This window comes from Pseudomonas sp. 57B-090624 (genome assembly GCF_003234055.1).
GTDB classification, from domain to species: domain Bacteria; phylum Pseudomonadota; class Gammaproteobacteria; order Pseudomonadales; family Pseudomonadaceae; genus Metapseudomonas; species Metapseudomonas tohonis.
Genome location: NZ_QKRU01000036.1, coordinates 1 through 55801 on the forward strand (window position 1 = coordinate 1; position 55801 = coordinate 55801).

The 55801-nt window shown below is 68.1% G+C and carries 51 protein-coding genes and 1 pseudogene (1 of these 52 cut by a window edge); 20 read left to right on the plus strand and 32 right to left on the minus strand.

Annotated elements, in window-relative coordinates; all coding sequences use genetic code 11:
• Positions 1–191 precede the first annotated feature (191 nt).
• Positions 192–851 carry a TetR/AcrR family transcriptional regulator gene (locus tag DMX10_RS17585; RefSeq protein WP_111262282.1) on the plus strand — a complete coding sequence of 220 codons (660 nt, stop codon included), beginning with the start codon at positions 192–194 and terminating at the stop codon, positions 849–851.
• Here DMX10_RS17585 and DMX10_RS17590 read toward each other — a convergent pair.
• The 9 genes from DMX10_RS17590 to ppc form a co-directional block, all read right to left on the minus strand.
• Entirely contained in the window at positions 829–2106 is a 1278-nt protein-coding gene (locus DMX10_RS17590) for a cytochrome P450 (RefSeq protein WP_111262283.1), read from the minus strand. The two genes, DMX10_RS17585 and DMX10_RS17590, sit on opposite strands and share 23 nt — an antisense overlap.
• A gap of 19 nt (positions 2107–2125) precedes the next feature.
• Positions 2126–2908, minus strand: a complete 783-nt coding sequence (locus DMX10_RS17595) for a class I SAM-dependent methyltransferase (RefSeq protein WP_111262284.1) — start codon at positions 2906–2908, stop codon at positions 2126–2128.
• A 71-nt stretch (positions 2909–2979) separates the two neighbouring features.
• The gene (locus DMX10_RS17600; protein ID WP_371921702.1) at positions 2980–3675 is read right to left on the minus strand and encodes an extensin family protein; all 696 of its coding nucleotides are present in this window, start codon (positions 3673–3675) and stop codon (positions 2980–2982) included.
• Positions 3676–3679: 4 nt separating this feature from the next.
• Positions 3680–4507 (minus strand): isocitrate lyase/phosphoenolpyruvate mutase family protein, encoded by an 828-nt coding sequence (locus DMX10_RS17605; RefSeq protein ID WP_111262285.1) that lies wholly within the window; start codon positions 4505–4507, stop codon positions 3680–3682.
• Between the two features lie 61 nt (positions 4508–4568).
• Positions 4569–5429, minus strand: a complete 861-nt coding sequence (locus DMX10_RS17610) for a DUF72 domain-containing protein (RefSeq protein ID WP_111262286.1) — start codon at positions 5427–5429, stop codon at positions 4569–4571.
• A complete protein-coding gene (locus tag DMX10_RS17615) occupies positions 5429–5770 on the minus strand; it encodes a hypothetical protein (protein WP_111262287.1) in 342 nt (113 codons plus the stop codon). Before DMX10_RS17615 ends, DMX10_RS17610 begins: the two co-directional genes overlap by 1 nt.
• Positions 5771–5879: 109 nt before the next feature.
• Positions 5880–6560: a tRNA (adenosine(37)-N6)-threonylcarbamoyltransferase complex dimerization subunit type 1 TsaB gene (gene tsaB, locus DMX10_RS17620; RefSeq protein ID WP_111262288.1), complete on the minus strand. Its 681-nt coding sequence runs from the start codon at positions 6558–6560 to the stop codon at positions 5880–5882.
• Between the two features lie 88 nt (positions 6561–6648).
• A complete protein-coding gene (gene adk, locus DMX10_RS17625) occupies positions 6649–7296 on the minus strand; it encodes an adenylate kinase (protein ID WP_111262289.1) in 648 nt (215 codons plus the stop codon).
• 156 nt (positions 7297–7452) lie between these two features.
• Complete coding sequence (ppc, locus tag DMX10_RS17630) at positions 7453–10089, minus strand: phosphoenolpyruvate carboxylase (RefSeq protein ID WP_111262290.1); 2637 nt, start codon at positions 10087–10089, stop codon at positions 7453–7455.
• A gap of 201 nt (positions 10090–10290) precedes the next feature.
• Here ppc and DMX10_RS17635 point away from each other — a divergent pair, with 201 nt between their 5' ends.
• Complete coding sequence (locus tag DMX10_RS17635; RefSeq protein WP_111262291.1) at positions 10291–10635, plus strand: pilin assembly protein; 345 nt, start codon at positions 10291–10293, stop codon at positions 10633–10635.
• Between the two features lie 163 nt (positions 10636–10798).
• Here the strand turns inward: DMX10_RS17635 and DMX10_RS32970 are convergent, their stop codons facing one another.
• Positions 10799–10984, minus strand: a complete 186-nt coding sequence (locus DMX10_RS32970) for a hypothetical protein (protein ID WP_178082972.1) — start codon at positions 10982–10984, stop codon at positions 10799–10801.
• Here DMX10_RS32970 and DMX10_RS17640 point away from each other — a divergent pair.
• From DMX10_RS17640 to DMX10_RS17650, 3 genes are all read left to right on the plus strand, one after another.
• Positions 10929–11339 (plus strand): DUF4398 domain-containing protein, encoded by a 411-nt coding sequence (locus DMX10_RS17640; RefSeq protein ID WP_111262292.1) that lies wholly within the window; start codon positions 10929–10931, stop codon positions 11337–11339. The two genes, DMX10_RS32970 and DMX10_RS17640, sit on opposite strands and share 56 nt — an antisense overlap.
• Before the next feature lie 41 nt (positions 11340–11380).
• A complete protein-coding gene (locus DMX10_RS17645; RefSeq protein WP_111262293.1) occupies positions 11381–12160 on the plus strand; it encodes an OmpA family protein in 780 nt (259 codons plus the stop codon).
• A 134-nt stretch (positions 12161–12294) separates the two neighbouring features.
• A complete protein-coding gene (locus DMX10_RS17650; RefSeq protein ID WP_111262294.1) occupies positions 12295–13032 on the plus strand; it encodes a hypothetical protein in 738 nt (245 codons plus the stop codon).
• A 122-nt stretch (positions 13033–13154) separates the two neighbouring features.
• Here DMX10_RS17650 and cadR read toward each other — a convergent pair whose 3' ends face one another.
• Entirely contained in the window at positions 13155–13622 is a 468-nt protein-coding gene (gene cadR, locus DMX10_RS17655) for a Cd(II)/Pb(II)-responsive transcriptional regulator (protein WP_111262295.1), read from the minus strand.
• Between the two features lie 77 nt (positions 13623–13699).
• Between cadR and DMX10_RS17660 the strand changes: the two genes are divergently transcribed.
• The gene (locus DMX10_RS17660) at positions 13700–15958 is read left to right on the plus strand and encodes a heavy metal translocating P-type ATPase (protein ID WP_111262296.1); all 2259 of its coding nucleotides are present in this window, start codon (positions 13700–13702) and stop codon (positions 15956–15958) included.
• A 202-nt stretch (positions 15959–16160) separates the two neighbouring features.
• Here DMX10_RS17660 and DMX10_RS17665 read toward each other — a convergent pair whose 3' ends face one another.
• The 11 genes from DMX10_RS17665 to DMX10_RS17715 form a co-directional block, all read right to left on the minus strand.
• Complete coding sequence (locus tag DMX10_RS17665) at positions 16161–16661, minus strand: O-acetyl-ADP-ribose deacetylase (protein WP_111262297.1); 501 nt, start codon at positions 16659–16661, stop codon at positions 16161–16163.
• A gap of 7 nt (positions 16662–16668) precedes the next feature.
• Positions 16669–16992, minus strand: coding sequence for a hypothetical protein (locus DMX10_RS17670; RefSeq protein ID WP_111262298.1), 324 nt, complete (start codon positions 16990–16992; stop codon positions 16669–16671).
• Positions 16989–17870: an alpha/beta hydrolase gene (locus DMX10_RS17675; RefSeq protein ID WP_111262299.1), complete on the minus strand. Its 882-nt coding sequence runs from the start codon at positions 17868–17870 to the stop codon at positions 16989–16991. Before DMX10_RS17675 ends, DMX10_RS17670 begins: the two co-directional genes overlap by 4 nt.
• Complete coding sequence (locus DMX10_RS17680; RefSeq protein ID WP_111262300.1) at positions 17867–18613, minus strand: TIGR00266 family protein; 747 nt, start codon at positions 18611–18613, stop codon at positions 17867–17869. Before DMX10_RS17680 ends, DMX10_RS17675 begins: the two co-directional genes overlap by 4 nt.
• Before the next feature lie 95 nt (positions 18614–18708).
• Positions 18709–20004, minus strand: a complete 1296-nt coding sequence (locus DMX10_RS17685; protein WP_111262301.1) for a flavohemoglobin expression-modulating QEGLA motif protein — start codon at positions 20002–20004, stop codon at positions 18709–18711.
• A gap of 2 nt (positions 20005–20006) precedes the next feature.
• Complete coding sequence (locus DMX10_RS17690) at positions 20007–20561, minus strand: hypothetical protein (RefSeq protein WP_111262302.1); 555 nt, start codon at positions 20559–20561, stop codon at positions 20007–20009.
• Between the two features lie 70 nt (positions 20562–20631).
• Positions 20632–21345, minus strand: coding sequence for a TetR/AcrR family transcriptional regulator (locus DMX10_RS17695; RefSeq protein WP_111262303.1), 714 nt, complete (start codon positions 21343–21345; stop codon positions 20632–20634).
• A 114-nt stretch (positions 21346–21459) separates the two neighbouring features.
• Entirely contained in the window at positions 21460–22965 is a 1506-nt protein-coding gene (gene lysS, locus DMX10_RS17700; RefSeq protein WP_111262304.1) for a lysine--tRNA ligase, read from the minus strand.
• A gap of 125 nt (positions 22966–23090) precedes the next feature.
• A protein-coding gene (gene prfB / locus DMX10_RS17705) for a peptide chain release factor 2 (RefSeq protein ID WP_111262305.1) occupies positions 23091–24186 on the minus strand; the annotation gives its coding sequence in 2 pieces (ribosomal slippage) (positions 23091–24113 and positions 24115–24186; 1095 coding nt in all).
• A 93-nt stretch (positions 24187–24279) separates the two neighbouring features.
• Complete coding sequence (gene xrtQ, locus DMX10_RS33450; protein ID WP_111262306.1) at positions 24280–25617, minus strand: exosortase Q; 1338 nt, start codon at positions 25615–25617, stop codon at positions 24280–24282.
• Positions 25614–27653: a VIT and VWA domain-containing protein gene (locus tag DMX10_RS17715; protein ID WP_111262307.1), complete on the minus strand. Its 2040-nt coding sequence runs from the start codon at positions 27651–27653 to the stop codon at positions 25614–25616. Before DMX10_RS17715 ends, xrtQ begins: the two co-directional genes overlap by 4 nt.
• Before the next feature lie 160 nt (positions 27654–27813).
• Here DMX10_RS17715 and DMX10_RS17720 point away from each other — a divergent pair, with 160 nt between their 5' ends.
• Positions 27814–29463 (plus strand): GGDEF domain-containing protein, encoded by a 1650-nt coding sequence (locus DMX10_RS17720; RefSeq protein WP_111262308.1) that lies wholly within the window; start codon positions 27814–27816, stop codon positions 29461–29463.
• Positions 29464–29735: 272 nt separating this feature from the next.
• On the opposite strand, the gene DMX10_RS17725 is transcribed toward DMX10_RS17720, so the two are convergent.
• The 8 genes from DMX10_RS17725 to DMX10_RS17760 form a co-directional block, all read right to left on the minus strand.
• Entirely contained in the window at positions 29736–30764 is a 1029-nt protein-coding gene (locus DMX10_RS17725) for a diguanylate cyclase (RefSeq protein ID WP_111262309.1), read from the minus strand.
• Between the two features lie 118 nt (positions 30765–30882).
• Entirely contained in the window at positions 30883–31872 is a 990-nt protein-coding gene (locus tag DMX10_RS17730) for a chemotaxis response regulator protein-glutamate methylesterase (RefSeq protein ID WP_111262310.1), read from the minus strand.
• Positions 31869–34142, minus strand: a complete 2274-nt coding sequence (locus tag DMX10_RS17735) for a hybrid sensor histidine kinase/response regulator (protein WP_111262311.1) — start codon at positions 34140–34142, stop codon at positions 31869–31871. The genes DMX10_RS17730 and DMX10_RS17735 overlap by 4 nt, the downstream gene beginning before the upstream one ends.
• Positions 34139–34822 carry a chemotaxis protein CheW gene (locus DMX10_RS17740; protein ID WP_111262312.1) on the minus strand — a complete coding sequence of 228 codons (684 nt, stop codon included), beginning with the start codon at positions 34820–34822 and terminating at the stop codon, positions 34139–34141. The genes DMX10_RS17735 and DMX10_RS17740 overlap by 4 nt, the downstream gene beginning before the upstream one ends.
• Positions 34812–36065 carry a protein-glutamate O-methyltransferase CheR gene (locus DMX10_RS17745; RefSeq protein WP_111262313.1) on the minus strand — a complete coding sequence of 418 codons (1254 nt, stop codon included), beginning with the start codon at positions 36063–36065 and terminating at the stop codon, positions 34812–34814. Before DMX10_RS17745 ends, DMX10_RS17740 begins: the two co-directional genes overlap by 11 nt.
• A complete protein-coding gene (locus tag DMX10_RS17750; RefSeq protein ID WP_111262314.1) occupies positions 36062–36553 on the minus strand; it encodes a chemotaxis protein CheW in 492 nt (163 codons plus the stop codon). The genes DMX10_RS17745 and DMX10_RS17750 overlap by 4 nt, the downstream gene beginning before the upstream one ends.
• 1 nt (position 36554) lies before the next feature.
• Positions 36555–38174: a methyl-accepting chemotaxis protein gene (locus DMX10_RS17755; RefSeq protein ID WP_111262337.1), complete on the minus strand. Its 1620-nt coding sequence runs from the start codon at positions 38172–38174 to the stop codon at positions 36555–36557.
• Positions 38175–38595: 421 nt separating this feature from the next.
• Entirely contained in the window at positions 38596–39306 is a 711-nt protein-coding gene (locus tag DMX10_RS17760) for a tellurite resistance TerB family protein (protein ID WP_111262315.1), read from the minus strand.
• A gap of 240 nt (positions 39307–39546) precedes the next feature.
• Between DMX10_RS17760 and DMX10_RS17765 the strand changes: the two genes are divergently transcribed.
• The 9 genes and pseudogenes from DMX10_RS17765 (at position 39547) to DMX10_RS17805 (ending at position 50559) form a co-directional block, all read left to right on the plus strand.
• A complete protein-coding gene (locus DMX10_RS17765; protein ID WP_021217177.1) occupies positions 39547–40458 on the plus strand; it encodes a LysR substrate-binding domain-containing protein in 912 nt (303 codons plus the stop codon).
• A gap of 104 nt (positions 40459–40562) precedes the next feature.
• A complete protein-coding gene (locus tag DMX10_RS17770; protein ID WP_111262316.1) occupies positions 40563–42068 on the plus strand; it encodes a gamma-aminobutyraldehyde dehydrogenase in 1506 nt (501 codons plus the stop codon).
• Positions 42069–42145: 77 nt separating this feature from the next.
• Entirely contained in the window at positions 42146–43297 is a 1152-nt protein-coding gene (gene ydcS / locus DMX10_RS17775) for a putative ABC transporter substrate-binding protein YdcS (RefSeq protein ID WP_111262317.1), read from the plus strand.
• 286 nt (positions 43298–43583) lie between these two features.
• Positions 43584–44612 carry an ABC transporter ATP-binding protein gene (locus DMX10_RS17780; RefSeq protein ID WP_111262318.1) on the plus strand — a complete coding sequence of 343 codons (1029 nt, stop codon included), beginning with the start codon at positions 43584–43586 and terminating at the stop codon, positions 44610–44612.
• A gap of 1 nt (position 44613) precedes the next feature.
• The gene (locus DMX10_RS17785) at positions 44614–45564 is read left to right on the plus strand and encodes an ABC transporter permease (RefSeq protein WP_111262319.1); all 951 of its coding nucleotides are present in this window, start codon (positions 44614–44616) and stop codon (positions 45562–45564) included.
• A pseudogene (locus DMX10_RS17790) lies at positions 45554–46359 on the plus strand (ABC transporter permease). Before DMX10_RS17785 ends, DMX10_RS17790 begins: the two are co-directional and overlap by 11 nt.
• A 67-nt stretch (positions 46360–46426) precedes the next feature.
• Complete coding sequence (locus DMX10_RS17795; RefSeq protein ID WP_111262320.1) at positions 46427–47851, plus strand: gamma-aminobutyraldehyde dehydrogenase; 1425 nt, start codon at positions 46427–46429, stop codon at positions 47849–47851.
• Between the two features lie 300 nt (positions 47852–48151).
• Positions 48152–48628: an ester cyclase gene (locus tag DMX10_RS17800; protein WP_043240261.1), complete on the plus strand. Its 477-nt coding sequence runs from the start codon at positions 48152–48154 to the stop codon at positions 48626–48628.
• Between the two features lie 68 nt (positions 48629–48696).
• Positions 48697–50559: an FAD/NAD(P)-binding protein gene (locus DMX10_RS17805; RefSeq protein ID WP_111262321.1), complete on the plus strand. Its 1863-nt coding sequence runs from the start codon at positions 48697–48699 to the stop codon at positions 50557–50559.
• Between the two features lie 79 nt (positions 50560–50638).
• On the opposite strand, the gene DMX10_RS17810 is transcribed toward DMX10_RS17805, so the two are convergent.
• Positions 50639–51208, minus strand: a complete 570-nt coding sequence (locus tag DMX10_RS17810) for a hypothetical protein (RefSeq protein WP_111262322.1) — start codon at positions 51206–51208, stop codon at positions 50639–50641.
• 112 nt (positions 51209–51320) lie between these two features.
• Between DMX10_RS17810 and DMX10_RS17815 the strand changes: the two genes are divergently transcribed.
• From DMX10_RS17815 to DMX10_RS17830, 4 genes are all read left to right on the plus strand, one after another.
• Entirely contained in the window at positions 51321–51821 is a 501-nt protein-coding gene (locus DMX10_RS17815) for an LEA type 2 family protein (RefSeq protein WP_111262323.1), read from the plus strand.
• A gap of 7 nt (positions 51822–51828) precedes the next feature.
• The gene (locus DMX10_RS17820) at positions 51829–52032 is read left to right on the plus strand and encodes an SEC-C metal-binding domain-containing protein (RefSeq protein WP_111262324.1); all 204 of its coding nucleotides are present in this window, start codon (positions 51829–51831) and stop codon (positions 52030–52032) included.
• A 96-nt stretch (positions 52033–52128) separates the two neighbouring features.
• The gene (locus DMX10_RS17825) at positions 52129–52779 is read left to right on the plus strand and encodes a glutathione binding-like protein (protein WP_111262325.1); all 651 of its coding nucleotides are present in this window, start codon (positions 52129–52131) and stop codon (positions 52777–52779) included.
• Positions 52780–52862: 83 nt separating this feature from the next.
• Positions 52863–55403, plus strand: coding sequence for a penicillin acylase family protein (locus DMX10_RS17830; protein WP_111262326.1), 2541 nt, complete (start codon positions 52863–52865; stop codon positions 55401–55403).
• 320 nt (positions 55404–55723) lie between these two features.
• Here DMX10_RS17830 and DMX10_RS17835 read toward each other — a convergent pair whose 3' ends face one another.
• Positions 55724–55801, minus strand: partial view of a sterol desaturase family protein gene (locus DMX10_RS17835; protein ID WP_111262338.1) — the 3' portion only. Its footprint extends 1080 nt past the window's final position; 78 of the gene's 1158 nt are visible here — the last part of the coding sequence; its start codon lies beyond the right edge, outside the window; the stop codon is at positions 55724–55726.

The following is a 55801-nucleotide window of genomic DNA, read 5'->3' on the forward strand; positions in this document are numbered from 1 at the left end:
GTGTGTTCAGCACCTGACATGAACTCTAACGCCAAGAATGCAGGCTGTCAACAGCAATCTACGAAATTAAAATTGAAATGTAGATGCTGACCTACAACACCGAATCAACAGCCTTTTCCGAATACCCGGAATATTTATACTGCCGGGTATAGTAAAAATAGCAAACTCACCAGTCCAGTATTTAAACGCGAATGTCTGACAAATCTTTACCAGCCAGCGGCCCCGGTCGCCCGAAGGACCCCGCCAAGCGCGCGGCGATCCTCGAGGCAGCCAAGTCGCTGTTCCTCAGCAAGGGTTACGACGGCAGCAGCATGGATGCCATCGCCGCCGAGGCCGGGGTCTCCAAACTCACCGTGTACAGCCATTTCACCGACAAGGAGACGCTGTTCTCCGCCGCGGTGAAGGCCAAGTGCATGGAGCAGTTGCCGGAGCTGCTGTTCGAATTGCCCCTGGGTGGGACCATCGAAACTGTGCTACGCAACATCGGCATGGGTTTCCAGGCCCTGATCAACAGCAGCGAATCCATCGAGCTGCATCGGCTGATGGTGACCCTGGGCAACCAGGACCCGAAGCTCTCGAAGCTGTTCTTCGATGCCGGCCCGCAGCAGATCCTCAATGAGATGGAGCGCCTGCTGATCCAGGCGGACAAGGCCGGCAAGCTGCGCATCGACAAGCCGATCAACGCCGCCGAGCACTTCTTCTGCCTGATCAAGGGCGGGCAGAATTTCCGCCTGCTGATCGGCTGCGGCGCGCCGCTGGAGGGCGAGGAGGCCGAGCAGCACGTGCAGGAAGTGGTGGACCTGTTCCTCCGCGCCTACGCCGCGGAGATCACCCCCGCCGCACGAACCTGACCCGTGCGCGCCTGGGCCGCAGGGAGAACCAGCCCTGTGGCTCCACCGGGCCGAGGGGCTCGACGTCCCAGTGCTCGACCCACCAGGCCAGCGACACCGCCAGGTCCATCATCGCCATCGCCGTGCCCGGGCAGGCGCGGTCCCCCAGCCCGAAGGGGAAGTAGGCGCCCTTCGGCCAGCTCGAGGGTTCGATGAAGCGCTGCGGGCGGAATTCCAGCGGCGCCTCGAACCAGCGCGGGTCGCGATGGGTGATCCAGCTCGACAGCATGACGATGTCGCCCTTCTTCAGGCCCTGGCCGAACACCTCCACATCCGCCGTGAGCTGCCGGGGCACCAGCCCATAGGCCGGCGGGTAGAGGCGCAGGCTCTCCTGGATCACCGCCCGCAGCAGCGGGCACTGGCGCAGGTCGGCCATGCCCTGCACCCGGCTCCAGTCCACCCCCTTCAGTTCGCCCCGCAGCGCCTCGCGCACCGCCGGGTGCTGCGCCAGCAGCAGTTGCACCCAGGTCAGGGTCGCGCCGGTGGACTGGTGCCCCGCCATCAGCAGCGTGGCCAGTTCGTCGCGATGCACCGCCAGCGGACGGAGCGATTCGTCAGCGCAGCGCCCCACCACCTCCTGCAGTTGCGTCAGCGCCCAGCGCTTGCGCGGGCACAGCTTGCTGGGGAACCAGTGCCCGAGCGGGATGCCGGTACTGGTCTCCAGCAGCGCCACCCGTGACAACAGGCGCACCGCACGGGCCACGCGGAAGGCGTCGTTCTCCAGGTCGATACCGAAGAGCGCCCGCCCGGTGAGGGTGACGCTGTAGGCGGCCATCTCCAGGTCGAGATCACGCTCGGCGCCATCCTCGATGCCTTCGCCCCAGCGCTCCGCCAGGCGCAGGATCTCGGCCGGCGCCGGCGCGGCGATATGCGGTCGCACCTCCTTGCGCCTTTCACGCGCCGGCTCGCCCTCGCGCATCATGAAGCTGCGCCCGTTCCACTGGCGCATCATGCACAGGCTGGGTTCCCAGCGCTTGAGGTGTTCGCGGTGGTCGACCATCAGCTCCTGTACCGCCCGGGGGTGGAACAGGCACCAGAGCCGGCTCAGCCCCATGCGCGTGACCGCCATGTCCGGCTGCTCGGCGTGCACCTTCTGCAGCCAGGCCAGCGGGTCGCGCTGCATCGCCAGCCAGTGGCGGGCGCCGGCGCGGTCGTCGCCGACCCAGGGCAGGTGCGCGAGGGTGCGGCGGATGGGGCAGCGGATGGCGTCGTCCATGGAGTCCCTTCCCTTGCGATCAGCCCTTGCTCAGGGCCTTCTTCGGATAGATGTCGTAGCGGCTGGACTTGCCCTCCAGCGCATAGCCGGGCTTGGTGCCCTCGATGATCGGCGCCTTGCGCGGGCGCTTCACCACCACCCGGTGGGTCGCAAGCGCCAGGGCGGCGGCGAGCAGGGCCGGGGCGTCCAGATCGTCCCCCACCAGCGGGCGGAACAGGCGCATTTCCTTCTTCACCAGCGCGCTCTTGTCGCGGTGCGGGAACATCGGGTCGAGGTAGATCACCTGGGGCGCCTCGCCCTGCCAGCCCTGCATCAGTTCGATGGCGTTGCCGGTGTGCAGGCGCATGCGGGCGGCGATGGCGACCACCTCGGCATCGTCGCAGGCGCGGGCCAGGCCATCTTCCAGCAGTGCGGCGACCAGGGGCTGGCGCTCGATCAGGTCCATCTCGCAGCCCAGGCTGGCGAGCACGAAGGCATCTCGACCAAGCCCGGCGGTGGCGTCCAGCACCTGCGGGCGGATGCCCGGCTGCACGCCCACCGCCTTGGCGATCATCTGCCCGGCGCCACCGCCGAACTGGCGACGATGGGCCGCCGCGCCCTCGACGAAGTCGACCCGCACCGGGCCCGGCGCCTGGGGCGACAGGTCCACCAGTTGCAGACCCTCGTCCCCCAGCTGCAGGGCGAAATCCGCCTCGCCGTCCTGGGGCAGCCCGAGCCGTGCCGCCCACTCGGCAGCACGCGCCTGGTGCTGCGGCGCCAGCGCGTCGACACGCACCCGGGCCTGTTCCCGCTCATCGCTCATCGATCGAATCCGTTGTTCCAAGATGGGCGGCATTTTGCCAGAGCCCAGCGCCAGGCGCCCGTGCACGGCACTCAGCGGCACATGCGCAAGAGGCCCATGTCGACATGGAAGTGATCCTGGTGGGCAGCGTTGTAGTCCGGCCCCAGGGTGGTGTTGAAGTGCTCGCAGGCGGCGTCGCGCACCCGCCGCAGGAAGCGCGCCTCGGTGTCGTCGCCGGCCCAGTCGCGGGCCACGCTGATGCGCCTGCCATCGGCCAGGCGGAAGCCGGCGATGTCCAGCGCGTTGGCCGAGGCATGCTGGCTGCGACGCTGGGTGCCGCCGATGTTGCGGCAGGCGAAGCTGCCCAGGTGATCGATGCGCGCCACCGGCTGACCGTAGAGTTCACGGGCGACGGGTTGCAGCCCGTGGCGTTCGAACAGGGCGAAGGCCACGGCCACCTCGCAGGTGGCGATGAAGCTGCTGCTGAAGGCCAGCCCGGAGCCGCTGACGCGCACGCTGTTCTCGATGGGGCAACCGGCTGCCGGCGAGCTGTCCGGCAGTGCCACGTACTTCAGGCTGGAGGTCTGCAACGCCAGGCGGCACAGCGCCGGGTCGGCCTGCAGGCGCATCAGCTTGAAGGATGTCAGCAGGTTGGGTTCGTCGCGCACATCCAGTGGCGCCCAGGGGTCCCAGCGCGGTGGCGGCGTCACCCACTTCTGGTACACCGCCAGCGGCGCGCCGAGCACCAGCAGCAGGACCAGCCAGGGGATCAGCCGGCGCACGCGCACCCGTTCAGCCCTTGAACAGGTCGTTGATGCGGTCGAAGGGCATCGCCCGCTGGGTGGCCGTGAGATCACCGCAGAGCAGGTCCTCCGCTGCGCGGAAGAACGCCCCGTAGGCGACCCGCGCCAGGTTGGAGCCCAGGCTGACGCGCTTGACGCCGAGCTCGGCCAGCTCCGCCAGGCCCACCTTCAAGGCGGGCGACCCCACCAGCAGGTTGACCGGCTTGGGCGCCACCGCGCGCACCACTTCGACGATCTGCTCGCGGGTGGTCAGCCCCGGCGCATAGAGCACATCGGCGCCGGCCTCGGCATAGGCCACCAGGCGGCGGATGGTGTCGTCGAGGTCGGGCCGGCCGTGGAGGAAATTCTCCGCACGGGCGGCGAAGGTGAAGGGGAACGGCAGGCGGCGCGCCGCTTCCACCGAGGCACGGACGCGTTCGACGGCCAGTTCGAAGGGGTAGATGGGGGCATCGGAACAGCCGCTGGCGTCCTCGATCGAGCCACCCACCAGCCCGACCTCGGCGGCGAGGCGGAGGGTCTCGGCGCAGGCTTCGGGGCTGTCGCCATAGCCGTTCTCAAGGTCCGCGGCCACCGGCAGCGGCGTGGCTTCGACGATGGCGCGGGCGTTGGCCAGCGCCTCCTCGCGGCTCACCGCGCCTTCGGCGTCACGCCGGCCCAGGGAGAAGGCCAGCCCGGCACTGGTGGTGGCCAGGGCACGGCAGCCCAGGGCGGCGAGCATCTTCGCCGACCCGGCATCCCAGGGGTTCGGCAAGACGAGAAGTCCATCGCCCTGGTGCAGGGCGCGGAAGGTTTCGGCACGTTGGGCCTGGTTCGGCATGGCATCACTCCCTCGTTGCAAAGGCCCGACCTTAACCCGCGCCCTGGGGAAAGTGACAGCGTCAGAGCAGGTGGAGTTGCGTCGATTCCGCCTCGAAGGCGCTCTCGGCCAATGCCGGCAGGCCCGGCAGGCGGCTCATCAGCCCGGCATGGAAGCGCTGCGCCTGGGCGGCGGCGAGGTGGTTGTCGGGGGTGTGCAGGAAGACATGGGGCACCAGGCCCTCGCCTATCCAGTCGGCCACCTTGTCCAGCCAGGGGTCGAGGTAGCGCTGGTTGGCGTCGAGGTCCGGACCACCGATGAAGCGCACCTGGGGGGAGGCGCTGAAAGCGGTCGGGCGCACCGGTACGCGGGGCTTCTTCGATTGCGCGTGGAGCACCGCCGGGTCGTCGGAGTCGCAGGCGAACAGGGCCCGCGAGTCCAGGCAGATGCGCTCCACCCCGCGCTCGTGGAGCAGGCGGTTGAGGGCCTTCTCCTCCTCGCCCCGGGCGAAGAACGCGGCGTTGCGCACCTCCACGGCGATGGCGCGGTGGGAAAAGGTGTCCAGCCAGTCCGCCAGCTCACCCAGGCGCTGCGGCCCGAAGCTCGCCGGCAGCTGCAGCCAGAGCGGTGCCACGCGTGCGCCCAGGGGTTCGAGCAGCCGCAGGAACTCACCGGTGGCGCCGATGCGCTCGCGCAGGTCGCCCTCGTGGCTGATGTCACGGGGGAGCTTGGCGCAGAAGCGGAACTGCCCGGGCATGCGTTCGGCCCACAGCTGCAGCGTGGCGGCGGAGGGCCTGGCGTAGAAGGTGGTGTTGCCTTCCACCGCGTTGAACACGCGGGCGTAGTGTTCGAGGGTATCGGCGGGGCGCACGTCGGCGGGATAGAAGCTGCCGCGCCAGGCGGGCTCGTTCCAGGACGGGCAGCCGAGGAAGTACGGCAGCATCAGGCGTAGAGATCGAGCCCGAGCACTTCCGGCGCGTCGGTCTCCGACGCGAAGCTGGCGGTGGAGGCGTAGCTGGCCATGGCCTGGTAGGCGCGGTTGCTCAGGTTGCGTTGCTGCACGATGTCCTGCGGGCGGGCCGGCAGGCTGTTGCTGCTGGCGTTGCTGGCCTCGACCTTGCGCGGCTGGGCGGTCTGCTCGAAGCCCTGGGTGCTGGCCGGGGTGGCCGGCACGTCGCGTCGGCTCTCGACCTCACGCTGCACCTCGCGGAAAGCCGTGTTCGCGCTGCCCTGGCGGGGGCTGCGATCCAGCGAGATGGATGAGGTGAAGCCGTCGATGCGCATCAATGGAGGTCAGGCAGGAAAAGGGATCGGCGAATGGGGTGGAATCTAGCCGGACATCCAGGGATTTTCAATCGTCCCTGACGCCCGGCACTGCCGGTGGTCAGCCCGCTCAGCGGGGCGCCTTGGGCGTGGCGACGTTGTCGCGCAGGTAAACCGGCTGCGCTTCGTCGGCCACCACCGCCTCGCCGCGGGCCCAGGCGAAGGCGGCCAGGGCCAGCAGGTCCTGGGCGTGGGGCAGCAGGTCGGGCGCCTGGCCGCTGACCGCCACCGGGATGCGGGCGGCGAAGGTGCCCCAGCCGGTGCCGGCGCCGAACCACTCACCCTGGGCGTCGCGGGGCAGCGCCGCGCGCTCGGGCGGCAGCACCGCCTCGCTGCCGGCCAGGCGCATCTCGCCGGCGTCCAGGCGGTAGCAGCCCCAATAGACCTCGTCCATCCGGGCGTCGATGGCGGCGGCCACCTGGGCGACGCCCTGCTCGCGATGGGCACGCTGGGCCAGCACGGCGAGGTTGGAAACCGGCAGCACCGGGCGGTCGAGGGCGAAGGCCAGGCCCTGGACCACGCCCACGGCGATGCGCACGCCGGTGAAGGCACCGGGACCACGCCCGAAGGCGATGGCATCCAGGGCGGGCAGGCCGACACCGGCCTCGGCCAGCAGGTCCTGGATCATCGGCAGCAGGCGCAGGGCATGCTGGCGCGGGATCACCTCGTAGTGACTGAGCACGCGGCCGTCATGCAGCAGGGCGACGGAACAGGCTTCGGTGGCGGTATCCAGGGCCAGCAAGGTGGTCATCGGTGCATCCAGGTGGGTCGAAAAAGGCGCGCATTATAAACGCCAACGGCCCGCAAGCGGGCCGTTGGTCGAATCGATCGTCGATCGATCAGGAAAGCGCGGCGAACACCTTGGCGGTGATCTCTTCCACGCTGCCCACGCCAGCGATGGCGCTGTACTTCGGGGTGCCCTGGGCGGCCGACAGCTTCTGGTAGAAGTCCACCAGCGGCTTGGTCTGCGAGTGGTAGACGGACAGGCGATGACGCACGGTCTCTTCCTTGTCGTCGTCGCGCTGGATCAGGTCCTCGCCGGTTTCGTCGTCCTTGCCGGCGACCTTGGGCGGGTTGTGCTCGGTGTGGTAGACGCGACCCGAGGCCGGGTGCACGCGGCGACCGGCGATGCGGCCGACGATCTCTTCGTCGTCCACGGCGATCTCGACCACGTGGTCGATGGCGACGCCGGCGTCCTTCAGGGCTTCGGCCTGGGGGATGGTGCGCGGGAAGCCGTCGAAGAGGAAACCGTTGGCGCAGTCGGGTTGGGCGATGCGCTCCTTGACCAGATTGATGATCAGGTCATCGGAAACCAGGCCGCCGGCATCCATCACGCTCTTGGCCTTCAGGCCGAGCTCGGTGCCCGCCTTGACCGCTGCGCGCAGCATGTCGCCGGTGGAGATTTGCGGAATAGCGAATTTCTTGGTGATGAAACCAGCCTGGGTACCTTTTCCGGCACCGGGCGCCCCCAGCAGAATCACGCGCATCGATGTGCTCCTCAAGATTGTTTTGAAGTCTCGGATTCGCCTCTTGGGGCCAATCTCAGTATCGGGTTTCGGCGTCGTTGAGCGGCCAAAAGGTTGATCAAGATACACAGCACCCCTATGCCGCACAAGCCACCGAAAGTCGGATAAGAAGCCCCTTCAGCCGGTGTTCCTGAGCCCCGCCGCGATGCCCGCCACACTCACCAGCAACGCCTGTTCCAAGGGGCCTTCGGCGGCGTTTTCCGCGCGCCTGGAACGGGCCAGAAGCTCCGTCTGGAGCAGGTGCAACGGGTCGAGGTAGGTGTTGCGCACGCTGATGGCCTCACGGGTCTCCGGGCTGGACGCCAGCAGCTCGGACTGGCCGGTCAGGCCTAGTACGGTCGTACAGGCCTGCGACAATAGGTCGCGTAGATGCGCACCCAGCGGCAGCAGCCGCTCTTCCACCAGCCGCCTGTCATAGTGTTCGGCGATGGTGGCGTCGGCCTTGGCCAGGACCATTTCCAGCATGTCGATACGGGTGGCGAAGAACGGCCAGTGCGCGCGCATCTCCTGCAGCAGCGCCATCTCGCCCCGCTCCACCGCGTTGCGCAACGCACGCTCCCACCCCAGCCAGGCCGGCAACATCAGCCGGGTCTGGGTCCAGGCGAAGATCCAGGGAATCGCCCGCAGGCTCTCCACGCCGCCGGCGCGGCGCTTGGCCGGGCGGCTGCCCAGGGGCAGGCGCCCCAGCTCCTGCTCGGGCGTGGCCTGGCGGAAGTACTCGACGAATTGCGGGTGCTCGCGCACCACCGCGCGGTAGCCGGCCACGCCTTCGCCGGCCAGGCGGTCCATCGCCGCACGCCACGCGGGCTCGGGTTGCGGCGGCGGCAACAGGGTCGCCTCCAGCACGGCGGCCAGGTAGAGGTTGAGGTTCTGCACGGCGATGTCCGGCAAGCCGAACTTGAAGCGGATCATCTCGCCCTGCTCGGTGGTGCGGAAACGCCCCGCCACCGAGCCTGGGGGTTGCGACAGGATCGCCGCGTGGGCCGGGCCGCCGCCGCGCCCGACGGTGCCGCCACGGCCATGGAAGAGCAGCAGCTCGACCTGGTGCCGGCGGCAGGTTTCCACCAGCGCCTCCTGCGCGCGGTACTGGGCCCAGGCGGCGGCCGTGGTGCCGGCGTCCTTGGCCGAATCGGAGTAGCCGATCATCACTTCCTGCGGGCCGTGCAGGCGCGAGCGGTAGCCGGGCAGCCCGAGCAGCCGCTCGATGGCCGGTGCGGCGTTGTCCAGGTCAGCGAGGGTCTCGAACAGCGGCACCACGCGGATCGGCCGTTGCAGCCCCGCCTCCTTCAGCAGCAGCTGTACGGCCAGCACGTCGGACGGCGCGCCGGCCATGGAGATGACGTAGGAGCCCAGGGACGCCGCTGGCGCCGCGGCGACCACGCGGCAGGTGGCGAGCACTTCGGCGGTGTCGGCGGACGGCCGGAAATGCGGCGGCAGCAGTGGCCGGCGGTTGTCCAGCTCGCGCTGGAGGAAGGCCAGCCGTGCGTCCTCATCCCAGGCGGCGTAGTCGCCCAGGCCGAGGTAGTCGGTGATCTCCGCCAGGGCCGCGCGGTGGCGGGCGGAGTCCTGGCGCACGTCGAGGCGGACCAGGAACAGCCCGAAGCACGCCGCCCGGCGCAGGCAGTCGAGCAAGGCGCCGTCGGCGATCACGCCCATGCCACAGGCGTGCAGCGAGTGGTAGCAGAGTTCCAGGGGTTCGAGCAGTTGCTGGTTGTCCTGCAGCACCTCGGGGCCGGGCGCCACCTCGCCCTGCAACGCCGCCTGGGCCCAGGCGCGAGTTGCCCGCAGGCGTTCGCGCAGCTGCTTGAGCAGGGCGCGATAGGGCTCCGGATGCACGCCCACGCGTACGCGCAACTCATCACTGGCCTGGTGCATGGACAGCTCGGCGGCCAGGTGGTCGACATCGCGCAGGTAGAGGTCGGCAGCCATCCAGCGCGCCAGCAGCAGCACTTCGCGGCTCACCGCCGCGGTGACGTTGGGGTTGCCGTCACGATCACCGCCCATCCACGAGGCGAAGCGCACCGGTGCAGCAGTGAGCGGCAGGTGCAGGCCGGTGGCGGCGAACAGCGCGCGGTCGGTCTGGCGGAGGAATTCCGGCAGCGCCTGCCAGAGGGAATGCTCGATCACCGCGAAGCCCCACTTGGCTTCGTCCACCGGCGTCGGCCGGCTGCGGCGGATCTCGTCGGTGAACCAGGCCTCGGCGATCAGCCGCTCCAGCGCGGTACGCACCCGTGCCCGCTCGCCCTCGCTGAGGTCGCCGTGATCCTGGGCCGCCAGCTGCGCGGCCATGGCGTCGTATTTCTGGATCAGCGTGCGCCGCGCCACCTCGGTCGGATGCGCGGTCAGCACCAGCTCGATGTCCAGCCGCGCCACCTGCCGTGCCAGCTGCTCCGGCGAATGGCCGGCGGCGCCCAGGCGCTGCAACAGCTCGGGCAGCACGCGGTTCTCGAAGAGTTCGGGCTCCTGCGGCCCGCGCCGACGGATGCGGTGGTACTGCTCGGCGATGTTGGCCAGGTTGAGGAACTGGTTGAAGGCGCGGGCCACCGGCAGCAGTTCGTCGGCCGTGAGCCCGTCGAGCGCCTCGTTGAGCTGTTGCTCACCCTGCCGCGAGCCCTTGCGGGCCGCCTTGGCGCCCTTGCGGATGCGCTCGATCTTGTCCAGGAAGGCCTCGCCCTGCTGGGCGCGGATGGTGTTGCCCAGCAATTCGCCGAGCAGGTGAACGTCTTCGCGCAGGCGTGCGTCGATTTCCGCCATGACAGGCTCCCCAGAGAGAAGTCGAGCGTCCAGAGTGCCGAGCGCGCCATCGACTTACAAGGGTGCGACGCCATGTCGCTGCCCGGCTCCCGGCGAGCTAGGCTGGAAACAGGCGGGCGCCAGAAGTGCCCGCCGGCCGACGGCCCGCGCCGCCGACCTCCAGCAGATGCCCGCCACGAGCGGGCCCGGCACGAGGTGACCATGAAGATCCGCGAACTGATCCGCCATTGGGAAAGCAACGCCAAGGGCCGCCTGACCCGCAGCCGCTACAACATCCACCTGGACGTGGAATCCGCGGCGCGACTCGCCGCCCTCAACGAGATGTACCCCAAGCGCAGCATCGAGGAACTGCTGGGTGAACTGCTCGGTTCCGCCCTCGAAGAACTCGAGGCCAGCCTGCCCTATGTCAAGGGCAGCCAGGTGGTGGCGACCGACGAGCAGGGCGACCCGCTCTTCGAGGACATCGGCCCCACGCCACGCTTCCTCGCCCTTTCTCGCAAGCACCTGCGACTGCTCGAGCAGCAGCAGAGCAGCATCGAGCACTGACCGTCCCGAGCCGGCCCCCGCAACGGGGGCCGCTTCAGCCTGCTCCCTCGCCCCTTCGCGAGCGCGCATCTCCCACACCGAACCTCCCTGCCGCAGGCCTTGCACGGCGGGGCTTTCAGCCTTTTTGCGTAAATTTTATTGAACATTTCCGAAAGCCCCCCTGTCACAAAAGGCAAGCCAGCGCATCAACCATTGATCGGCGAATTTTTGGCGGAAAATCGTCGATATAGCGGTCACAAGCATGCATCTGGTAGGCAAGTTGCCATGAGAAACGAAATGGCGTGGTATTTCCAATGGAGCTGAACATCATGAAGACAAGCCCTGCTGTAATGATTCGCAGAACAGTCATGACCGCCCTGGTCGCAGGCGGCACCGTGCTGCTCGCCGGTTGCGCCGGCAATCCGCCCACCGAGCAGTTCGCCGTGACCAACACCGTGGTCAAGAGCGCCGTCAGTGCGGGTGCCCCGCAATACGCGCCGGTCGAGATGAAGACCGCCCAGGACAAACTGGCCCAGGCCGAGAACCTGCTGCGTGAAGAGCGTTACGACGAAGCCCGCCGCATCGCCGAGCAGGCCGAGTGGGACGCCCGTGTCGCCGAGCGCAAGGCCCTGGCCACCAAGGCCCAGAAAACCCTGGAGGATGCCCAGAAAGGCGTCCAGCAGATTCGCGAGGAAGGCTCGCGCCAGCCGATCATTCTGCAGTGATCCGCGCCGCCCTCTTTCCGCATCGATAAGGATGATCCGTCATGAACAAGCTGATCACAGTTTCCGCCCTCTCCGTACTCAGCCTGGCGCTGGTGGCCTGCGCCTCCAAGCCCAACCCCAACCTTGACCAGGCACGCAGCAACTACTCCGAGCTGCAGGCCGAGCCGCAAGCCAGCACCCTGGCCGCGCTGGAAACCAAGGAAGCCGGCGACATGCTCAGCCGTGCCGAGCAGGCCTACGCCGACAAGCAGGACCAGGTGCAGGTCGACCAGCTCGCCTACCTCACCAACCAGCGTGTCGAACTGGCCCGCCAGACCATCAAGCAGAAGGCCGCCGAAGAGGCCCTGGCCAACGCGCCGGCCCAGCGCACGCAAGCCCAGCTGGATGCCCGCAACCAGCAGGTGGACGTGCTGGTCAACCAGCTCAAGGCCAAGCAGACCGACCGTGGCCAAGTGGTGACCCTGGGCGACGTGCTGTTCGAAGTCGACCGTGCCGAGCTGACCCCCAACGGCATGAGCAACGTCCAGCAGCTGGGCAACTTCCTGGTGCAGAACCCGGATCGCCAGGTGGTGGTGGAAGGCTTCACCGACAACACCGGCACCGTCGACCACAACCTGCGCCTGTCCCAGGCCCGCGCCGACTCGGTGCGTCGCGCCCTGGTGGCCATGGGCGTGAGCCCGGCGCGCGTCACCACCCACGGTTTCGGCAAGGACTATCCGGTGGCCAGCAATGACACCGCCTCGTCCCGCTCGCTGAACCGCCGCGTGGAAGTGACCATCGCCAACGGCCCCGGCCCGGTCGCCCCGCGCACCGCGCTCTGATCCATCGCCAACGGAAAAGCCCGCCGCCAGGCGGGCTTTTTTGTGCGCGACTTGGCGGTGCGCCGATCAGCGCTCCCGCAAAACCGGCCGCCTCGCTAGGATGCATGCCATCGCGCCCCCGGAGACCAGGGAACATGCCGTCATTCGCCCTCTCACGCCAGGTTCTGGCAGTCGCCTTCTGCACCGCCCTGCCCCTGTTGGCGCAGGCCGAGCCTGCGCGCTTCGACGGCTATGAAGCCTTCTACCGGTCACTGGGTGGCAACCTGTTCGAAGGGGCCGGCAGCGAGCTGTCCCTGGCCTGCACCGAGGCGCAGCAGTGCCTGTGGGTCAACGCCATGGCGGCAGCGGTGAAGCGCTACGACTCCGAGCGTTGGAGCGCGCCCGGAGCGCTGGAAGGCGAGCCGCCGGCGGGCATGCCCGAGATCGCCTTCGACGGCCAGCGCCTGGACATCGGCGAGCGCCACTGGACCCTGGCAGCTGTCACCGACCTCGCCCCGACCGATTGGCAGGCCGGCGCCTCGATCGACCCGGAGGGGCTCTACAGCATCACCGCCTGGCGCAACGGCGAATCCTTCTGCCTGGAGCTGCCGGCCAAGGGCAGCGGCCGTGCCGATCGCTACACCCAGGTGCTGCTGGTGCAGGGGCAGACGCTCTACAACCTGCCGCCCCTGTTCGCCTCCTGCGCGGCAGTGCGCGAAGCCCCCGAAGGCGGCGTCCTCTACCCGAGCAATGCCTACCTGGAAGAGACGATCGACAACGAGCCGATTGGCCTGCGGGTGGACTACCTGCAACCCGGCAGCAAGACCCCTGCGGAACACCACCGCCTGCAGTTCCCCGACCCGCAGAATCCCTTCGCGTTCGAAGCCCGGTAGCCCGCAGGATGGCGGCGCTGCGCATCGCACGGACATGACCGCTGTGACGGGTGGATGACGCTCTTCTCATCCACCAGGCGGAGCCGAGAACGGCACACCGTTGCAGATGAAACGCCGCCCCCTCAATGCCGCTTGTGCGCCCCCGGCACATGCAGGTGCCCCGCCTCGGCGCAGGAGTCGGCGATCATGCTCGGCGGCGCCGGCTGCTCCAGTTCGCGGAGGATGCCGCAGGACTCGCTGCTGCCGGCGGTCTGGCAATGGGCACGCAGCTGGCGCAGTTGTTCCTGCAGCGAACGCAGCTCGGCGATGCGCACCTCCACATGGTGGATATGCTCGTCGATCAGGCGATTGGCGGCGGTGCAGTCCGCCTCCGGGCTGTCGCGCAGGCGCAGCAATTCGCGGATCTCCTGCTGGGTCATGTCCAGCGAACGGCAATGGCGGATGAAGGCCAGGCGCTCGACATGCGCATAGGTGTACTGGCGGTAGTTGCCCTCGCTGCGCGAAGGCTCGGGCAGCAGGCCTTCGCGTTCGTAGTAGCGGATGGTTTCCACCGGGCAATCGGTCAGTCGCGCCAGTTCGCCGATCTTCATCGTTCCCTTCCTCTGCTTGACTCTGTAGTTGCTACAGGGTGTGCAATGAGCGCCATTCCCGTCAATGGAGTCCCGCGATGAGCAAGGACAACTGCTGCAACCACGACCATTCGAGCCTGGCCGGAAGCCCGGCGCGGCACGAACATGGGCATGGGCATGGGCATGGGCATGGGCACGATCATGGCCATGTTCGCGCGCAGCCCGCCGGTGTGGAGGACGCGAGCGATGCACCGCTCGGCGAGCTGCGCTGGAGCAGCCTGCGCATCGAGGCCATGGACTGCCCCACCGAGGAGCGCCTGCTGCGTGACGCACTCGGCAAGGTCGCGGCCATCGAGGCGCTGGAATTCAACCTGATGCAACGCCTGCTGAAAGTGCAGCACCGCTTCGTCGAGCTGGCGCCGCTGCAGAGGCTGGTGGCCCAACTGGGCATGCAGGCCGAACCGCTGGACACCGCCACACCGCCTGCCAGGGCCGCCGACAAACCCTGGTGGCCGCTGGCCCTGGCCGGCGTCGCCGCACTGGCCGCCGAGGCCTGCGAATGGTTCGGCTTCGGGCCCGTGTGGCTGGAGGCCGGCCTGGCGCTGCTGGCCATCGCCACCGCCGGCCTGTCCACCTACCGCAAGGGCTGGATCGCCCTGAAGAACCGCAACCTCAACATCAACGCCCTGATGAGCATCGCCGTGACCGGCGCCCTGCTCATCGGCCAGTGGCCCGAGGCGGCCATGGTCAGCGTGCTCTTCGCCCTCGCCGAACTGATCGAGACCAAGTCGCTGGACCGCGCGCGCAACGCCATCCGTGGCCTGCTGGACCTGGCCCCGCAGCAGGCCACCGTGCAGGTGGACGGCCAGTGGCGCGAGATGCCGGCCAGCGAGGTGCGCCCCGATGCCCGGGTGCGCGTGCGCCCCGGCGAGCGCATCGCCCTGGACGGCGAGCTCTTAGTGGGGCGCTCGGGTGTCAACCAGGCACCCATCACCGGCGAGAGCCTGCCGGTGGACAAGGAGCCGGGCGACCCGCTGTTCGCCGGCACCATCAATGGTGAAGGCGAGCTGGAATACCGCGTCACCCGTGCCGCCAACGACAGCACCCTGGCGCGCATCATCCACGCGGTGGAAGAGGCCCAGGGCACCCGCGCGCCGACCCAGCGCTTCGTCGACGGCTTCTCGCGCATCTACACGCCCACGGTGTTCGTCCTGGCGTTGCTCACCGCCGTGCTGCCGCCACTGCTGATGCAGGGCGCCTGGCTCGACTGGGTGTACCGCGCCCTGGTGCTGCTGGTGATCGCCTGCCCCTGCGCCCTGGTGATCTCCACCCCGGTGACCCTGGTCAGCGGCCTGGCCGCCGCCGCGCGCCGTGGCGTGCTGGTCAAGGGCGGCGCGTACCTGGAAATGGGCCGCCAGCTGGCCTGGGTCGCCCTCGACAAGACCGGCACCCTCACCGAAGGCCGCCCGCAGCAGACCGACTATGTGCCCCTGCGCGAGGGCAGCGCCGATGAGGCGCGCGCCCTGGCCGCCAGCCTCGCCGCGCGCTCGGACCACCCGGTGTCGCAGGCCCTGGCCCGCGCGGCGGAAGCCGACGGCATCGCCCTGTATGGCGTCGACGAGCTGGCCGCGCTGCCGGGGCGCGGGGTCAGGGGCGTGATCGATGGCCGGCCCTACCACCTCGGCAACCACCGCCTGGTGGAAGAACTGGGCCTGTGCTCGACGACGCTGGAAATGCGCCTGGATAGTCTCGAGCGCGAAGGCAAGACCGCCATCGTCCTGCTCGACGCCGAAGGCCCGCTGGCGCTGTTCGCGGTGGCCGACGGCGTGCGCGAGACCAGCCGCGAGGCGGTGGCCGAGCTGCACGGACTGGGCGTACGCACCCTGATGCTGACCGGCGACAACCCGCACACCGCCGCCGCCATCGCCGCCCAGGTGGGCATAGACGAAGCCCTGGGCAACCTGCTGCCCGAGGACAAGCTGCGCGAAGTGGAACGGCGCCAGCAGGGCGGCCAGCGCATCGGCATGGTCGGCGACGGCATCAACGACGCCCCCGCCCTGGCCCGTGCCGACATCGGTTTCGCCATGGGTGCCGCCGGCACCGACACCGCCATCGAGACCGCCGGCGTGGCGCTGATGGACGACGACCTGCGCAAGCTGCCGCTGTTTATCCGCCTCTCGCGCCGCACCCATGCGGTACTGGTGCAGAACATCGTCCTGGCGCTGGGCATCAAGGCGCTGTTCCTCGCCCTCACCCTGGCCGGCATGGGCACCCTGTGGATGGCCGTGTTCGCCGACATGGGCGCCAGCCTGCTGGTGGTGTTCAACGGGTTGCGGTTGCTGCGCGGGGCGCGGTGAGCGAATGGCGGCGCTGCGCGCCGCTTGGCGACTGAAGTCGCCCCTACAAAAGCAGCCGCCCCCGCCACACGGGCATGACCGCTGCGTAGGGTGGAGGTCGCTTTTTACCTCCACCAAGCGGCGTCAGTACACTGCGTAGCCCGGGCTTCAGGGCCCCATCCATAACCGGGCGGGAAGAGCGATGGGCGCAAAAGCCGCCAGATCAGACCAGGGCTTCGCGGTAGAGGCGCGCCATGTCCTCGGAGAAGGCCACCAGCACCGCACGCTGCAGGGTGCTGCCGGCCGGGCGCGGGCGGCGCAGTTCGGCGATGGCGACCTGCGCAGCGGCTTGCAGTGGATAGCCGTAGATGCCGCAGCTGATGGCCGGGAAGGCGATGCTGGCCAGCCCTTCGGCCTCGGCCAGGGCCAGGCTGTTGCGGTAGCAGCCGGCGAGCAGCTCGGGCTCGCCATTGCCGCCCCCGCGCCAGACCGGCCCGACCGTGTGGATCACGAAGCGCGCCGGCAGGCGGAAGCCCGGGGTGATGCGCGCCTCGCCCGTGGGGCAGCCGCCGACGATGCGGCAGCGGGCGACGAGTTCCGGCCCCGCCGCGCGGTGGATCGCACCATCCACGCCACCGCCGCCGAGCAGGGAGGAATTGGCCGCGTTGACGATGGCGTCCACGTCCAGGCAGGTGATGTCGCCCTGCCAGACCTCGATCCTCATCGCGTCCTCACTTGACCTCTTGCGGGGTCTCCTGGCCCATGCAGCGCACGGCCTGCTTCTTGTTGTTCACCAGCACGCCGGTCAGGCCCTTCTGCTCGGTGTCGAACAGCACCAGCACACCATCGATGCACTGGGCGACCTGGGTGGCCGGGGTCAGGGAAATCTTGTAGTCCTCGCCCGGGATGGTCTTGAGCATGGTGAAGTCGGACAGCAGCAGCGCATCTTCCGGTTTGGCGAAGTGCAGGTAGCCGTAGTACCAGAGGACCATCACGGTGCCGATGATGGTGCCGACGCCGGTGAGGATCAGCGGGATGGGGTTGCGTTCGCTCATTGGGGACTCTCTGTATTCGGGACTTCAGCCAGCCGTCGCAGCCCGACGAAACCTTTCGGGTCGTCGAGGTAGCGCAGCATCACCTCCCGCCAGGTGGGGTCGGCGAAGGTCTGCACATGGCCACCGCGAGTCGGCTGGAACACCCGCGGCGGCGGCGCAGCTTGATACAAGCGCACGCCGTTGGAAAGAGGCACCACCGGGTCGTCGATGCTGTGGTAGATCAGCATCGGCAGGCCCTGCAGCGTGGAAATCGCGCCGATCGCGCTGTCGCCATCAGGCACCAGCCAGGACAGCGGCACCTGGAGCGGCCAGGTTAACCAGCCATTGCCCAGGGTGAATTGAGCCACGTCACGGTAACTCGCCGGCACGCCGTCGAGCACCAGGGCGCGCAGCTGGGCGCGGCGCTCGGGGTGTTCGCCCAGGTAATGCACCGCCAGGGCGCCACCGAGGCTCTGGCCGAGCAGCACCAGGGGCTTGCCGCGTACCTCGGGGGCCTGGTCGAGCCAGGCGAAGGCGGCGTCGATGTCCCGGTACACCGCCGGCAGCGAGGCGCTGCCCTCGGAGCGGCCGTAGCCCCGGTAGTCCAGGAGCAGCACCTGGTAGCCCTGCTCGGGCAGCCACCAGCTGCCGCCCAGGTGCGAGGCGACGTTGCCGCCGTTGCCATGCAGGTGCAGCACCGTGCCCTTGACCCCCTTGCCCGGCGCCGCCGGCAGCCACCAGCCGTGCAGCCGCACGCCATCGGCGGTGAGCAGCTCGACGTCGCGGTAGGCCAGGCCGGCGCGCTCCGGGGTGAAGGGCAGCTGGCGCTCGGGGTAGAACAGCAGCCCGCTGCAGCCCTGCAGCAGCAGGAGCAGCAGCAGGAGGCCGGGACGGATCACTTGCCGCCGGCGCGGGTTTCCTCGCGCGCCTTGTAGGTGGCTTCGTAGATGCGCTCGGCCAGGCGCGAGAAGGGCAGGCTCTGGATCCACACCGTGCCGGTGCCCTTGAGGGTGGCCAGGAGGATGCCCTCGCCGCCGAAGAGCATGCTCTTCAGCCCGCCGGCCAGGCCGATGTCGTAGTCGATGCCCGTGGTGAAGGCCACCAGGCAGCCGGTGTCCAGGCGCAGGGTCTCGTTGTTCAGCTCCTTGCGGATCACCGTGCCGCCGGCATGCACGAAGGCCAGGCCGTCGCCTTCGAGCTTCTGCAGGATGAAGCCCTCGCCGCCAAAGAAACCGGCGCCGATGCGCTTGTTGAAGGCGATGCCGATCTGCGTGCCGTGGGCGGCGCAGAGGAAGGCGTCCTTCTGGCACACCAGGCGCCCGCCGACCTGGGCCAGGTCGATGGGCACCACCGTGCCCGGGTAGGGCGCGGCGAAGCCGACCCGCTGCTGGCCGCGTCCTTCGTTGGTGAAATGGGTCATGAACAGCGACTCGCCGGTGAGCAGGCGCTTGCCCGCCCCCCACAGCTTGCCCAGCACGCCGCTGGAGGAACCGTCGCCCATGCGCGCCTCGAAGCGGATGCCTTCGGTCATGTAGTTCATCGCCCCGGCTTCGGCGATCACCGTTTCCTGCGGGTCGAGGATGATCTCAACGGTCTGCGCCGAAGCGCCGAGGATTTCGTAGTCGAGCTGATGGCTGGGCATGTGGGGAACCTTCGGTTGGCTGCAGGCTTCAAGCGGCAAGCTGCAAGAGCGCCAGGGGCTCACCCCTTGCGGCTTGTCGCTTGCAGCTTGCCGCTCTAGAGAATATTCGCGTAATCCGCCTCGATGCGGTCCAGGCTGAGGTGGTTGAGGAAGTTGGAGAAGCACATCCAGGCCGACAGCGCGTTGAGGTCGCGGAACTGCGGGGGCAGGTACTTGGGCGGTGCCACCAGGCCTTCGTCCACCAGTTGGCGCAGGGTGCGCATGTCTTCGAGGGTGGTCTTGCCGCAGAACAGCAGCGGGATCTGCTCCAGCTTGCCCTTGCGCACGGCGAGCTGGATGTAGTTGTAGATCATGATGAAGCCCTTCAGGTAGGACAGGTCCTTGGTGAAGGGCAGGCCGTCCGGCGAGGAGCCGCGGAACACGCGGCTGGCGTTGCCGTAGCTCTCGGCCATGCCGTAGCCCTGCTCGCGGTAGAAGTGGTAGACCTCGAGGAAGTCGGCCCCCTCCTCCGCCATGTGGATGGCGCGGGTGCGGTTGGTGAGCTTGCGCAGGCGCGTGGGGTAGGAGGCGAAGGCGATCACTTCCATGAGGATGGCCAGGCCTTCCTGGGTCACGGTGGACGACGGCGGGCCCTTGGCCAGGAAGGTGCAGATCGGCTGGTTCTGGCCGTTGAGCGTGGTGCCGACGTGCACCAGGCCTTCGTGCACTTCCAGGGCGCGCACGTCGCGTTCGTTGAACATGGCGTCGGCGCGCACCTTGATGTAGTCGGCACCGGCAGCGGCGTCGGCGACGATGCCATCGGACTCGAACACGCGGATGGTGTCGTCGCCCTCGCCGAACACCGCGCTCAGGCGGCTCTGCAGCATGGCCACGGCGTCCTTGGCGGTGAGCGTCTTGGGCTCGTCCTTGAGGTCGCCCCGGTCGTCGATCTTGTTCAGGTAGTCCGAGAGCATCAGCCCCAGGTCGGACAGGGTCGGGTCACCGGCGTGGAAGGCGTCGGAGGCGGCGCCGTAGAGCTCCTGGGAGATCAACCCGAAATCGGCGGTGCCGCGCGCTTCGAGCATGCGGATCACCATGCGGTATTCCTTGCACATGCGCCGCATGATCTGCCCCACCGGGTTGAACTGGCCCAGTTGGCGGGTGATGTCGCGCTCGATGTTCTGGAATTCCAGCTTCTTGGCCGAGGAGTCGAAGGCCAGCGGCCGGCTCTCGTAGTAGGCGCGGTCCACCTCGGGCATGGCCTTGCCCTTGTGCTTGAGGAAGCCCTGGCGAACGCTGTCGTCCCACTTGATGGCATCCAGCACGCGGATCGGCGTCTGCGCGTGGACGATGCGATCGGACAGGGTGCGGACGATGTTCTGGTAGTCGTCGGGCAGTTTGCGCCGGCTCATGCTCACTCCTCGGTGGAACGCTGGTAACGCGCCACCTCGACGAAGACGTCGGAGTTGGCCGGGTCGTCCAGCCAGGCCTGGATCTTCTCCCAGGGCGAGGTCAGCAACACGCCGTCACCGTCGGGCATCTCCACGCTGGCGCCTTCGAAGGTGCCGTGCTCCAGTTCCTGCTGCAGGCGTTCGACGTCGAGGTTGTAGACCACCAGTTCGTTGTCGGTGGTCAGCTCGAAGCCGGCGACGGCGAAGTTGGCGCCCCACTTCTTCGGCAGCCCGGCGGAGAGGTACCAGCGGCGGCCGTGGTGGGCGACGGTGAAGCCGTATTCCTGGAGGCTGTCGAGGTTGTCCTTGCTGCCCTCGTAGGTGCGGGCCTTGTACAGGTTGGAACCGGCGCGGCTGATCTCCAGGTAGAGGCGTTCGCCCCATTCGTCCTTGCGCGTCCAGTCGCCCAGCAGCGGGATCGGTGCCGGCTCGTGGGCCGGGATCGGGTCCCGCAAGGTGACCAGGCACCCGCTCAGCAGCAGGAAGGACAGGGCGACCAATGCGCGCCAGGGTTTCATTTCGCTCTCCTTGTGACCATGAAAAACCCCGCAAGACAGGTGGCCTGAATGCGGGGTCTCGTACCGTGTCCTAGAGCCCCATCACCAGATAGAGGTAGCGCTTGAGCACGGCTCGCATCTCGTCGATATCGAGGTTGTCCACCCCATCGAGCAGGCCCTGATATTCCATCCGCAGAATGATGGCCGTCAACACCTTGGCATCCTCCGCCGGCTCATCCGAACCCAGCACCTGGAAGAAGTGCTCGGCGCCCTGGGAGAGGATTCCCCGGTGGGCGTCGGCCAGCGGCCGCAGGCCCTGGTTGATCAACGCCTCCTGGCGGAACGCCTGCTCGGCCAGCAGCTGCACGCGGTTCTCGATCAGTTGGCGGCGCACGTACTGGATCGCCATCTCGACGATCTCGTCGGTCATCTGCCGCCGCGAGGCGCCGTCGCGGCTCAGCGCCGCCGCCATGGCCTGCAGGTCACCCTCGACGCTGCCCCAGAACGCGGCCATGGCTTCGGCGCTGCGTTCGACGAACTGGGCGAAGGTGTCGGTGATCAGGTCGTTGATGTCCTTGAAATAGTAGGTGGTGGCCGAAAGCGGCACTTGCGCCTCCGCCGCCACCGCGCGGTGGCGCACCGCGCGCACGCCGTCGCGCACGATGATGCGCATGGCGGCATCGAGGATCGCCTGGCGGCGTTGCTCGCTGCCCTGCCGGCTGGCCTTGCGACCCTGGTACTGGACACTTTCGGCGAGGGCGCTGGCCGCCTGGGCGGCGCTGTCGCTACGGGACGACTTGGGCAAGATTCATGGACCTCCGGGTTCGGCTGGGATGCAAGACAGTTTCGACCATTTATCCGGCTATTCAACTCATCGCCGGCCAAGAAAAAACCGCCCGAAGGCGGTTTTTCTCACACGTCAGGCCTGGGGCCGCATATGCGGGAACAGGATGACGTCACGAATAGACGGCGAATTGGTCAGCAACATCACCAGGCGATCGATACCGATGCCCTCGCCCGCGGTGGGCGGCATGCCGTACTCCAGCGCGTTGACGAAGTCGGCGTCGTAGTGCATCGCCTCGTCGTCACCGGCGTCCTTCTCCTTGACCTGCAGCATGAAGCGCTCGGCCTGGTCTTCGGCGTCGTTGAGCTCGGAGTAGGCGTTGGCGATCTCGCGGCCACCGATGAACAGCTCGAAGCGATCGGTAACGCTCGGGTCCTTGTCGTTGCGGCGGGCCAGCGGGGACACCTCGAAGGGGTACTGGGTGATGAAGTGCGGCTGCTCCAGCTTGCTCTCCACCAGTTCCTCGAAAATCATCACCTGCAGCTTGCCCAGGCCTTCGTGGCCGAGGACCTTGGCGCCGGCGGCCTTGGCGATGGCGCGGGCCTTCTCGACGTCGTTGAGGTCGGCGGCGGTGATGTCCGGGTTGTACTTGAGGATGGCGTCGAACACCGACAGGCGGGCGAAGGGCTCGCCGAAGTGGAAGACCTTGTCGCCGTAGGGCACGTCGGTGCTGCCGAGCACGGCCTGGGCCAGCTCGCGGAACAGCTCCTCGGTCAGGTCCATGTTGTCTTCGTAGTCGGCGTAGGCCTGGTAGAACTCGAGCATGGTGAACTCGGGGTTGTGTCGGGTCGAGACGCCTTCGTTACGGAAGTTGCGGTTGATCTCGAAGACCTTCTCGAAGCCACCGACCACCAGGCGCTTGAGGTACAGCTCCGGCGCGATGCGCAGGAACATGGCCATGTCCAGGGCGTTGTGGTGGGTTTCGAAGGGCTTGGCCGCCGCGCCGCCGGGGATGGTCTGCAGCATCGGGGTTTCCACTTCGAGGAAACCACGCTCGGACAGGAAGCGGCGGATGTGGGCGATGACCTGGGAGCGCACGCGGAAGGTGTGGCGGGTTTCCTCGTTGACGATCAGGTCGACGTAGCGCTGGCGGTAACGCTGCTCGGTGTCGGTCAGGCCGTGGTGCTTGTCCGGCAGCGGGCGCAGGGACTTGGTCAGCAGGCGCACGCTGGTCATGTCGACGTACAGGTCGCCCTTGCCGGAACGGGCCACGGTGCCTTCGGCGCCGATGATGTCGCCCAGGTCCCAGGTCTTGATCTCGGCCAGGGTCTCTTCCGGCAGGGTCTTGCGGTTCACGTAGACCTGCAGGCGGCTGGTGCTGTCCTGCAGGACGATGAAGGAACCACGGTTGAGCATGATGCGACCGGCGACCTTGACCGGGATGGCTGCGGCTTCCAGCTCTTCCTTGGTCTTGTCCGCGTACTGTTTCTGCAGGTCCGCGAAATAGGCGTCGCGGCGGAAGTCGTTGGGGAAGGCGATGGCCTTGGCTTCACGCACGGCGGCAAGCTTTTCCTTGCGCTGGGCGATCAGCTTGTTCTCTTCCTGTTGCAGTTCGTGCTGGTCGGGTTGTTGGTCGCTCATGGTCTTGGTGGTTCCTGCTTCGGCGTTTTGGCGCCTGGTGAAAAAGTCATCGCTGGGCAAGGGCTGTGAAGGAAAAGCGGGCGCAGGTCAGGCGATCAACGCAGCCTGACCTGCGCCCGGCCGTCTCAAAGACCTTGCTTGAGGCTCGCTTCGAGGTACTCGTTCAGATCGCCGTCCAGCACCTTGTCGCAGTCGCTGCGCTCGACGCCGGTACGCAGGTCCTTGATGCGCGACTGGTCGAGCACGTAGGAACGGATCTGGTGGCCCCAGCCGATATCGGACTTGGTGTCTTCCAGCGCCTGGGAGGCGGCGGTGCGCTTCTGCATCTCCTGCTCGTACAACCGGGCCCGCAGCATCTTCATGGCGGTGTCCTTGTTGGCGTGCTGGGAGCGTTCGTTCTGGCACGCGACCACCGTGTTGGTCGGTACGTGGGTGATACGTACCGCCGAGTCGGTGGTGTTCACGTGCTGGCCGCCCGCGCCGGAGGAGCGGTAGGTATCGATGCGCAGGTCGGCCGGGTTGATCTCGATCTCGATGTTGTCGTCGATCTCGGGGGAGACGAACACCGCGGTGAACGAGGTGTGGCGACGGTTGCCGGAGTCGAACGGGCTCTTGCGCACCAGGCGGTGCACGCCGATCTCGGTACGCAGCCAACCGAAGGCGTACTCGCCCTTGATGTGCACGGTGGCACCCTTGATGCCGGCGACTTCACCTTCGGACAGCTCGACGATCTCGGCGGCGAAGCCGTTCTTGTCGGCCCAGCGCAGGTACATGCGCAGCAGCATGTTGGCCCAGTCCTGGGCCTCGGTGCCGCCGGAACCGGCCTGGATGTCCAGGTAGGCGTTGTTGGGGTCCATCTCGCCGCTGAACATGCGGCGGAACTCGAGCTTCTCGAGGATCTCGCGCAGGCGTTCGACTTCGGTGGCGACGTCGTTCACGGCGCCTTCGTCGTTCTCCTCGACCGCCATGTCGAGCAGGTCGCGGGAGTCGGCCAGGCCGCCGGTCAGCTCATCCAGGGTCTCGACGATCTGCGCCAGTTGCGAGCGCTCGCGGCCGAGATTCTGGGCGTACTCCGGGTTGTTCCAGACGTTGGGGTCTTCGAGTTCGCGGTTTACTTCGACGAGACGATCATGCTTGTGATCGTAGTCAAAGATACCCCCGAATGGTCTGGGTGCGGTCGGAGAGGTCCTTGATGCTGTTCAGGATCGGGTTGATTTCCATGGCTGGAAGCGCTCTCAGGCAAAACTTTCGGAAAAGCCGGCGAGTATACCCGACTCGAAACCGGCCGGGCAGCCCGCCCGACCACTGTCCGCGCTAGAGCGCTTCGGCCACCGTCACCGCCCGCCAGGGCCCGGTGGAGGCGCCGCTGAGCGCCGCCCAGTACCAGGCGGAATTGTCGCTGAAGCTCTGCCCGGCGGCGTCCTCGATGTACTCGCAGACCTGCTGCGCCGGCCCACGCCCCTCGGCGACGAAACAGCGCTGCAGCCCGCGGTTGCCGGGTCGCTGGCGCAAGGCGATGGCGCGAATCACGTAACCCAGGCCCTGGTAGCAGTCGGCAGCCGGGTGCAGCTTGCGCGTGGGCGCCGTGACATGGCGCAGGGTGACCACCCGCGAGCCCGTGCTGAAGCGGGCGATGGCGCCGGGGAACTGCTCGGCGAAGCGCTGCTCCACCTTCGAGAGTGCCAGGGGGCGCAGCCGTTCGCCGTCGAAGCGCTGCGGCCATTCGACGAAGGCCGAGTCCGGCGACGCCTCCACGACAGCCCGCCCCGGCAGCGCGGCCAGCCCCAGCAACAGGAACGCCCCGGCCACCAGAGCGCGACCGCCCTGCCAGGGCGACGCCGTGGCCACGCTCGCCGCCGGCAGCGGCACGCCTGCACCCTGCCCTGCCGCCACGGTGCGCAGCACCAGCGCGCAGACGCCGACGAACACCACCAGCCCGGTGGCCTCGTGCATCCAGCCGGGCCAGCCCGCCTGCCCGGTCTCCTGCAGCACCAGCAGGGTGTTGCGCAGGCTGTTGCCCCCCAGCACCAGCAGCCCGATCCACGGCAGGCGTCGCAGGAGTTGCCCGTCGCCGAGGCGCAGCCAGGCGGCAGTGGCGAAGGCCGTGAAGTAGGCCACCCAGGCCATGTGCACGCCCGAGCAGGGCGCATCCACCATCACCAGTTGCCCGCCCACTTCCAGCGCCGTGCCCTGGCGCAGCACCTCCCGCCCCAGCCCGCGCAGCAGCCAGAGGCTGGCTTCGGCGGTGACCAGGCGCAGCGGATAGCCGGCGAAGAACTGCAGCGACGAGAGGATCGGCAGCGCCAGCAACCCCAGCCCCAGCCATGCCAGCACCGGCTGGCCCGGGCGGCGCAGCGCCAGGGTGGTGGCGATCACCGCCAGCACCGCGAGCACGCCACGCCCCAGCGCCGGGATCAGCGCGCTGCCGAGGAGCGCCAGCCCCAGCGACACCAGCAACCACCCGCGCCGGGGCACCGCCGAAAAGCCCCGGCGCTCACGCCCCAGGCCCAGCAGCAGGGCGATCAGCGCAACCACCCCGTAGGGGTCGTCCGAGCCGTCGCCCATGCGCCGCAAGCTCCACAGCCACACCGGCCACAGCGCCAGCACCGGTGGCAGCAGCCAGGCCCAGCCCGGCAGTGCGCGAGCCTTCACCCCCGCACCTGGCGGCGCGTCGCCCAGCCCATGCCCAGCAACGCCAGTGCCAGCATCGCCCAGGTGCCCGGCTCCGGCGTGCTCGATACCTGCAGGGCGGCGGTGGCGGGAGCCGCGCCGGCGGTGCCGATGGCCTGCGCACTCACACCCTGGGGCAACGGCAGCGGCTGCTTGACCGTGGTGCTGCCGGCGGGGTCGGGGTTACGCACCACCTGGTCCACCGCGATGAACGAGGTGTAGGGGGTCAGCAGGCCGTACTTCAGACCGAGGTCGAGGATCTGCTGGCTGTAGCCGAAGCCGCCGTCCAGGCTTTCCTGGTCCACCAGCGAGGCGATGCGGTGCCGCGCCCACAGATGGGTCAACGCCTGGTCACCCTCGATCACCTTGCCCGCCTCGATCGGCACCTCGGTGCGCCACGGGCCGCTGGCGGCCATACCTTCGGCCTGCAGCACGCCACGGGGCTCGCCGCGCCACTTGCCGAACATCACCAGCGGGCGCTGGGCGAACAGGTCCGGCAGCGCCACCGGTTCGACGTCGTAGGTTTCCAGGCCGCTGAACGACAGCTTCGGGTGCACCAGCACGGGCGAGTCGATCATCCGCCGCAGGCGCTCGGCTTCGGCCTGCGCCGAGCTGTCGTCGAGCACCACGAAGGGCTCGCCCTGCCCGGCCCGGGCCAGGCCCTCGATCAGCTCGCGGTTCACCGAGCTGCCGATGCCGAAGGCGAACAGGTTGGCCTTGCCGAGGTTCTTGCGCACCAGCTCGAAGGCCTCGGTTTCCACCGTCACGTAGCCATCGGTGACCACCACGAAGCTGCGCGAGCGCTCGGCATCCGCCGGCATCGCCAGCGCCTGGCGCAAGGCCGGCAGCAGCTCGGTGCCGCCGCTGCCCATCTGGGTGTCGAGCATCACCAGCGCCTGCTCGATGTTGGCCTTGGTGGCTGGCTGCGACTGCGGCGCCAGCAGGCTGCTGCTGCCGGAGAACAGCAGCACGTTGAAGCTGTCCACCGGGCGCAGGCCGCCGACCAGGCGGCGCAGCAGGACCTTGGTGGTATCCAGCGGGAAGCCGTGCATGGAGCCGGAGATATCCACCACGAAGATGTACTCGCGCGGCACGATGCTGCCGGGCTTCACCGCGGCCGGCGGCGCCACCATGGCCAGGAAGAAGTTCTCCTCGGCGCCACGGGCGAGCAGCACGCCGCTCTCGAACACCTCGCTGCCCAGGCGGTAGTCGAGGATGAAGTCGCGGTCGTTGCCCGGCCCCTGCCCCTCCTCCAGGGTCACCCGGGTGTGCCGGGGCGCGACCACCTGCCGGACGATGCGATGGGTGCGCGAGGCGACCTCGCCGATGGCGGTGGGCGACTGCAGGTCGACCTGCATCGAGAAGGCGCTGCGACCGGGGTCGCCCTCGGCCAGGTGCGGCGTGGAGCTCCACGCCTCGGCCTTGTGGCTCTCCTGCCCCGGCGCGCCGTTGTAGCGCGGCCCGACCACGGTCGGGAAGACGAAGTGGTAGGTGCCGTCGGTGGGCAGCAGCAGCTCGGTGTAGCGCAGCTCCACGTCCACCACGTCGCCCGGGAGGATATTGGCCACGCTCATCTGGAACACATTGGCGCGCTCCTGCTCCAGCAGCGCGGCGGTCTTGCCAGCGCTCTTCGCCTCCTGGTACTCGCGCTGGGCGCTCTGCTTCTCGCGGATCTGCGCCTGCAGCTCACGGTCGCCCAGGCGCACGGTCAGGCCGTGCACCGCCGCACGGGTGGAGCCGGGGAACACATAGCGCGCCTCCAGGGCCCGCGCCCCCTCGTTGCGGTACTGCTGGATGACCTTGACGTTGGCGATCACGCCCAGCACCTGCACCTCCACGCGGGTGGACTTCAGCGGCAGGCCGTCGACGCCCGGCTCGGCGTTGTCCACGGCGAAATAGGGGCTCTCGCCGCGCTCCGAGGCATCCTCGGCCAGGCACGGTGCCACGCCGACCAGGGCGAGGAACAACGCCAGCAGCCAGCGGCCGGGCGAAAGGGAAGGCAGGGACAGGCGATACATGCGGCGCACTCCAGGAAAAATGTTCGTGCAGCCATGTTCCCGCCCCTGTGTGGACGCAATTTGCAGCGCCCGTGGAGATTGTGTGGAAATGGCCCCGCCGCCGCTGGGCTAAGCTTTCAGTGCGGCCCCGCAGCCCTCGCCCGCCCTCCGGAGATTCCCCATGCAAGCCACGCACAGCCTGCGCAGCCGTATCGCCCTGCTCGTCGCCCTGCTGGTAGGCGCGCTGTGCTGGCTGCTGGGCACCCTGATCGGCCACGACTCCAGCCTGCGCATGCGCGAGGAGATCGGCCAGGACCTGGCGGAAGTCTCCTTCCAGATGATCGACCGCCTGGACCGCGACATGGCCGACCGCGCCAAGGTGCTGCAGGTGTTCAGCCAGCTGCGCGCATTGCGCCAGCCCGACGACATCGCCCAGGTCCGCGGCCTGCTCGACAGCCTGCAGCACGAACTGCACGAGATCGCCTGGATCGGCTACACCGACCCGGCCGGCACCGTGCTGGCCTCCAGCAACGGCGTACTCGAAGGCGCCAGCCTCAGCCAGCGCCCGGTGTACATCAACGGCATCAAGGGCCTGTTCATCGGCGACGTGCACGAAGCCGTGCTGCTGGCCAAGCTGCTGCCCAACCCCACCGGCGAGGCGATGAAGTTCGTCGACATCGCCATGCCGGTGAAGGGCCTGGACGGCGCCACGGTCGGGGTGCTCGCCTCGCACCTGTCCTGGGCCTGGGCCGACGATGTGCGCCGCTCGCTGCTCGAACCCATGCAGCAACGGCGCAAGGTCGAGTTCTTCATCATCGGCAGCGACCGCACCGTGCTCCTCGGCCCGCGCGCCATGATCGGTCAGCGCCTGCACCTGGCCGCCCTCGACCAGGGCGACACCCACTACTGGCGGGTTCAGGAATGGCCCGATGGCGGCACCTGGCTCACCGGTTTCGCCCGCAGCACCGGCTACCAGGACTACAAGGGCCTGGGCTGGACGGTGATCGCCCGGCAATCGGTCGAGGAAGCCTTCGCCCCCTCGGTGGAACTGCAGCGCGACATCTATATCTGGGGCGCGGCCCTGGCGGTGATCTTCGCCTTCATCGGCTGGGTCCTGGCCGGGCGCATCACCCGGCCGCTGCGGGAGATCGCCGCCGCGGCGGACCGCCTGCGAGCCGGCGAGATCGCGGTGATACCCGACGACCAGGGCACCCGCGAGATCCGCACCCTCAGCCAATCGATCCGCCAGTTGGTGGAAAGCCTGACCCAGCAGCAGAACGCCCTGGGCCTGATGGAAAGCCTCGCCCACCACGACCCGCTCACCGGCCTGCCCAACCGCACCGCCCTGGAAAAACACCTGCCCCGCGTGCAGCAGCGCAGCCAGCTGGGCAAGAGCTCCCTGGCCCTGCTCTACCTCGACCTGGACGGTTTCAAGCCGGTCAACGACAACCACGGCCACTCGGTGGGCGACCAGGTACTGCGCGAGGCCGCCGCCCGCATGCGCGCCAGCCTGCGCGAAGGCGACCTGGTGGCGCGGCTTGGCGGGGACGAGTTCCTGATGATCCTCCAGGTCCCGGAAGGCGAGGCCGCCCAGCAGGCCCGCCAGGTGGCGCTGCGTACCCTGCAGTCACTGGGCGACCCCATCCAGCTGGGCGAACTGCGCCTGAACATCGGCTGCAGCATCGGCGGCGCCCTCTGGCCCCAGGACTCCGCGCAATTGGGCGAGGCCCTGGAGCTGGCCGACCAGGCGCTCTACCGCGCCAAGCACGAAGGACGCAACCGGGTGGTGTTCCATGGCGCGCGGCCGCCGCAGGGCGAGCGCTCGGCGTGAAGGCCACGGGAATCGGGGAGACCGGCATTCGCCCCGCGCAGAGCGGCGGCGCCAGATGCCGCCTGGCGACCGAAGTCGCCCCTGCAAGGTCGGCCCACCCTGTGGACCTGATCGATACCTAGGGTGGAGGTCGCCTTTTACCTACACCGGCTTTTTCGAGGCGCCGCATCGACGGGCGTACTGCAAAAGGACGATGCGCCCGGGGAAGACCGTTCGCGAATGAGTCCGCCCCCACGAGAGCGGGGCGGTTCTCCCGGCGGCGCACGAAATGGCTATGTGCCGGGCGCATCGGCAACCAGCCCCACCTGGTTGCGACCGTTGTTCTTGGCCGTGTAGAGCCCCTGGTCGGCGAGATCCACCAGCAACAGCGATACCTGGCCAGCCTTGGGCGTGAGGGTCGAGACGCCGATGCTCACGCTCAGCGAGGCCCCGTCCTGGGGCAGGTCATGGGGGATGGCCAGAGCCTCTACCGCACGCCGTACCTTTTCCGCCAGCAGGCGGGCGCCGCCGCTGGAAGTGCCCGGCAGGACCATGGCGAACTCCTCGCCGCCATAGCGCGCGGCCAGGTCGGAGGAACGCGTGCAGGACTCGCGCAGGGTCTCGGCCACGCGGCGCAGGGCATCATCCCCGGCGACATGGCCGAAGTGATCGTTGTAGCCCTTGAAATAGTCCACATCGATCATCAGCAGGGACAACGAGGTCTGCTCGCGGAAGGCACGGCGCCATTCCATTTCCAGGTACTCGTCGAAGTGACGGCGGTTGGACAGGCCGGTGAGGCCGTCGGAGTTCATCAGCCGCTGCAGCACCAGGTTGGCCTCCAGCAACTGCTGCTGGCTCTCGCGCAGGGCACGGTAGGCCTCGTCGCGCTGTTGCAGGGCGAGGTAGGAGCGCGAGTGGTAGCGGATGCGTGCCACCAGCTCGATGGAGTCGGGCAGCTTGACCAGGTAGTCGTTGGCGCCGGCGGCGAATGCGGTGCTCTTGACCGCGGCGTCGTCACGGGTCGACAGCACGATGATGGGCACGTCACGCAGCTCGGCGGCGGCGCGATAGTCGGCCAGCAGGCTGATGCCGTCCACGCCGGGCATCACCAGGTCCTGGAGGATCACCGTCGGCCTTATCTGCCGGGCGACCTCGACGGCCGTCTGCGGGTCCGCACAGAAATGGAAGTCGATTCCGGCTTCATCGGCCAGGGCGCGGCGCAACGCCTCGCCGATCATCGCCTGATCATCGACCAGCAGCACCATCACCTTGTTCTCGGTAATCGAGTGCATTTCGGCCTGATTGCGATAGGGGTAATGCATAACGTTCTCCGGGCCCACGGGCCTTACGCGACACGCACACTGCATCGAGTGCGCGGCCCATGATAATGCGTGTCACAGGTAGGCCGCCGCCAAAAAATACTGTCGCCCCGGGCAGCCATCATCGCGAGAACGCTTCCACGAGCCTCGGTGCGATCCGCTGCAAGGGCAGGATTTCCACGGCGGCATCCAGCGCTGCCGCCGCCTTGGGCATGCCGTATACGGCGCTGCTCGCCTGGTCCTGGGCAATGGTGAGAAAGCCCCGGTCACGCATGGCCTTGAGCCCCTGCGCACCATCGCGGCCCATGCCGGTGAGCAACACGCCCACCGCATCGCCCCGCCAATGCGCCACCAGGCTGTCGAAGAACACGTCGATGGAAGGCCGGTAGACGTGGCTGCGAGGCTCCTCGGTATAGGCCAGCTCACCATTGCGCAGCAGGCGCATGTGGTTATTGGTGCCCGCCAGCATCACGTGGCCGGGTTGCGGCTGATCGCCCTCGCGAGCCAGGCGCACCGGCAGGCTGGACTCGCTGCCCAGCCACTCGGCCATGCCGGCGGCGAAGGTCTCGTCGACGTGCTGCACCAGCATCACCGCCGGCGCGAAGTCGGCCGGCAACTGCTTGAGCAACTGCGCCAGGGACGCGGGCCCGCCGGCCGAGGCACCGATGGCCACCAACTGCCGGCACGAGGGCTCGCGAGCCCCGCGACTGCCCACGCGCTGCCCGATCAGCCAGCCTATGTTCTGTATCTTGCGCAGCAGTGCCGAGGCGTCGCGCTCGTGGTCGGCGCCCAGGGCGGGCGTGTCCACGGCGTCCAGGGCGCCCTGGCCCATCGCCTCGAACACACGGTGGATGTTCTGCTCCTTGTCGACGGTGACGATGAGGATGGCGCAGGGGGATTGGGCCATGATCCGCCGGGTCGCCTCGGTGCCATCCATCTCCGGCATCAGCAGGTCCATCAGCACCAGGTCCGGGGTGTCTTCCTGGCAGAAACGCACCGCTTCGGCGCCGTTGCCCGCGATCCAGACGATCTGGTGAGCCGGCTCGCGGGCCAGGGCGCGACGCAGCGCCTCGACCGCCAGGGGCATGTCATTGGCGATTCCTATCCTCATCCCTGTGCCTCTCCGATCAGCACGACCACCGCGTCAAGCAACGCCTCGTCGTGGAAACTGGCCTTGGCCAGATAGTAGTCGGCGCCGGCATCCAGGCCACGGCGCCGGTCTTCTTCACGGTCCTTGTAGGACACCACCATCACCGGCAGCGATTGCAGCCGGCTGTCGCGGCGCACCAGGGTCACCAGCTCGATGCCGTCCATGCGCGGCATGTCGATGTCGGTGATCAGCAGGTCGAAGGCTTCCGAACGCAATGCGTTCCAGCCGTCCATGCCATCCACCGCCACCGCCACTTCGTAGCCACGGCCGAGCAGCAGCTTGCGCTCCAGCTCGCGCACGGTGAGCGAGTCATCCACCACCAGCACCCGCTTGCGTCGATGGCCGGCGCCCTGCCGGGACAGGCCGCCGACACGTTCCAGGCGGCCGCTGCCGAGCAGCTTGCCGACCGACTTGAGCATGTCCTCGACATCGAGGATCAGCACCGGCGTGCCATCGTCCAGCAGCGCGCCGGCGGAAACGTCCTGGACCTTGCCCAGGCGCGGGTCCAGCGGCATCACCACCAGGGTGCGCTCGCCGATGAAGCGGTCGACGACGATGCCGTAGAGCGCCTCACGCTCCCGCACCAGCACCACCGCCAGGCCGTCCCCGCCGGCATCGCCCTCCGGGCGTTGCAATATCTGGCTGGCGGCTACCAGGCCGACATGCCGCTCTTCATGCCAGAAATGCTGGCGGCCTTCGAGTTGCACCAAGGCCTCGGCGGGCACGCGGGTCATGCGCTCGATGTGCGCCAGGGGGAAGGCATAGGCCTCGCCGCCGATTTCCACGACCAGGCTGCGTACCACCGACAGGGTCAGCGGCACCTCCAGATGAAAGCGGGTGCCTTCGCCCTGGCGCTGCTCCATGCGCACGCCACCGCGCAACTGACGGACCATGTGCTGCACGGCATCCAGCCCGACACCGCGACCGGACACCTCGGTGACCTGCCCGCGCATGCTGAAGCCGGGCAGGAAGAGGAAGGCCAGCAGTTCCTCCTCGCTCAGTCGCGCGCCGGTCTCGGCGTTGGCGAAGCCGCGTTCGATGACCGCAGCACGCAGGCGCTCCAGGTCGACCCCGGCGCCATCGTCACGCAGCTCCAGCACCAGCATGCCGGCGTGGTGGCGCGCGCTGAGGAGGATGCGCCCTTCCTCCGGCTTGCCACGGGCGATTCGCTGCGCGGGGCTCTCGATGCCATGGTCCACGGCATTGCGCAGCAGGTGGGTGAGCGGCGCTTCGAGCTTCTCCAGCACATCGCGGTCGACCTGGGTGTTCTCGCCTTCTATGTCCAGGCGCACCTGCTTGCCGAGGGAACGGCCGAGATCGCGCAGCATGCGGGCCTGGCCGACGAGCACATCGGCGAACGGGCGCATGCGCGAGGCCAGCGCAGCGTCGTACATCAACTGCGCGCGCTGGCCACCCTGCCAGCCGAACTCATCGAGGTCGGCCATGTGCCGGGCGAGCATCTGCTGGCACTCGCCGAGCAACTGCCTGGCCTCGGCCAGCATGGCGCGGGAGGGGGCGTCCATAGCGTCGTCCTGCACCGCCTCGCGCACCCCGTCGAGCGTGCGTGCCGCGCTGGCCTGCAGGCGCTTGAGGCGCTGCAACGCATCCCCCAGGGGCTTGATGCGCTGGAACTCCACCAGCGACTTGCTGGAGATATCCAGCAGGTGATCGAGGCGTTCGGCGCTCACCCGCAGCACCCGGTCCCGGCTCTCGCCGGTCGCTGGAGCGGATGCCAGGTGCTCCTCCTCGGGTGCCGCCACGGTGGGCAGGACCACGGATTCGGCAACCGGCTCGTAGCGGGCGCCCGGCTCGCGAGGGGCCACGCGCTGCCCGCTGGCCAAGGCCTGCAGACGCTCCACCAGGGCATCGATCTGCGCGCGACCGTCCTTGTCGGCCCAGTCGGCACCCGCCGCCGAGCCCAGGCGCAGCAGCAGGTCGGAGCCCTGCAACAACGCGTCGACATGCTCGGACTGCAACTGCAGGCGCCCCTCCTGGGCGCCCACCAGGCAGTCTTCCATCACGTGGGCGATGCGCACGCCAGCCTCGATGCCGACGATGCGCGCAGCCCCCTTGAGCGAGTGGGCGGCGCGCATGCAGGCTTCGAGCTGGTCGGCCTGGCGCGGGTTGCGCTCCAGCACCATCAGCCCACTACTGAGCACCTGGGTCTGCGCCTCGGCCTCCAGCTTGAACAGTTCCAGCAACGACGCATCGCGCATCTGGTCCGGGGTCATCCGAGGCTCCTGGCGATGGCCTGCTGCAGCATCGCCTCGTCCAGCAGGGTGATACTGCGCCCTCGCCACTGCACCACGCCGGCGGCGAAGGGGCGGGCTACCTGGGCGGTGCCGCGGCCCCCTTCCAGCACGGCGTGCAGGGGGATGGCATGAATCCCGTCGACCTCATCCACCGGCGTCACCACGGGGCCGTCCCCGCTGGCGACGATGAGCATGCGCGGCACCACGCGGCGCTCCGTCACCACGCCGCCCCCCGCTTCCAGGCCAAGCACTTCCACCAGCGACAGGCAGGCGACCAGCGCGCCGCGCACGTTGGTTACCCCGAGCAGGCCGAGGGAGCGCTGGTGCGGCAGGGAGTGGATCAACGACTGGGGCGCCACTTCGACCAGCTGTCGCGTGGCGAGCCCCAGCCAGGCGTCCCCGAGACGGAAGACCAGCGTCGAACGGGTCTCGCCGAGGTCCTCCTCAGCGGACGCCTGCTCCTCTTCCACCTCGCGGTGCAGCGCATAGCGGTCCAGCAGCCGGGTGGCCGCCAGCGCATGCACCTCGCAGTTGCGGCAGTGGATATGCGCCTGCAGGCGTTCGCAGCTCTTGTCGCCGTGCACGCCGATACGGTTCCAGCAGTCGTCGATGGGCGCCTGCGTGCTGTCGTCGAGGCGTATGACGCGGCTATCGATCATGGTCGCTCACTCCACGGCTGGCGCGCTCTTGCAACCGCCTGGCCCCCGCCAGGTCGCCGCGCGCGGCGAGCAGCGCCGCCAGGTGGGCCAGGGCCTCGGCATGCCCGGGCTCCAGGTAGAGGGTCTTGCGGTAGTAGTCCTGCGCCTCGCGCTGCTGGCCGGCCACATCGCAGAGCAGGCCCAGCCAGTAGAACACCGCCGCCGAAGGGCCATGGGCGGCCAGGTGGCGCTCGCAGGCGGCGCGGGCCTCGATGCTGTTGCCGCCGTTGGCCAGCCGGGCGATCTCCAACAGCTCGCCAGCGGCCTCCTGGCCGCGCCCGACCGGTGCCGGGCGCGGGGCAACGGGCGCCGGGCGGAACGCTGGCGGGGCAGCCCTTCGTGGGGCAGGGGCCGGGGCAGGCACCGGAGCGGAAGCGACCCGTGGACTCGGCGCGACGGCGCGTGGCGCCCTGGCCACGCCCGCCAGGAACACGAAAGACTGCGGCAGATCCAGCGCACGCATGCCGTCCTGGCTCAGCAGGCTGGCTTCGGCAGGACCGACGAACAGCGCCCCGTCAGGACACATCAGACGCTTGAGCACCGCCAACACCTGGCTTTGGGTGGGCCGGTCGAAGTAGATCAGCAGGTTGCGACAGAACACGAAGTCATAGGGCGCCTCGCCCGCCAACAGGCCCGGCCCCAGCAGGTTGCCGTGGCGGAAGTTCACCTTGCGCCGGACCTGCTCGGTGAGGACGTGGCCCTCCTCGACGGCCAGGAAGTGGCGATCACGGAAGCCCAGTTCCTCGCCACGGAACGAGTTGCGCCCGTAGACGGCCTGGCGCGCGCGCTCCAGCACCTTCTCGCTGACGTCCAGCGCATCCACCTGGAATAGTGCCGGGGCAAAGCCTGCATCGAGCAGCGCCATGACGATGGAGTACGGCTCCTCGCCACTGGAGCAGGGCAGGCTCAGCACCCGCAGCGGGCGCCCGGAGGCGAGGCGCGGCAGGCGCTCGAAGGCCAGCCGGGCCAGGGCCACGAAAGACTCGGGGTAGCGGAAGAACCAGGTCTCGGGGACCACGACGGCCTCGACCAGGGCCTGCTGCTCGCCGTGGGACGATTCCAGGCTCAGCCAGTACTCGTCCACGTCCCGGCAACCACTGGCCTGCATGCGCAGGCGTATGGCGCGCTCCACCAGCTCGCGGCCGACCGATTCGACGTCAAGGCCGATGCGCTCCTTGAGCAGACGCTCGAAGCGCGGGGTCATGATGCGGCCTCCGCATCGGCCGGGAACAGCAGCGCGCGTGCCTCTTCACCGAGCAGCTCGGCGATCTCGACACGCTGCACCAGCCCTTGTGCAGTGCGGAAAACCGGCCCCAGGTAACGCGCCTCGCCCCCATCCAGCCCGTAGTCCTGGAACGCCTCGGGTTGGCAGCGCAGGGTCTCGGTGGCCTGCTCCAGGACCAGGCCGAGGCTATGTCCGGCGTAGCGCACCATCACCAGCCGGGTACTGGTACGCGGGCGGGCGGGCTCGTCGAAAGCCAGGGCGCCGAGATCCAGAACCGGCACTGGTGTACCGCGCCAGTCGAAGACGCCGGCCACCCAGGCAGGCGCCTCGGGCAGGCGCTTGAGACGGCGCAGGGGCATCACCTCCAGCACGTCGCGTACGTCCAGGGCATAGCGGTCGCTGCCCATGCCGAACAGCAGGTAGAGCTGCCCACGACGGGGCTGCTGGCCAGTCGCGCGGGTCGTCATCTCAGACCTTGAAGCGGCTGACGCCGGCCCGCAGGCCCTGGGCGACGTGGTTGAGCTCATCGATCGCGGAGCTGGCCTGGCGCAGGGACTCCACCGTCTGCCCCGAAGCCTCGCCCAGCTGCACCAGGGCCTGGTTGATCTGTTCGGCGCCGGTGGATTGCGCCTGCATGCCTTCGTTGACCATCTGCACACGCGGCGCCAGGGCCTGCACCTGCTGGATGATCTGCGACAGCTGCTCGCCGACCTGGCCGACCTCGGACATGCCGCGGCGCACCTCCTCGGAGAACTTGTCCATGCCCATCACCCCGGCGGAGACGGCAGACTGGATCTCGCGCACCATCTGCTCGATGTCGTAGGTGGCCACGGCCGTCTGGTCGGCCAGGCGGCGCACCTCGGTCGCCACCACGGCGAACCCGCGGCCGTATTCGCCGGCCTTCTCCGCCTCGATGGCGGCGTTGAGGGAAAGCAGGTTGGTCTGATCCGCGACCTTGACGATGGTGGTGACCACCTGGTTGATGTTGCCGGCCTTCTCGTTGAGGATCGCCAGCTTGGCGTTGACCAGGTCGGCGGCGCCCATCACCTGGTGCATGGTCTCCTCCATTCGCGCCAGGCCCAGCTGGCCGGAGCCGGCCAGGGTGGAGGTCTGCTCGGCGGCGCCGGAAACCTCGGTCATGGTGCGCACCAGGTCCCGCGACGTGGCGGCGATCTCACGTGACGTGGCACCGATTTCCGTAGTGGTGGCCGCCGTCTCGGTGGCGGTTGCCTGCTGCTGGCGCGTGGTCGCGGCAATCTCGGTCACCGAGGTGGTGACCTGCACCGAGGACCGCTGGGCCTGGGATACCAGGCTCTTCAACTCCTCCGCCATGCTGTTGAAGCCCGTCTCGATGGAGTCGAACTCATCCTTGCGGCCAAGGTGCAGGCGCGCGGTGAGATCGCCCGAGGCGAGCGCCTGGAGGTTCTGCACCACGCGCTGCACCGGCTCGGTGATGGCCCGCACCAGCAAGGCTCCACAGACGAAAGCGGCGGCGACGGCCAGGAGCACCGAGACGATCATGCTCAGCTCGGCATTGCGCGCGGCGTCGACGATGTTGCCGGTCGCCTCCTCGGCGGTCTTGCGGTTGTAACTGATGAGCTCGGTCAGGCCATTGCGTCCGTCGTTCCACAGCTTGGTGAGGTCGCCGGTGAGCAGCGAGCGGGCTTCGCCCAGTCGCTTCTGCTGGTGCAACTCGATAACCGTGGAAAGGACCGCGTCATAGCGCTTGCGGCTCTGGTTGAAGCTCTCCAGGAGCGCCAGGTCGTTGTCGTCGCGGACGGTCTTGCGGTAGTCGGCCACGACACCGTCGAGCCGTTCGTCGAGCAGGCGCAGGTTGTCCAGGTCGACCTTCTCCAGCGGCTGGTCGGAGGCACCCACGCGCTCCAGGGTCTGGATGAACACATCGGTCCAGGCACTGCGTACCTGGGTGATGAGGAACATGCCGGGCATGGCGTCCTGCGCCAGGCGCTCCGCCCCCTTCTGCACCGTGAACAAGCGCATATAGGAAGTGACGGCCATGAGCACCATGATCGCGATGATGATGGCGAAACTCGCCTGGATTCTTAGCCGCACCGACCAGTTCTTCACGTAGACCCCCGCTTGCCAGACCTTGTCGCTTACCGCGCCGGACATCGCGCGCGTCATTGAGCGGCGACTCTAGAGACTCGCCCCACGTCCTTGCAAGACAAAGCGCAACGGGGCATCGGCCCTTTGGCGGGCCCGCCTGGAAGTCTGGCAGAAACGAGAAATCGTGCCGGGCGTGTTGGGGGGATGGGCGGTGCCACAGCCGAGCAAGGCCATCGCCATTCGGCGAGCACCGCGAAGCCCATCATGGGTGTCAGGGCCCGGCTCCGCCTGGTGGAGGCCAAGGGCGACCTCCACCCTACGCAGCGGTCATGCCCACCCGCCGGGCGCTGCAGGGGCGACTTCAGTCGCCCAACGGCGCACAGCGGCCCCCTGCAGGAGCCAGTTCATTCGCGATCGGACGTGCAGGCACCTCTGCAGGGACCTAGCTGCCCTGCAATTCCTGGCGGACCTGCCCTTCCAGCTCGGCCTTGAGCGCGGGGTCGAGCTTGAGCTGGCGGGCCAGCTCGTCGAGGTAGGCGCGCTCCATGAAGTGCTCCTCGTCCACCATCAGCACGCTGGCGAGGTACATCTCCGCGGCCATTTCCGGCGTGCGTGCGGCACGGGCCACGTCGGCGGGGTCCAGCGGCTTGTTCAACTCCAGCTCCAGCCAGGACTGCAGCTCGGCATCCCGGGTCAGCTTGCCCAGCTCGCCTTCGATCAGCTGGCGCTCGCGGGCGTCGACATGGCCATCGGCCTTGGCCGCCGCCACGAGCGCCTTGAGGATGGCCTGGCTGTGCTGCTCGGCCTGGGGCGCAGGCAGGCGGTCGAGGGTCTGCGGCTCGCCCTGGGGCGCGTTGGCCTGCTTGGCCTGCCAGTTGCCGTAGGCCTTGTAGGCCAGCACGCCCAGCGCGGCCAGGCCGCCATAGGTCAATGCCTTGCCGCCCAGCTTGCGGGCGCTCTTGTTGCCCAGCAGCAGGCCCAGCGCACCGGCCGCCAGCGCGCCGCCACCGGCGCCGCCGAGCAGGCTGCCGAGGTTGCCGCCCACGCCGCCGGAGCCACCGCCTGTGAAGCCGCCGGACTTGCCGCCGGTCTTCTGTTGCAGCAGGTCCTGGCCGGATTTGAGCAGTTGATCGAGCAATCCACGGGTGTTCATCACAACCTCCTTCGGTGGGCGAATCTTCTGATGGACTGCACTCTAGCCGCCGAGTTTCCAGGCACGTGAGCGCCGGATTGCTTCGGGATATTGCCGCTGCGCCGGCCCCGCCCCGACCGCCGGACTGACATCAGGCCCATCCTGCAAAAGACAAGAAGCATTCGATAAAAAAGAATCACCCACTCGATTTTCGATAAACCATACTGTCGCGCAGCATTTCCACCTGCGGAAACCCGCCCCATGATGACCCTGCGCCAGATCCGCCACTTCATCGCCGTCGCCGAGACGGGCTCCATCTCCGCCGCCGCACAGGCGGTGTTCATCTCCCAGTCCACCCTGACCCTGGCCATCCAGCAGCTGGAGGAGGAGATCGGCGTCAGCCTGTTCAACCGCCACGCCAAGGGCATGTCCCTGACCCACCAGGGCCACCAGTTCCTGCGCCAGGCGCACCTGATCCTGGCGACCGTGGACAACGCCAAGCGCAGCCTGCAGCAGAGCACCGACCAGGTGGCCGGCAGCCTCACCATCGGCGTGACCAGCCTGGTGGCCGGCTACTACCTGGCCGACCTGATCACCCGCTTCCAGCGCGCCTACCCCAACGTGAAGACCCGCGTGGTGGAGGACGAGCGCCCCTATATCGAACACCTGCTGGTGAGCGGCGAGATCGATGTCGGCGTGCTCATCCTCTCCAACCTGGAGGACCGCCACGCCCTGCAGACCGAGGTCCTCACCCACTCGCCCCACCGCCTCTGGCTGCCCGCCCAGCACCCGCTGCTGGAGCACGACAGCATCAGCCTGGCGGACGTAGCCGGCGAGCCGCTGATCCAGCTCAACGCCGACGAGATGGGCCTGCACACCCAGCGCATCTGGTCCCGCGCCGGGCTCACGCCCCAGGTGACCCTGCGCACCGCCTCGGTGGAAGCGGTGCGCAGCCTGGTGGCGGCCGGGCTCGGCCTGTCCATCCAGCCGGACATGACCTACCGCCCCTGGTCCCTGGAGGGCGACATCATCGAGGCGCGCCCGCTGGTGGACCTGGGCGAACCGCTGGACGTGGGCCTGGCCTGGCGTCGCGGCACGGCGCGGCCGGCACTGGTGGACCCCTTCCTCACCCTGGCCCGCGAACAGCCGAACGCCCGCAAGCCTTCGATTTAATCGAACGCCACTTTCAATATTTAGAATTTGTCGACCTCAAGCCCGCCCACTAGGCTCTGCTTCCTATAAAGAGAGTCATGCCGGGCGCCGCCAGGAGCACAGCCATGACTGAAGAACAAAAACCCAGGAAGAAAAGAGCCCCGAAGATGGCCGGCACTGCGAGCACGCCCACCCTGCATTCCCATTTGCTGATCGGAGGCCAACTGGTCATCGGTGAAGGCCTGGCCGAGCCCATCCTCAACCCCGCCACCGGGGAAACCCTGATCACCATCGCCGAAGCCTCCATCGAGCAGGTGGAAGCCGCCGTCTTCGCCGCGCACAAGGCCTTCGCCGGCTGGTCCCGCACCACACCCGCGCAGCGCGCCGCCGCCCTGCTGGCCATCGCCGATGCGGTGGAGGCCAATGCCGAGCAACTGGCCCGCCTGGAATCCCTGAACTGCGGCAAGCCGCTGCACCTGGCGCGCCAGGACGACATTTCCGCCACCGCCGACGTGTTCCGCTTCTTCGCCGGTGCCGTGCGCTGCCAGCAAGGCCAGCTCGCCGGCGAGTACGTGCCCGGCCACACCAGCATGGTGCGCCGCGACCCGGTGGGCGTGGTCGCCTCCATCGCGCCCTGGAACTACCCCCTGATGATGGCCGCCTGGAAGATCGCCCCGGCGCTGGCGGCGGGCAACACCCTGGTGTTCAAGCCCTCCGAACACACCCCGCTGTCGATCCTGGCCCTGGCCCCCGCCCTCGCGGAAATCCTCCCGGCCGGGGTGATCAACATCGTCTCCGGCGGCGGCGAAGGCGTCGGCAGCCACCTGGTCAGCCACCCCAAGGTGCGCATGGTGTCGCTCACCGGCGACATCGTCACCGGGCAGAAGATCCTCCAGACCGCAGCCCGCACCCTCAAGCGCACCCACCTGGAGCTGGGCGGCAAGGCGCCGGTGATCGTCTGCAACGACGCCGACCTCGAGGCCGTGGTCCAGGGCGTGCGCGCCTACGGCTACTACAACGCCGGGCAGGACTGCACCGCCGCCTGCCGCATCTATGCCCAGGCCGGCATCCATGACCGCCTCGTCAGTGAACTGGGCGACGCTGTTTCCAGCCTGCGCTTCGCTCGCAAGCGCGACCAGGACAACGAGATCGGCCCGCTGATCAGCTCGCGCCAGCGCGACCGCGTGGCCAGCTTCGTCGAGCGCGCCCTCGGCCAGCCGCACATCGAGCGCGTCACCGGTGCCGCCGTGCATTCCGGCGCCGGCTTCTACTACCAGCCCACCCTGCTGGCCGGCTGCAAGCAGGGCGACGAGATCGTCCAGCGCGAAGTGTTCGGCCCGGTGGTGACCGTGACCCGCTTCGACCAGCTCGACCAGGCGCTGGACTGGGCCAACGACTCCGAGTACGGCCTGGCTTCCTCGGTGTGGACGCAGAACCTCGACAAGGCCTTCCAGCTGGCCAACCGCCTGCAGTACGGCTGCACCTGGATCAACACCCATTTCACCCTGGCCAGCGAGATGCCCCACGGCGGGCTGAAGCGCTCCGGCTATGGCAAGGACCTGTCCAGCGACTCGTTGCAGGACTACAGCGTGGTGCGCCACATCATGGCGCGCCACGGCCAGGACTTCTAAAACAACAAAGGCCGGAAGGCCCGCGAAACGACGTTCAACTGCCCCGACCAATAACTAGTCAACAAGAGGGAACATCAATGTCCGCGCGCAAAACCGCTCTGCTCAGTGCGCTCTCCACCGCCCTGCTGGCCAGCGCCAGCCTGCAGGCCGCCGAGCCTCTGAAACAAGTCGGCACTGGCGAAGGCCAGCTCGACATTATCGCCTGGCCCGGCTACATCGAACGCGGCCAGACCGACAAGAACTACGACTGGGTCAGCCAGTTCGAGCAGGACAGCGGCTGCAAGGTCAACGTCAAGACCGCCGCCACCTCCGACGAGATGGTCAGCCTCATGGCCAAGGGCGGCTACGACCTGGTCACCGCCTCCGGCGACGCCTCGCTGCGCCTGATCTACGGCAAGCGCGTGCAGCCGATCAACACCGCGCTGATCCCCAACTGGAAGAACCTCGACGAGCGCCTGAAGGACGCACCCTGGTACACGGTGGACGGCCAGCACTACGGCTCGCCCTACCAGTGGGGCCCCAACGTGCTGATGTACAACACCAACACCTTCAAGGAAGCGCCCACCAGCTGGGCGACCCTCTTCGAAGCCCAGGACCTGCCCGACGGCAAGGCCAACAAGGGCCGCGTGCAGGCCTACGACGGCCCGATCTACATCGCCGACGCCGCCCTCTACCTGAAGGCCACCCAGCCGGCCCTGGGCATCCAGGACCCCTACGAGCTGAACGAAGAGCAGTACAGCGCCGTGCTCGACCTGCTGCGCAAGCAGCACGCGCTGATCCACCGCTACTGGCACGACACCACGGTGCAGATGAGCGACTTCAAGAACGAAGGCGTGGTCGCCTCCAGCGCCTGGCCGTACCAGGTCAACGCCCTGCAGCTGGAGAAGCAGCCGATCGCCTCCGTGGTACCGAAGGAAGGTGCCACCGGCTGGGCCGACACCACCATGCTGCACGCCGAGGCCAAGCACCCCAACTGCGCCTACAAGTGGATGAACTGGTCCCTGGAACCCAAGGTCCAGGGTGACGTCGCCGCCTGGTTCGGCTCCCTTCCCGCCGTTCCCGCCGGCTGCAAGGCCAGCGAGCTGCTCGGTGCCGAAGGCTGCGCCACCAACGGCTTCGACCAGTTCGACAAGATCGCCTTCTGGAAGACCCCGCAGGCCCAGGGCGGCAAGTTCGTGCCCTATAGCCGCTGGACCCAGGACTACATCGCCATCATGGGCGGCAGGTAATTCACCGGGTCCCGGCATCGCGAGGATGACGAGGCGAGGCGCGGAATCACGCCATGGCACCGTCATTCCCGCGAACGCGGGAACCCACTGGACAGCCTCCTCCGTTTGAGTGGGCCCCCGCATTCGCGAGGATGACCAGGCACGGAACCGCTCCGTTGCCCGATCACCCCCGCGAACGCGGAACCCCACTGGATACAAAGCAGTACCTGAAGTTTCCCCCTCGCCTGCGGGCGGGGGGCCGTTTCGCCACACCTGCACCCTTTTCGCTTTACCGGAGCACCGCACCATGACGCTTGCAGTCCAGTTCACCCAGGTTTCCCGTCTCTTCGGCGAGGTCAAGGCCGTCGACCGGGTATCCATCGATATCCAGGACGGCGAGTTCTTTTCCATGCTCGGCCCATCCGGCTCCGGCAAGACCACCTGCCTGCGCCTGATCGCCGGCTTCGAGCAGCCCAGCTCGGGTTCCATCCGCATCCATGGCGAGGAGGCCGCCGGCCTGCCGCCCTACCAGCGCGACGTCAACACCGTGTTCCAGGACTACGCGCTGTTCCCCCACATGAACGTGCGCGACAACGTCGCCTATGGCCTGAAGGTCAAGGGCGTGGGCAAGTCCGAGCGCCTGAACCGCGCCGAAGAGGCCCTGGGCATGGTGGCCCTGGCCGGCTACGGCGACCGCAAGCCGGCGCAGCTCTCCGGTGGCCAGCGCCAGCGCGTGGCCCTGGCCCGCGCCCTGGTCAACCGCCCCCGCGTGCTGCTGCTGGACGAGCCCCTGGGCGCGCTGGACCTGAAGCTGCGCGAGCAGATGCAGAGCGAGCTGAAGAAGCTGCAGCGCCAGCTGGGCATCACCTTCATCTTCGTCACCCACGACCAGAGCGAAGCGCTGTCGATGTCCGACCGCGTGGCGGTGTTCAACAAGGGGCGCATCGAGCAGGTCGACACCCCGCGCAACCTCTACATGCAGCCGGCCACGCCCTTCGTCGCCGAGTTCGTCGGCACCTCCAACGTGCTGCGCGGTGCCGTGGCCCTGGAGCTGACCGGCAACGAGCAGCCCTTCTCCATCCGCCCCGAGCACATCCGCTTCGCCACGGCCGAGGCGGCCCTGGCCGGCGAGGTGCAGATCAGCGGCCTGCTGCACGACATCCAGTACCAGGGCGCCGCCACCCGCTACGAGCTGCGCCTGGATAACGGCCAGAACCTGTGCATCAGCCAGGCCAACAACCAGTGGCAGGCCGCCGCGCCGTCGTTCCAGCCCGGCGAGCGCATCACCGTGCGCTGGGCCCGCGAGGCCATGGTGCAGCTGAGCGAGGGCGTGTGAGATGAGCGCGACCCTGACCGCCCAGGCACAGGCCGCCCCCAACGGGGCCATGCGGCGCCTGTCCAACCTGCTCTACCGCCGGCCGACGCTGTACCTGTCGATGCTGCTGATCCCGCCGCTGCTGTGGTTCGGCGCCATCTACCTGGGCTCGTTGCTGAGCCTCTTGTGGCAAGGCTTCTACACCTTCGACGACTTCACCATGGCGGTGTCCACGGACCTGACCCTGGCGAACTTCGCGGCGCTGTTCCAGGCCGCCAACTTCGACATCATCCAGCGCACCCTGGCCATGGCCGTGGCGGTGTCGATCGCCAGCGGCATGCTGGCCTTCCCCATCGCCTACTACATGGCGCGCTACACCACGGGCAAGACCAAGGCGTTCTTCTACATCGCGGTGATGATGCCCATGTGGGCCAGCTACATCGTCAAGGCCTACGCCTGGACCCTGCTGCTGGCCAAGGGCGGCGTGGCCCAGTGGTTCGTCCAGCAGTTCGGCCTGGAGCCGGTGCTGCAGTTCATCCTCGACATCCCCGGCGTCGGCGGCAGCACCCTGTCCACCTCGCACCTCGGGCGCTTTTTGGTGTTCGTCTACATCTGGCTGCCGTTCATGATCCTGCCGATCCAGGCCTCCCTGGAGCGCCTGCCGCCGAACCTGCTGCAGGCCTCCGCCGACCTCGGCGCCAAGCCCCGCCAGACCTTCCTGCAGGTGGTGCTGCCGCTGTCGATCCCGGGCATAGCCGCCGGCTCGATCTTCACCTTCAGCCTGACCCTGGGCGACTTCATCGTGCCGCAGCTGGTGGGCCCGCCCGGCTACTTCATCGGCAGCATGGTCTACGCCCAGCAGGGCGCCATCGGCAACATGCCCATGGCCGCCGCCTTCACCCTGGTGCCCATCGTGCTGATCGCCGTCTACCTCTCCATCGTCAAACGTCTGGGGGCATTCGATGCACTCTGAGAAAGCATCCTGGGGCCTGAAAGCGGCCGCCTGGGGCGGGCTGGTGTTCCTGCACTTCCCGATCCTGATCATCTTCCTCTACGCCTTCAACACCGAGGACGCGGCCTTCAGCTTCCCGCCCAAGGGCTTCACCCTGCACTGGTTCAGCGTGGCCTTCGCCCGCGAGGACGTGCTGGAGTCGATCAAGCTGTCGCTGCAGGTCGCCTGCGTCGCCACGCTGATCGCCATGGTGCTAGGCACCCTGGCCTCGGCGGCACTGTACCGGCGCAGCTTCTTCGGCAAGGAAAGCATCTCGCTGATGCTGATCTGCCCATCGCCCTGCCCGGCATCATCACCGGCATCGCGCTGCTCTCGGCGTTCAAGAGCCTGGGCCTGGAGCCGGGGCTGCTGACCATCATCATCGGCCACGCCACCTTCTGCGTGGTGATCGTCCACAACAACGTGATCGCGCGCTTCCGGCGCATCTCCCACAGCCTCATCGAAGCCTCGATGGACCTGGGCGCCGACGGCTGGCAGACCTTCCGCTACATCATCCTGCCCAACCTCGGCTCGGCCCTGCTGGCGGGCGGCATGCTGGCCTTCGCGCTGTCCTTCGACGAGATCATCGTCACCACCTTCACCGCCGGCCACGAACGTACCCTGCCGCTGTGGCTGCTCAACCAGCTCAGCCGCCCGCGCGACGTGCCGGTGACCAACGTCGTCGCCATGCTGGTGATGCTGGTGACCATGCTGCCGATCCTCGGCGCCTACTACCTGACCAAGGGTGGCGAAGGCGTCGCCGGCAGCGGCAAGTGACAACCGCCCCCGCCCGCGTGGCGGGGGCTCCAACCCGGATCAGCGAACCCCCACTGGAGGATTCACCATGCAGACCAAACTCTTGATCAACGGCCAACTGGTCGCCGGCGAAGGCGCCGCGCAAGCCGTGCTCAACCCCGCCCGTGGCACCACCCTGGTGGACATCCCCGAAGCCAGCGCGGCACAGGTCGACGCCGCCGTACGCGCCGCCGACGCCGCATTCGACGCCTGGTCGCAGACCTCGCCCAAGGACCGCTCCGCCCTGCTGCTCAAGCTCGCCGACCGCATCGACGCCGGTGCCGAGGAACTGGCGCGCCTGGAGTCGGACAACTGCGGCAAGCCCTACGCCGCCGCGCTGAACGACGAGCTGCCCGCCGTCGCCGACGTGTTCCGCTTCTTCGCCGGCGCCAGCCGCTGCATGAGCGGTTCCGCCGCCGGTGAGTACCTGCCCGGCCACACCTCGATGATCCGCCGCGACCCGGTGGGCGTGGTCGCCTCCATCGCGCCCTGGAACTACCCGCTGATGATGGCCGCATGGAAGCTCGGCCCGGCCCTGGCCGCCGGCAACACCGTGGTGCTCAAGCCCTCCGAGCAGACCCCGCTGACCGCCCTGAAGCTGGCCGAGTACCTGGCCGAGATCTTCCCCGCCGGCGTGGTCAACATCGTCTTCGGCCGCGGCCCCAGCGTCGGCGAGCCGCTGACCACCCACCCCAAGGTGCGCATGGTCTCGCTCACCGGCTCGGTGGCCACCGGCTCGCGCATCATCGCCGGCACCGCCGACACCGTTAAGCGCATGCACATGGAACTGGGCGGCAAGGCCCCGGTGATCATCTTCGACGACGCCGACATCGACGCCGCCGTGGAAGGCATCCGCACCTTCGGCTTCTACAACGCCGGCCAGGATTGCACCGCCGCCTGCCGCATCTACGCGCAGAAGGGCATCTACGAGACGTTCGTCGAGAAGCTCGGCGCCGCCGTCTCCACCCTCAAGTACGGCCTGCAGGACGACGCCGGCACCGAACTCGGCCCGCTGATCACCGAACAGCACCGCGAGCGCGTGGCCGGCTTCGTCGAGCGCGCCGCCGCCCAGCCGCACATCCGCATCGTCACCGGCGGCAAGAAGGTCGAAGGCCCCGGCTTCTTCTTCGAGCCGACCGTGATCGCCGACGCCCGCCAGGACGACGAGATCGTGCGCCGCGAAGTCTTCGGCCCGGTGGTCTCGGTCACCGCCTTCGACGACGAGGCGCAGGTGCTGGCCTGGGCCAACGACTCCGACTACGGCCTGGCCTCCTCGCTCTGGACCGCCGACGTCGGCCGCGCCCACCGCCTCTCCGCGCGCCTGCAGTACGGCTGCACCTGGGTCAACACCCACTTCATGCTGGTCAGCGAGATGCCCCACGGCGGGGTGAAGCTGTCGGGCTATGGCAAGGACATGTCGATGTATGGACTGGAGGATTACACCGCCATCCGCCACGTCATGTTCAAACACTGACCCTGAGCTGTTGCGCTAGGCCAGGCGTTGTTGGAAGCCGGCTCGAAATGCTCATGTACAAACGTACATTCCGCTTTCTCGCCGTCTTCCGCCTAGCCTGGCCGTCGCTCACGACGCCCAGCCGCTCAGCGTTCCGCACGCTTTTCGTGGGAGCGAATTCATTCGCGATCCGGCCCGCAGGGCCGGCAGGTAATCGGCTGCCCGCTGCGCGGCTTTCGCGAATGAATTCGCTCCCACAGGTTCCTGCTCACCACCGGCTCTGCTTCACAACCGCTGCACCCAAACCCCAGGAGAACCGAAATGCGAACCACCCTGCGTAGTTTCAGCTTCATCCTGCTGTGCGCCGCCACCGGCCTGGCCCAGGCCGCCGGCGATGCCAAGTCCGTAGTCGAGGGCTACATGGCTGCCTGGAATGCCCACGATGCCGACAAGGCCGCCACCTTCCTCGCCGAGGATGCGGAGTACTTCGACGCCACCGTCGGCACCCCGCAGAAAGGCAAGGCCGCCGCCCGCGACAACGTCATCAAGGTGTTCATCGGCGCGGTGCCGGACCTGAAGTGGAGGATGACCAGCGAGCCCATCGTCGGGCCCGACGGCATCGCCTTCCAGTGGGAGTTCAGCGGTACCAACAGCGGTGCCTGGGGGGCCGAGACCCCGGCCACGAACAAGCCCCTGAAGTTCGAAGGGGTGAGTTTCGTCCGCATCAAGGACGGCAAGATCGCCTACCAGGGCGACTACTACGACGCCCTGGGCTTCAATAAACAACTGGGCTGGTAAGCCCGACGTGGCGCCCGGCACGACCCGGGCGCCATGCATAAAAAACGACAACGCCTTGCAGGTACACCATGACCATCACCCGCCGCGACTTCCTCAACGGCGCAGCCCTCGCCATCGGCGCCGGACTCACTCCGCTGCAACTGCTCCAGGCTGCCCCCTCCGGCCGCTACTACCCGCCCGCCCTCACCGGCCTGCGCGGTAGCCACCCCGGCGCCTTCGAGGTGGCGCACCAGATGGGCTGGGAGAAGAAGGTGTTCGACACCGACGGCCTGAAGATCGAGGAGGAGTACGACCTGGTGGTGGTCGGCGGCGGCATCAGCGGCCTCGCCGCGGCCTGGTTCTACCGGCAGCGGAACCCCGACGCGCGCATCCTCATCGTCGAGAACCACGACGACTTCGGCGGCCACGCCAAGCGCAACGAATTCCAGGCCGGCGGCCGGATGATCCTCGGCTACGGCGGCAGCGAAGCCTTCCAGTCGCCCAAGAGCCTCTACAGCAGCCAGGTCAACGGCCTGCTCAAGCAGCTGGGCGTGGACATCGACCGCTTCGAGACCGCCTTCGACCGCGACTTCTACCCGGGCCTCGGGCTGTCGCGCGGGGTGTTCTTCGACAAGGCTGGCTTCGGTGAAGACAAGCTGGTGACCGGCGACCCGACGCCCATGGTGGCCGACGACATCGCCCCGGAAAAACTCAACGCCCGCAGCTGGCGCGCCTTCATCGAGGACTTCCCGCTGCCCGAGGCCGACCGCGAGGCCCTCATCGCCCTGCACGAAGCGCCCCGTGACTACCTGGCCGGCAAGAGCCGCGAGGAGAAGGAAGCCCACCTCGCCAAGACCAGCTACCAGGACTTCCTGCGCAAGGACGTCGGCCTGAGCGAAGCCGCCACCCGCTACTTCCTCAGCCGCACCAACGACTTCTCCGCCCTCAGCATCGACGCCGTCGCCGCCGCCGATGCCTACGCCGTGGGCTTCCCCGGCTTCGCCGCGATGGACCTCTCGCCCATCAGCGAGGAAGCCAAGGCCGAGATGGAAGAGCCGTACATCTACCACTTCCCCGATGGCAACGCCTCGGTGGCGCGCCTGCTGGTGCGCAGCCTGATACCGGGCGTGGCCTCGGGCAAGGGCATGGACGACATCGTCCTCGCCGACTTCGACTACGCCCGCCTCGACCTGCCCTCCAACGCCGTGCGCCTGCGCCTGAACAGCACCGCCGTCAGCGTGCGCAACCACGCCGGCGCCGTGGACGTGGGCTACAGCCGGGGCGGCCAGCTGCACCGCGTGCGCGCCCGGCACTGCGTGCTGGCCTGCTACAACATGATGATTCCCTACCTGCTCCGCGACCTGCCCGCCCCGCAGGCCCACGCCCTGGCGCAGAACGTCAAGTTCCCGCTGGTGTACACCAAGGTGGTGATCCGCAACTGGCACAGCTTCGCCAAGCTCGGCGTGCACGAGATCTACGCCCCCAGCCAGCCCTACAGCCGCGTCAAGCTCGACTACCCGGTGGACATCGGCGGCTACCGCCACCCCCGCGACCCGGCCCAGCCCATCGGCCTGCACATGGTCTACGTGCCCACCAGCCCCGGCATGGGCATGGACGCCCGCACCCAGGCCCGGGTCGGCCGTGGCAAGCTCTACGCCATGAGCTTCGAGCAGATGGAGGCGATGATCCGCGAGCAGCTCCAGGCCATGCTCGGCCCAGCCGGCTTCGACCACCAGAAGGACATCCTCGCCATCACCGTCAACCGCTGGTCCCACGGCTACGCCTACTTCGCCAACAGCCTGTTCGACGACGAAGACGAGAGCGAGAAGCTGATGAACCTGGCGCGCACCAAGGTCGGCAACGTCACCATCGCCAACTCCGATGCGGCCTGGAGCGCCTACGCGCACGCCGCCATCGACGAGGCCTGGAGGGCAGTGGGCGAGCTGGGCTGACGCAGCGATGAAGGCGCGGGATGCCCACGCCGCCCATGAAAAAGCCCGCCGATCGGCGGGCTTTTTCATGGGTGGGCACTCACTCCTGTATGCGCAGGTGCGAGGTATCCGGCGGCGGCGCAGCCGGGGCGGCCTTGGCCTGGCCCATGTCGCTGCCCACCGGCGCCAGGCTGAACTGGCTCAGGTCGACCTTGGGCGCCTGCGCCTCGGCCTTGGCGTCCTGCAGGTCCGCCCCCACCGGAGCGATGCCGAAGTCAGGCGCGTCCACTTCACTGAACGCCGCCATGTATTCGTCACGCGGCGCCACTTTCAGGCGCCCCACCGGAGCGCTCCCCCCAACCGGCTGGGCCACCGGTGCGCGCGGTGCGGCGACCGGCTCCTGCGCTGGCGGCGGCGCCAGCTCCACTTCCTCGATCTCGACGTCCATCGACACCACGTCCACCACCGCACCGGCACGCTCAAGCGTTGCACGATATTTCTCGGCGGCGGCCTCATCGAGGTTGTTCTTGATCACGATGCGCCTGCCGGAAAACAGCATGGCGATGCGTTGCGCGTCAGCCTGGAAGAGCTTGGCCATGTTGGCCTGCACCAGCTCCAGCCGGGCTCCCGGAACCAGTTGGCCGGAGAAAGCGATCTCGTAGCGGCTCATGGTCACACTCCTGTCCGAAACAGACCGCAGTATGGCGCAGGTTTTTTTCTGCAAACAACAAGTTGCAGCCAAGCAGTTGCTTGTTACACTTGAGCGTCGATGGAGTAATGCAATGTTTTCTCAGGCGCAAACGATAAGAATTCTCAGCCTAATGATGTTACTGGCCCTTCCTTTTTCGGGCCTGACGGGATGTTCCACCTGGATGACCGGCGGCTTCCGCGACCCGGACGTGCGGCTGGTCAAGGTCGATGTGATCAAGGCGAAACTCCTCGAACAGCAGTTCCTGCTGCGCTTTCGCGTGGATAACCCCAACGACGTCAGCCTGCCCGTCCGCGGCCTGGTCTATACCGTCCACCTCAACGACGTGAAGCTCGCTTCGGGCGAGTCCAGCACCTGGTTCACCGTGCCCGCCAATGGCCACGAGACCTTCGATGTCCCGGTGCGCACCAACCTCTGGCGCCACATGAAGTACATCGTCAAGCTCCTGGAGAAGCCCGACGAGCCGATCCACTACCGCCTCGAAGGCGAGGTGAAGACCGGCCTGATGTTCGGCAGGAGCGTGCACCTCTCGCGCAATGGCGAGATAATCCCGGGCAACTACATCCCGGAGTGACCTTTCCATGAGTCAACAACCCCATGTCCATGGCCCCGACTGCAACCACGACCATGATCATGACCACCACCACGATCACGGCCATGTGCACGGCCCGCACTGCAACCACGGCCCGCAGGAGCCGGTGCGCAACCCGCTGAAGGAAGTGGGCCGCAACGATCCCTGCCCCTGTGGCAGCGCGAAGAAGTTCAAGAAATGCCACGGCGCCTGAACCGCGCCAGTGCAACCAAGGCCCGTCTAGCACGGGCCTTTTCGTTGGGGTCGGGAATCCTTTAGGCTGGCCGCCCACTTCCTGAGGAGTCCCAAGATGATTGATCTCTACTACTGGACCACCCCCAACGGCCACAAGATCACGCTGTTCCTCGAGGAGACCGGCCTCCCCTACCGGATCCACCCCATCGATATCGGCAAGGACGAGCAGTTCCAGCCGCACTTCCTCAAGATCGCCCCGAACAACCGCATCCCCGCCATCGTCGACCACGCCCCGGCGGACGGCGGCGAACCGCTCTCGCTGTTCGAGTCCGGTGCCATCCTGCTCTACCTCGCCGAGAAGACCGGGAGCTTCATCCCCGTCGACCTGCGCGGCCGCGAGGAAACCCTGCAGTGGCTGTTCTGGCAGATGGGCGGCCTCGGTCCGATGGCCGGGCAGAACCACCACTTCAACCGCTTCGCCCCGGAGAAGGTGCCCTACGCCATCCAGCGCTACGTGAAGGAGACCGCCCGCCTCTACGGCGTGCTCGACAAGCGCCTGGCCGACCGCGCCTTCGTCGCCGGCGCCGAGTACGGCATCGCCGACATGGCCATCTATCCCTGGATCGTCCCGCACACCTACCAGGAACAGGACCTCGACGACTTCCCCAACCTCAAGCGCTGGTTCCAGAGCATCCAGGCCCGCCCGGCCACGATCCGCGCCTATGAGCTGGTGGAAAAGATCAACCCCGCCGCCGCTAAAAAGTAGGGCCAACGGCGCTTGCGCAGTGCGAGGCCGCTCTCTAACGTAGCGCGTTTGAAAACCGCCGCCTCTTCGGGAGATACAGCTCCATGGCCTCGCCTGCGCCCAAGCGCTTCCTGCCTCGTTTCTGCCTGGCCGCCGCCCTTGGCGCCATGGTCGCGCTGACCGGTTGCCAGTCCTGGCTCGACAGCCGCTACTCCGACAGCCTGCCCCCCACCTCCGGCTTCAAGCCGGTCAAGGGCCTGGCGCAGAGCGTCTCCATCCGCCGCAACCCGCTGGGCATGCCGCTGATCGAGACCACCACCTTCCACGACGCCCTGTTCGCCATGGGCTACGTGCACGCCTCCGACCGCCTCAGCCAGATGGTCGGCCTGCGCCTCATGGCCGAGGGCCGCCTGGCCGAGATGGCCGGCCCCGGCGTGCTGGAGGTGGACCGTTTCATGCGTGCGGTGAACCTGCGCAAGAGTGCCGACATCCTCTACAAGAACGCCTCCCCGCGCCTGAAGTCCTTCTTCGAGGTCTATGCGCGCGGGGTCAACGCCTACCTCTTCCAGTACCGCGACAAGCTGCCGATGGACCTCGCCGAGTCCGGCTACAAGCCGGCCTACTGGAAACCCGAGGACTCGGTGCTGGTCTTCACCCTGCTCAACTTCGGCCTGGCGGTGAACCTGCAGGAAGAGATCGCCTCGCTGGTCATGGCGCAGAAGGTCGGCGCCGACAAGGTCGCCTGGCTGCTGCCCATCTACCCGGACGAGGACCTGCCGTTCGACGAAGCCGACAAGCTCAAGGGCCTCAACCTCGGCGGGCAGATCCAGGGCCTGGCCGCCATCGACCAGGCCGCCGGGCAGCTGGCCGGCCTTAACATGCTCGGCGTCGCCGCCTCGAACAACTGGGCCATCGCGCCCCAGCGCACGCGCAACGGCAAGAGCATCCTCGCCAACGACACCCACCTGCCGCTGGCCATGCCCTCGTACTGGAACTTCATGCAGATCCGCTCGCCGAAGTTCCAGGCCGCAGGCGTCACCATCGCCGGCGTGCCCGCCGTGGTCGCCGGCTTCAACGGCAAGCTGGCCTGGGGCATGACCATGGTCATGGGCGACAACCAGGACCTCTACCTGGAGAAGGTCAAGCGCGAAGGCAGCCGCCTCTACTACCTGGCCGACGGCAAATGGCAGCCGGCCATCGAGCGCAACGAGACCTTCTTCATCAAGGGCGAGCGGCCGATCCGCGAAACCCTCTACGAGACCCGCCACGGCCCGCTGCTCAACTCCGTGCTCGGCCAGCGCAAGCACCCGCTGCAGCCCCTGGAGATGAAGAGCGGCCTGGGCATCGCCCTGAAGACCGCGCAGTTCGAGAACGACCAGACCCTGGACGCCTTCTTCGACCTGTCCCGCGCGCAGTCCGTCGAGCAGGCCAGCGAGGCGACGCGCTCGATCCGCGCCATCGGCCTCAACCTGCTCACCGCCGATGCCCAGCACATCGCCTGGCAGGTGACCGGCCGCTACCCCAACCGTCGCGAAGGCCGTGGCCTGATGCCCTCCCCCGGCTGGGACAGCCGCTATGACTGGGACGGTTTCGCCGACCCCATGCTGCACCCCTATGACCAGGACCCGACCCAGGGCTGGCTCGGCACCGCCAACCACCGCACCGTGCAGGGCGGCTATGGCGTGCAGCTGTCCAACTCCTGGTTCTACCCGGAGCGGGCCGAGCGCATCGCCCAGCTCGCCGGCAGCGGCAAGCACGACACCCGCAGCACCATCGCCATGCAGTACGACCAGACCACGCCCTTCGCCGCCAAGCTCAAGGCCATGTTCGAAGACCCGGCCATGGCCCAGCCGCTGAAGAAGGCCATCGACGCCCTGCCCACGGCCGAGCGCGACAAGGCCCGCGAAGCGCTGAGCCGCCTGCTGGCCTTCGATGGCGACCTGCGCCCGACCTCCGCCGATGCGGTGTTCTACGAAGCCTTCCTGCAGGAAAGCGCCAGGCAGATCTTCCAGGACGAGCTCGGCCCCGAAGGCAGCCCGGCCTGGCAGGCCCTGGTGGAAACCGCCAACCTCTCCTACTCCGCCCAGGCCGACCACCTGCTGGGCCGCGCCGACAGCCCCTTCTGGGACGACGTGCGCACGGCGCAGAAGGAAGACAAGCCCGCCATCCTCGCCCGCAGCCTGGCCGCCGCCGTCAGCTTCGCCGAAGGCAAGCTCGGTGCCGACCGCAAGGCCTGGCAATGGGGCAAGCTGCACAGCTACACCTGGGCCACCGACACCACCCGCCTCGCGCCCTTCATGAGCGCCAGCCAGCGCACCGGGATCAACGCCATCCAGGGCTACCTGGACCGTGGCCCCTACCCGGCCGGCGGCGACATGAACACGCTGAACGTCTCGGCCTACGAGTGGGGCAACGACTTCGACACCTGGCTGATCCCGGCCATGCGCATCATCGTCGACTTCGGCCAGCCGGAACCCATGATCGGGCTCAACAGCTCCGGCCAGTCCGGCAACCCGGCCAGCCCCAACTACGCCGACGGCATCGACGCCTGGCTCAAGGCCCGCTACATGAGCTTCCCCTTCCAGTCGCAGAACCTGGACAAGGTCTACGGCACCAAGCGGCTGATGCTCACCCCGCAAAAATGATCGCCCGGGGCGGGAACTAACCGCCCCGGCACGGTCTATGTAAGCGGACTTACTCCATAGATCACATTCTTTCAGGGCGCCCTCACCGGCGCCCTTTCTTTTGCCCGCGAAAAGGCCACCGCTGCGCTGTAGGTTGGGCCGAGGCACGAAGCCCAACGCGTCCAGGCCGATCCCAGCCGCGATGTTAGGCCTCGCCCGGCACCAACCGACGAACGCAGCCCGAACGTAGCCCGGGCTTCAGCCCGGGAGATCGGCAAGAAGGGAAAGGGGGAAAACCAGAAGCAACGGCCCATGCATTGCACATGGGCCGCCGTCGAGGGTCAGGACGCCTTCGGCTTCACCGGTGCCTTGGGCGCAGGCTTCTGGAAGGGGTACAGGTGCTGGCGCAGGATGCCGTC

What these genes read in the sequence shown, in the direction of transcription:
- DMX10_RS17670 (WP_111262298.1), bottom strand. Translation starts at nt 16,992, where the DNA reads ATGAGCGAACGCAACCCCATCCCGCTGATCCTCACCGGCGTCGGCACC.
- DMX10_RS17725 (WP_111262309.1), bottom strand. Translation starts at nt 30,764, where the DNA reads ATGCATTACCCCTATCGCAATCAGGCCGAAATGCACTCGATTACCGAG.
- DMX10_RS17750 (WP_111262314.1), bottom strand. Translation starts at nt 36,553, where the DNA reads ATGACGACCCGCGCGACTGGCCAGCAGCCCCGTCGTGGGCAGCTCTAC.
- DMX10_RS17795 (WP_111262320.1), top strand. Translation starts at nt 46,427, where the DNA reads ATGCAGACCAAACTCTTGATCAACGGCCAACTGGTCGCCGGCGAAGGC.
- lysS (WP_111262304.1), bottom strand. Translation starts at nt 22,965, where the DNA reads ATGAGCGACCAACAACCCGACCAGCACGAACTGCAACAGGAAGAGAAC.
- DMX10_RS17770 (WP_111262316.1), top strand. Translation starts at nt 40,563, where the DNA reads ATGACTGAAGAACAAAAACCCAGGAAGAAAAGAGCCCCGAAGATGGCC.
- DMX10_RS17610 (WP_111262286.1), bottom strand. Translation starts at nt 5,429, where the DNA reads ATGCTGCCGTACTTCCTCGGCTGCCCGTCCTGGAACGAGCCCGCCTGG.
- DMX10_RS17685 (WP_111262301.1), bottom strand. Translation starts at nt 20,004, where the DNA reads ATGAGCCGGCGCAAACTGCCCGACGACTACCAGAACATCGTCCGCACC.
- ppc (WP_111262290.1), bottom strand. Translation starts at nt 10,089, where the DNA reads ATGGCGGAAATCGACGCACGCCTGCGCGAAGACGTTCACCTGCTCGGC.
- DMX10_RS17760 (WP_111262315.1), bottom strand. Translation starts at nt 39,306, where the DNA reads ATGAACACCCGTGGATTGCTCGATCAACTGCTCAAATCCGGCCAGGAC.
- DMX10_RS17745 (WP_111262313.1), bottom strand. Translation starts at nt 36,065, where the DNA reads ATGACCCCGCGCTTCGAGCGTCTGCTCAAGGAGCGCATCGGCCTTGAC.
- DMX10_RS17585 (WP_111262282.1), top strand. Translation starts at nt 192, where the DNA reads ATGTCTGACAAATCTTTACCAGCCAGCGGCCCCGGTCGCCCGAAGGAC.
- cadR (WP_111262295.1), bottom strand. Translation starts at nt 13,622, where the DNA reads ATGAAGATCGGCGAACTGGCGCGACTGACCGATTGCCCGGTGGAAACC.
- DMX10_RS17815 (WP_111262323.1), top strand. Translation starts at nt 51,321, where the DNA reads ATGTTTTCTCAGGCGCAAACGATAAGAATTCTCAGCCTAATGATGTTA.
- DMX10_RS17720 (WP_111262308.1), top strand. Translation starts at nt 27,814, where the DNA reads ATGCAAGCCACGCACAGCCTGCGCAGCCGTATCGCCCTGCTCGTCGCC.
- ydcS (WP_111262317.1), top strand. Translation starts at nt 42,146, where the DNA reads ATGTCCGCGCGCAAAACCGCTCTGCTCAGTGCGCTCTCCACCGCCCTG.
- adk (WP_111262289.1), bottom strand. Translation starts at nt 7,296, where the DNA reads ATGCGCGTGATTCTGCTGGGGGCGCCCGGTGCCGGAAAAGGTACCCAG.
- DMX10_RS17640 (WP_111262292.1), top strand. Translation starts at nt 10,929, where the DNA reads ATGGAGCTGAACATCATGAAGACAAGCCCTGCTGTAATGATTCGCAGA.
- DMX10_RS32970 (WP_178082972.1), bottom strand. Translation starts at nt 10,984, where the DNA reads ATGACTGTTCTGCGAATCATTACAGCAGGGCTTGTCTTCATGATGTTC.
- DMX10_RS17680 (WP_111262300.1), bottom strand. Translation starts at nt 18,613, where the DNA reads ATGCCCAGCCATCAGCTCGACTACGAAATCCTCGGCGCTTCGGCGCAG.
- DMX10_RS17785 (WP_111262319.1), top strand. Translation starts at nt 44,614, where the DNA reads ATGAGCGCGACCCTGACCGCCCAGGCACAGGCCGCCCCCAACGGGGCC.
- DMX10_RS17740 (WP_111262312.1), bottom strand. Translation starts at nt 34,822, where the DNA reads ATGATCGATAGCCGCGTCATACGCCTCGACGACAGCACGCAGGCGCCC.
- DMX10_RS17830 (WP_111262326.1), top strand. Translation starts at nt 52,863, where the DNA reads ATGGCCTCGCCTGCGCCCAAGCGCTTCCTGCCTCGTTTCTGCCTGGCC.
- DMX10_RS17635 (WP_111262291.1), top strand. Translation starts at nt 10,291, where the DNA reads ATGAAGATCCGCGAACTGATCCGCCATTGGGAAAGCAACGCCAAGGGC.
- DMX10_RS17605 (WP_111262285.1), bottom strand. Translation starts at nt 4,507, where the DNA reads ATGCCGAACCAGGCCCAACGTGCCGAAACCTTCCGCGCCCTGCACCAG.
- DMX10_RS17735 (WP_111262311.1), bottom strand. Translation starts at nt 34,142, where the DNA reads ATGACCCCGGACCAGATGCGCGATGCGTCGTTGCTGGAACTGTTCAAG.
- DMX10_RS17820 (WP_111262324.1), top strand. Translation starts at nt 51,829, where the DNA reads ATGAGTCAACAACCCCATGTCCATGGCCCCGACTGCAACCACGACCAT.
- DMX10_RS17690 (WP_111262302.1), bottom strand. Translation starts at nt 20,561, where the DNA reads ATGAAACCCTGGCGCGCATTGGTCGCCCTGTCCTTCCTGCTGCTGAGC.
- DMX10_RS17665 (WP_111262297.1), bottom strand. Translation starts at nt 16,661, where the DNA reads ATGAGGATCGAGGTCTGGCAGGGCGACATCACCTGCCTGGACGTGGAC.
- DMX10_RS17650 (WP_111262294.1), top strand. Translation starts at nt 12,295, where the DNA reads ATGCCGTCATTCGCCCTCTCACGCCAGGTTCTGGCAGTCGCCTTCTGC.
- DMX10_RS17765 (WP_021217177.1), top strand. Translation starts at nt 39,547, where the DNA reads ATGATGACCCTGCGCCAGATCCGCCACTTCATCGCCGTCGCCGAGACG.
- tsaB (WP_111262288.1), bottom strand. Translation starts at nt 6,560, where the DNA reads ATGACCACCTTGCTGGCCCTGGATACCGCCACCGAAGCCTGTTCCGTC.
- DMX10_RS17645 (WP_111262293.1), top strand. Translation starts at nt 11,381, where the DNA reads ATGAACAAGCTGATCACAGTTTCCGCCCTCTCCGTACTCAGCCTGGCG.
- DMX10_RS17660 (WP_111262296.1), top strand. Translation starts at nt 13,700, where the DNA reads ATGAGCAAGGACAACTGCTGCAACCACGACCATTCGAGCCTGGCCGGA.
- DMX10_RS17715 (WP_111262307.1), bottom strand. Translation starts at nt 27,653, where the DNA reads ATGTATCGCCTGTCCCTGCCTTCCCTTTCGCCCGGCCGCTGGCTGCTG.
- DMX10_RS17595 (WP_111262284.1), bottom strand. Translation starts at nt 2,908, where the DNA reads ATGAGCGATGAGCGGGAACAGGCCCGGGTGCGTGTCGACGCGCTGGCG.
- DMX10_RS17825 (WP_111262325.1), top strand. Translation starts at nt 52,129, where the DNA reads ATGATTGATCTCTACTACTGGACCACCCCCAACGGCCACAAGATCACG.
- DMX10_RS17800 (WP_043240261.1), top strand. Translation starts at nt 48,152, where the DNA reads ATGCGAACCACCCTGCGTAGTTTCAGCTTCATCCTGCTGTGCGCCGCC.
- DMX10_RS17730 (WP_111262310.1), bottom strand. Translation starts at nt 31,872, where the DNA reads ATGAGGATAGGAATCGCCAATGACATGCCCCTGGCGGTCGAGGCGCTG.
- DMX10_RS17805 (WP_111262321.1), top strand. Translation starts at nt 48,697, where the DNA reads ATGACCATCACCCGCCGCGACTTCCTCAACGGCGCAGCCCTCGCCATC.
- DMX10_RS17615 (WP_111262287.1), bottom strand. Translation starts at nt 5,770, where the DNA reads ATGCGCATCGACGGCTTCACCTCATCCATCTCGCTGGATCGCAGCCCC.
- DMX10_RS17780 (WP_111262318.1), top strand. Translation starts at nt 43,584, where the DNA reads ATGACGCTTGCAGTCCAGTTCACCCAGGTTTCCCGTCTCTTCGGCGAG.
- DMX10_RS17810 (WP_111262322.1), bottom strand. Translation starts at nt 51,208, where the DNA reads ATGAGCCGCTACGAGATCGCTTTCTCCGGCCAACTGGTTCCGGGAGCC.
- DMX10_RS17590 (WP_111262283.1), bottom strand. Translation starts at nt 2,106, where the DNA reads ATGGACGACGCCATCCGCTGCCCCATCCGCCGCACCCTCGCGCACCTG.